The organism is Neobacillus sp. BF23-41 (assembly GCF_041106275.1).
On sequence record NZ_JBGBPR010000005.1, the window covers coordinates 98,068 to 155,738 of the forward strand.

The following is a 57,671-nucleotide window of genomic DNA, read 5'->3' on the forward strand; positions in this document are numbered from 1 at the left end:
ATTGTTACCGTGGACTCCTTTTTCCTATGGTGGCGGGCACAATTAACCCTAATTGTTACCGTGGACTCCTTTTTCCTATGGTGGCGGGCACAATTAACCCTAATTGTTACCGACGACTCCTTTTTTCTATCGTGACGAGCATAATTAACCTCTAATTGTTACCGTGGACTCCTTTTTCCTATGGTGGCGGGCACAATTAACCCTAATTGTTACCGTGGACTCCTTTTTCCTTTGGTGACGGGCACAATTAACCCCTAATTGTTACCGACGACTCCTTTTTTCTATGGTGACGGGCACAATTATCCTTTATGAAGGACATAGGTCTACGCTGAAGCTATAGATTTGTCCTTCATAAGTGCCGCTTAAAGATGCTTTTAATTTCCCATTAATAATTCCTCCTTATTTTCCTACCAATTGAATGAAATGCCTTTATATATAGGTTGACCTAACTTCTGGTAGGATGTATAATTCAAACATAAGTTTAGCCTTTAAACAAAAGTTTATAAGGCCATTTTTCTTAACCAAGCAAACATCATAAGGGGGTACATATTTTGAAAAAACAAAAAGTTGGAATGGCACTATCACTTGTTCTTGCTGCAGGTACACTGTTAGGAGCTTGTGGAAAAAGTAATGACAACAAAGGCGGTGGGAATGATCAAACTTTCACTGCTGCAATGGTGACTGATATCGGGGGTGTTGATGACAAATCATTTAACCAATCATCTTGGGAAGGTCTCAAAAGTTTTGGAGAAGAAAACGGTTTAAAAAAAGGTAAAAGCGGTTACGATTACCTTCAATCCAAATCGGATGCCGATTATACAACAAACTTAAATAAACTTGCTCGTGAAGGATTTGACTTAGTTTATGCGATCGGCTTCTTGATGCCAGCAGCAGTTGAGGAAATTGCAACCCAGCAAAAAGATTCCAAATTTGCAATCGTTGATGCTGAAGTAAAGCAGCCAAACGTTGCAAGTATTTTGTTCAAAGAGCAAGAAGCTGGATTCCTTGCTGGAATTGCAGCGGCTAAAACAACAAAATCTAACCATATCGGATTTATTGGCGGCATGGAAATTCCAGTGGTTGAACGTTTCGAAATTGGTTTTTTAGCCGGGGTTAAAGCTGCTAAACCTGAGGTAAAAGTGGACGTGCAATATGCAGGTGCGTTTGACAAGGCAGAACTTGGTCAAACAATCGCTTCTAAAATGTATTCATCTGGTGCGGACGTGATTTTCCACTCCGCAGGGGGAACTGGTGTCGGTTTATTCAAAGAAGCAAATGACCGAAAAGCAAAAGAACCTGGCAAAGATATTTGGGCTATCGGTGTAGACCGCGATCAAGCTGATATGGGTAAAGATGTGGTTCTTACATCTGCTTTAAAACGTGTTGATGTAGCTGTTAAAGAACTGGCAACAAAAACAAAAGAAGGTAATTTCCCGGGAGGCGAAGTTGCGCTATTTGGTTTAGCAGAAGATGGTGTTGGCTTAGCCCCTATCAATGCAAAAGCTACAAACAAAGCAGAAATTGAAGCTGCCATAAAAGAATGGGTTGAAAAGATTAAATCAGGTGATGTAAAAGTTCCTGAATCACGTAAAGAATTAAAAACTTTTAGTCCAAAGTAATCGTACTGATTAGGAAGATTAAATGGGGTGAGTTTGTGCCTGAAAGAATGAATGATAAAGAACAATTGATTATCGATTTAATACGTAAGAACCCCTATGTTTCTCAGCAAGAACTTGCTGAAATATTAGGCTTATCTAGGCCTTCCATTGCAAATATTATTTCTGGCTTAATTAAAAAAGGTAATATTCTAGGCAGAGCTTATATTCTTAGTGAATCACAACATGTTATTTGTATAGGCGGGGCTAATATTGACCGTAAATTCCATATCAAAGACAAAGCCCAGTTAGGTACTTCCAATCCGATTTACGCCACTCAGAATGCCGGCGGGGTTGCCCGGAATATCGCTGAAAATCTAGGGCGACTTGGAATGGACGTATCACTTATTTCTACATGCGGCACCGATAAGGACTGGTCGGTCATTGAAGATTCATCGTCTCTTTACATGAACTTAGAAACCGTGACCCAATTTCCTGAAAAATCAACAGGTTCCTACACGGCTGTTTTAGACTCTAGCGGAGAATTAGTTATTGCGTTAGCGGATATGGAAGTGTATGAGGCCATCACACCTGATTTACTGCTTAAACATGACATACAATTAAGTCACGCCAAATGTATTATGGTCGATTTAAACTGTCCGAAAGAAACGATTCAATTCTTGTGTCATTTCGCAAATAGCCATGATTTACCGATTGTGTTAATACCCGTTTCATCACCAAAGATGAATCGATTACCAGATAATTTAGAAGGTGTTGCGTGGCTCATTACGAACCGAGATGAATCTGAAACTTACTTCCAAACTGAAATCAAGAATGAGGAAGATTGGAAGAACGCACTAGAAAAATGGCTGGCACTAGGGATAGCCAATGTGGTTATTACGAATGGAAAACAAGGCTCGATGATAGGTAATAAAAAAGAAGGAATTTTTCATGTACCTTCTATTGAAATTACTGAAGTCGTCGATGTAACGGGTGCAGGAGACGCTTTTTCCTCCGCTGTTATTTACTCTTGGTTAGAAGGTAAATCGTTGGTCGAAATTGCTAAAGCTGGGAGCATGAATGCTTCTAAAACATTGCAATCATCTTATACAGTTAGACAGGATTTATCAGCAGAACAACTACAAAAAGACATGGAGGAATTATCATGAAACAATACATTACATTATCTGAAGAAGTACGTATCGCCAAGGAACAAGGAAAACCAATCGTTGCCTTAGAGTCTACAATTATCTCTCATGGAATGCCATACCCACAAAATGTGAAAACCGCACGTGAAGTGGAACAAATTATCCGTGATAATGGTGCTGTTCCGGCAACAATTGCAATCGTTGATGGAAAAATTAAAATTGGATTATCCGACGAAGAGCTAGAAATGTTCGGTAAGAGTACAGATGTAGCAAAAGCATCTAGACGTGATTTAGCTTATTTACTCGCTACAAAAAAATTGGGGGCAACAACAGTAGCCGCAACGATGATTTGTGCCGAGGCTGCAGGAATTAATATCTTCGTAACTGGTGGTATTGGCGGTGCTCACCGTGGTGCAGAGACTACCATGGATATCTCTGCAGACCTAGAAGAGCTCGGACAAACCAATGTGGCTGTCATTTGTGCAGGCGCCAAATCGATTCTAGATTTAGGGTTAACAATGGAATATCTTGAAACAAAAGGCGTACCTGTTATTGGTTATCAAACCGATGTACTCCCTGCCTTCTATACGCGCAATAGCGAATTCTCAGTGAACTTCCGTGCAGACGATGCGGAAACAATCGCCTCGACGTTAAAAGTTAAATGGGATTTAAACCTAAAAGGCGGAGCTGTGATTGCCAACCCAATACCTGAAGAATTCGCTATGGATGAAAAAACCATTACTAACGTAATTGAAGCAGCTTTAAAAGAAGCAGAAGAAAAACACATATCCGGTAAAAATGTAACCCCATTCTTACTAGGTAAGGTGAAAGAATTAACTGAAGGTAAGAGCCTGGATGCAAACATTGCTTTAGTTAAAAACAATGCAGTTGTGGGAGCTCAAATAGCTGTAAGTTTTAATGGTATGAAATAAGGATTGAAAAACACTTTTTCCGGCAGCACCCTCATGCTTGCAGACACCATCTAGCTTCTAGATGAGTCTGCAAGCTTTTTTCTTGATATAGGATTCTTTTGGAAGTTTAGCTGCTATTGTACACAAGAAAATATTAAAAAGAGCGGAATCCTCATCCTTCGTTTATACTCACTTTCATTCCTAAATTCTTCTGGCCTTGGAGTGCCTTCTCTTAAATCATCAATCTTAAATCCAGTTTGTTTTAAAAGTTGATAGTATTCTTCAGTTGTTCGATGATATTTAACAACATTTTTATCTATCCACGGCTCAACCCTTTTACCATCAGTAAAATAATCATCGACGATCCAATCTGTTTTTAAGGATGATGCCTCTGCACTTTTTATGGATGAAAGTAATAATGGATGCTGGACACTGAATATGAATCTTCCGTTTTCTGTAAGAGAATAATGAACTCCTTTAAATAGATCCTTTAAGTCTGCTAAATAATGGAGAGCTAATCGTGACAAAATTAGATCATATTGATCTGGTTGAAAATCCCATGTTTCCATTGATGAAAAATGTACTTTTCCCAACGAACCATTTAGATTCTTAGTAGCTTCTTTTACCATATTTTTTGAGCCTTCTACTCCGTCGTACGAAATACATCTTTTTTGCAGGAGTTCAATACCAAATTTAGCGTCACCACAACCTAAATCTAACACCTTTTTTCCTTCTATATCACCAATTAGTTCAAGCAAGATAGGCTTTTCAATCATATTATTGGGACTTCCCTCACGATTTCTTCGTGTGATGTAATTTTCAAAAAATTGATCATTGTCGTAAGCCGATGCACCACTAAACTCCATTAAATCTCCCCCTTATTAAATTAAACCTTGAAAATTATATAGTTAACAAGGAAAGTGCGATGCTTTTTTAATGCATCGCACTTGCTATTAAACAATCTTAATTAATTCCAACTGAATGACTTCTTCTTTCTAACAATATCGTATCACGCCATACGCCATCCATTTTTCCAATACGATCTCGCCTTCCAACTTTCCGAAACCCAAACTTAAGATGTAATTTGAGACTGGATATATTTTCAGGAAAAATCCCAGATTGTAATGTCCAGTACCCGTACTGTTCACTAATTTCAATTAAAGATTTTAATAGCTTACTACCAATACCCTTTCCCTTACTATTTTGTCCAACATAAATACTAACCTCAGCCACACCGGCATAAACACATCGGCTTGAAACTGGGCTTAACGCCGCCCAACCTAGAACTTTACCATCTAAACGTGCGACAAGACGACACTCTAAGATATGCCCCATATCCCAATCTTCCCATGTAGGAGGCTCTTTTTGAAATGTTGCATTTCCAGTCGCAATTCCTTCTTGGTAGATTTCACGAACCTGATCCCAATCCTCATTTTGCATATTATCAATAATAATAGTATTTTCCATTGTTCCACCTGAATTAAATTATTTATTTTGATTTAACTTCTTCAATAATAGATTCCCCTTCACTTTGGTCGGAATCTGTCCATTTCCACTTCTCATGTAATCTAATTCTTCCATCTGGCAGAGTTTCTGGCGTAGAGAAACATTGTCCGCCTCTTATTTCGTTCTTTGTATTTACATGGTTATATCTAAACTGTAAACTTCCATTTTCCTCAACTATTCCAATAAGTGATCCTTTTACAATGTCTCCTCCATAATATGTAGCTGAAAGTATGTTTCCCTCTTGTTGGTACTCAAAAAATGATTCTAATGAAACCTCACCGTTAGCTGTATTTTTGACTGAAACAAATTTTCGTCCATTGTAATTTATCAACATTCTACCTCCCTAGTAAGGAAAAATGGTTAATGTCTGAGTTAATAAAAAGAAATCTTTCTGTTATTGATATCTCATATGCTGTAGTTGGAACAGGAGGAAATGTTTATATTGATATTAAGAATGAACAAAAATAATAACACCTATCAAAGTCGAATATTTTCAAAATGTTCAACAGTGGGAAATGGGTCATAAAAACGATGTAACTGTTTTTTCCATTCTTGATACTCATTTGATTGCCTAAACCCAACTGTATGGTCTTCTAATGTTTCCCACTTTACCAATAATAAATATTTCCCTTTAACTTCTATACAGCGTTGTAATTCGTGAGATATGTAACCTTTCATCGATGCAATGATTTCTGATGCCCGACGAAATGCTTCCTCATATTCCTCTTCCATTCCTGGTCTAACCTTAAGCATAACTGCTTCCAATATCATCAAATTCCCCCTTAAATAAATTTGCCTTTGCCGTTTTGTAAAAATTCGACATAAATCTATTTTTTTCCTTTATTACAGTCGAATAATTCTTAAGAAAGTCGCTTATATGTATTTTTCATCACATCTTCTTTTAACAATCGGATGTACAATCGTAGTGAATCTATTAAAAGAAAAGGAGCATTGTCTATTTATTTATCGGAATCTATACATAAAAGTTTAGGAGGTTGTTCTTTTGTTCAATTTACTAATATTCGTTTTAATTGCTATTACTCTAATCTTATTGAGTCTTTTTATTGATGGGCTGATGAGGCTTCATAAGCAAGAAAAGGAAGATAAAAAAAATATTGTCAGAGATGGCATGGAAGGTTATTTAGATCAAACATTTGGAATTGGACCGGTAAAAATATTTAAAACAATGTTTGATGCCGATGGCAATGTAAGATATTTGGTTTATTTGCCGCAGTACGAATGGTTCAAAACCCCAAATTACAAATGGTATGAAGTGTATGCCACCAAAAATGGCTTTCAACATATTGAAATCGAAAGATGATTTCGTTCATATTGACAAAGAACGCCCCATTTCTATGGGGTGTTCTTTGATTTATCAGGTATCTAGCATTGCATGGGACAACTATTTTACACAGTAATATTTGGTAAAACTATTTTATCATTCTGTGGATTGGGCTTTAGATGTGTTTTGTACTTGTGTTACGGCCGTTAAAGCAGACGAAATTTCGTTTGATGCCTGTTTCATCGCTTCCTGGGCGAGAGTAGGATCGGAATTTGCTTTTTCAATTGCTTTTGTTAACAATTCTTGGGTTAGTGTTACATTTGCTTTTGCTTGGTTTAGTTGATTTACATCAATTTGTGGCATGAGAATCTCTCCTTTTGGTTTAAATTACTTCTATATCATCACCATGCATTTTATTTTTATTTAAGGTAAAAATTACCTCAAAAAAAAAATGCCTCGGAGTTTCCTCCAAGACATTTTTTACAATTTTTATTCATTCTTACTTAACATTTTCGATAATGGTTGCTACACCTTGTCCTCCACCGATACATAACGTAGCTAAACCATAGCGGTTTTCTCTTTTCTTCATTTCATGAATTAAACTTACCAAAATTCTTGCTCCACTAGCACCGATTGGGTGACCAAGTGCAATCGCACCACCATTTACATTTAACTTTTCTTTATTAAATTGAAGCTCGCGATCTACTGCAATAGATTGTGCAGCAAATGCTTCGTTTGCTTCAATTAATTCAATGTCTTCTAAAGATAAAGACGCTGTTTTTAGAGCTTTTTTAACAGCAGGGACAGGACCAATTCCCATAATACTCGGATCCACACCTGCAGAAGCATTCGCTTTAATGGTTACTAGAGGGGTTACGCCTAATTCCTCTGCCTTTTTACGGCTCATAACAACAAATGCTGCCGCGCCATCGTTAATTCCTGAAGCGTTAGCAGCAGTAACGGATCCATCCTTTTTAAATGCAGGACGAAGTTTACCTAATCCTTCTGCTGTCGTTCCAAAGCGTGGGAACTCATCTTGGCTGAATAATGTCACTTGTCCTTTGCGCCCAGGTACCTCAACAGGGACAATTTCATCAGCAAATCGATTGGATTCAATCGCTGCTTGAGCCTTTTGCTGACTCCATGCTGCAAATTCATCTTGTTCAGCACGTGTGATTTCATATTTCTCAGCAAGATTTTCAGCTGTAATTCCCATATGATAGTCATTTTCAGCACACCATAATCCGTCTTTAATCATACTGTCTAAAATTTTCTGATCGCCCATTTTAAATCCATTACGACCGCCTTTTAACAGATATGGAGCTTGACTCATATTCTCCATTCCGCCTGCAATAACTACTTCTGACTCACCCGCAAGAATCGCTTGTGTTGCTAAGTGAACAGCCTTTAATCCTGATCCACAGACCTTATTAATTGTCATTGCTGGTACCTCTTGAGGAATTCCTGCAGCGAGGGAAGCTTGTCTTGCTGGATTTTGGCCCGCTCCTGCTTGTAAAACATTCCCCATGATCACTTCATCTACATCATTTGGATTAATTCCAGCTTTTTGAATGGCAGCTTTAATTACAGTAGTCCCTAACTGTGTAGCAGAAACATTTTCTAAACTTCCTAAAAAAGTACCAATTGCTGTTCTTACCGCACTTACGATTACAACTTCATTTACAGTCATTCTGATTTCCCCCAAAAAGTGATTTATGTATTTGAATAATAATTCCTCACAAATTTTACTACATTTCTCGGTATTTTTCATGACAAACTATTCGACAAATTCAGAGTTTTTTTATTTATCGCTATTAAAAAATTAAGACCTTATCCTGACATATTCAACGTTTATCCCCTTTAAAAAAGGCTTAGAGAATCCACTATTAGCAAAGCAAAAGGTGTAATTACATCGATTGAAAATATTAAAAAAAAACAGGCAAAAAAATTCTGTTTAACTTTAGTATAAATTGACATGTTTTGTAGAAAAATTTTTGAGTTTATACTAACTTGGCATTTGAACAATTGAATGGACGATAAGAATATGACCGAACCTCCATATATTGTAATATAGTAATTTAGTAATAGCGGTTACCATAATAAACCAAAAAGAGAGAAAATCATTATTTTCTCCCTCAATTTGCAGCTATATTGTTTAAATAACTAATCCGCCATCCACACTTAAGATGGTTCCGTTAATATAATTCGCCTTATCCGAAGCTAAGAATACATACGCTGCGGCAATATCTTCTGGTTTGCCAAGCTTCCTAAGTGGAGTCTTTTCCTTCATAAATTGAAGTACCTTATCTGGCACCGCTGCAGTCATACCTGTTTCAATGAAACCTGGAGCAACTGCATTGACTCGGATCCCCTTAGGGCCAAATTCTTTTGCCCAGCTTTTCGTCAGCCCGATGACGCCCGCCTTTGTCGCAGCATAATTCGTTTGACCAATATTCCCATATAAACCAACGACGGAAGATGCGTTAAGAATAACGCCCGACCCCTGCTTTAACATAGTAGGAGCTACAGCCTTCGTACATTTAAAAACACCTGATAGATTGACAGAAATGACTCTTTCCCAATCCGATTCCTCCATCTTTGTTAAAAAACCATCAAGTGTAATTCCGGCATTGTTAATTAAGATATCGATTCGGCCATGATTACCTATTGTGGATTGAACCATTTCTTCTATCTGGGTGCTGTCCGTTACATCGACTTTATAAAATTCTACTTTTTCATGATTCAATTCTTCTAAAGCAGATTTACCAGCCGACTCATCATAATCACAGATTACGACATTTGCACCCTCTTGGAGAAATTGTTTAGCTGTTTCTTTTCCGATCCCCTGTGCACCACCTGTAATTAACACAACCTTTTCACTAAACTCCAAAATATATCACCTCGTTTTTTTCTTTTCAGAATAGACCTCTGCACTTTCATCATCATCCCTAGGCAAATGAGAAAAGAAATCCAAAACAAAAAAGTGGCAATGATACTAGGCTTTGGACAAAATTAAATCCATTTTTACCCATATTATGATGGATTATCGCTAATTATCACTCTTGTTAAATTACTTTACAATTCGCAAGAAAGTGAGAAATTTGTCAAAAAATGAAGAAATGTATTTTGATAATTTTTAATCTTTCTCCTTTTAAAATTTCGATGAAGTTAGTATGATGGATAGGTCAACAAAACAAATGTAGGAGGAAAAAAAATGAGCACAGACTTTAATTTTTATGATATGTGGAAAGATCTTTATTCACACTCCAGTAAGTTTTTCGATGAGAAAGTTAGCAATGATTTCCCTTCTCAAGGGATGGGTCAGGTATTGGAGATGAATCTTCAATTAAAAAAAATGATTGATGAATCAACGTTAAAATATTTAGAATTTATGAATGTACCATCTCGAAATGACATTGCCAACCTTTCTTCGCTGATTGTTAATGTCGATGCAAAAGTAGATGAATTAGAAGAAAGATTGGAAGAGAATTTGGATAACCAAGACCAAGAGTCATTTAAGGTAGAATTGTCGAATTTAAAAAAAGATATGAAGAATTTAGATAATAAAATGAATCAAATCATTAATTTGTTAAAAACACCAGAAAAAGCGAAATAGAAACGCATTACATAATGCATGTAAAACCAAGTAATTTAGTAAACTATCTGGATTATTTTTACAACTACAATAGATGGGGTGGACAACAATGACAGAATTAAAAGATAAAGTAGCAATCGTAACAGGCGGCAGCAGAGGAATCGGTGCATCAATTGCATTGGAACTGGCTAAAAACGGCGCGAAAGTTGTTATTAACTATAATATTCGTAAAGAACTAGCAGATAAAGTAGTCGCAGAAATAAATGAATTTGGCGGAGAAGCATACGCAGTTCAAGCAGATGTTTCAGAAAGTAATGAAGCAGCATACCTTGTACAAGAAACAATCAACCATTATGGCAAATTAGATATCCTGATTAATAATGCAGGAATTACTAGAGATAGCACGTTCAAAAAATTGAAAGAAGAAGATTGGAAAAAAGTAATTGATGTTAATTTAAACAGTGTTTTCAACAATACATCTGCAGCATTACCTTATCTTCTTGAATCAGATGCAGGCCGCATCATCAACATTTCGTCCATTATTGGGCAAGCAGGCGGGTTTGGACAAACAAACTATGCTGCAGCAAAAGCAGGACTAATTGGATACACTAAATCTCTAGCTCTTGAACTTGCTAGAAGTAAAGTAACAGTTAATGCGATTTGCCCAGGATTTATTGGAACCGAGATGGTCCAAGCCATTCCTGAAAAAGTTCTTGCAGGAATCGTTGAAAAAGTACCACAAAAACGCCTAGGCAAACCAGAAGAAATCGCTCGTGGTGTTGTTTTCCTATGTAAAGATGGTGACTATATTACTGGTCAGCAATTAAATATTAACGGTGGACTTTACATGTAAGTGTCATGAATGTACAAACCTCTTTATATATTTAAAGAGTAAATATATCATTTAAGGAGTGAACAGTCATTAACGCTCAAATGCTAAAAGAATGGAATGAGATGCTAGAGGCTACACCTCAAAAGTATCAAGAGATGTCCCAACGTGTAATGAGGGCATCTCAAGTGTTAACGACCGATCCCGAACCGGAAGTAGCACCTACACCGAAAGAAGTTGTTTGGACTAGAAATAAAGCGAAGCTCTATCGGTATATATCCGATCACCCAAAAAAACATAAAACTCCACTTCTATTAGTTTATGCTCTAATTAATAAACCATATATATTGGATCTAACCAAGGGTGGCAGTTTAATAGAATTTTTGGTTGAACGTGGGTTTGATGTTTACCTTCTTGACTGGGGTACACCAGGTTACGAAGATAGACATATGAAACTGGATGATTATATTATGGACTATATACCACGTGCCGTTCGTAAAGTAATGAGAAGGTCTAATGTTGAGGAAGTATCGATCCTTGGCTATTGCATGGGTGGAACGATCACGTCTGCATTTGCGGCATTACACCCTGAATTGCCAATCCGCAACCTCATCTTTATGACTAGTCCTTTTGATTTTCAAAATAGCGGCGCATATGGTGCGATGTTAGATGAGCGATTTTTTAATATTGATAAAGTGGTAGAAACCCTTGGTGTAATTCCACCAGAAATGATTGACTTTGGAAACAAAATGATCAATCCAATGGGAACCAACTTTGGACCATTTATTAGTCTTGTTGAGCGTGCTGACAATGAAAATTTCATAAAGAGCTTTAAATTACTGCGAAAATGGTTAAACGACGGAATTTTATTCCCTGGTGAAGCCTACCGTCAGTGGATTAGAGACTTTTATCAAAAAAACAAACTGATAAAAGGTGAAATGGTTATTCGTGGTCAAAAGGTCAAACTTGAAAATATCAAGGCAAATGTGCTCAACTTAGCTGGGAAGAACGACCTCATTGCCCCACCGCATCAGGTTGAAGCATTGATGAACAAGATATCTAGTGAAGATAAACAATTTAAAGTTTTACCTGTTGGGCATACCTCCATTACTTATGGCAGTCAAGCAACAAAAATAACTTATCCAACCATATCCGACTGGTTAGAAGAACGATCCAACTAATTATAGAGAAAGTCTAATCAATGAGGAATTTCTTTTACATTAGAAGAGTGTCCCGAAACATGTGGGGCACTCATTTTTTATTATATCTAGTAGCAAACACTTCTTCGAGGAAAACAAGTTATTAGTAGTGGTAAAATTAATTATATGCAATTTTCAGAGAATTGACAAGAGATAAATAAATAAAATATTCTATTAATTCAGTGAATACTTGTATATGGCTTAATAAAGTGATTTGACCTTCCTATTAAAATATTGCCGAGATTTAAACTAAAGAATAAATCAATTAAAACTGGAAGATTCCTCCCTTTCCCCTCCACTCTATGCTTAGTACCAACTAATGGAAATAGTCATTAGTCCCCTTCGTCTCCTGCCAATATGATTTTCAGCATAGCAAGCAAAGATTCGGTCAGTGGTTTATTAGAAAAATCCCGGGGACTTTTTTGTCTTCTGTATCCACTCTCCCACAAGCTTAAGACGACTCCTTTGAATCCATCTGAATTGATTTTTTAACATCCTCGAGCATTAGTAGCTTCCACTAGTTACCGCTGAATTAATTTTCACCATTCAAGAGGCATCATACAATTCTCTCGCTGTACAGACAAATAAAAAAACGCCACAGTTTCCAGTACTGTGGCAGAATAACCATTAACAACAATAATCATACGGATGCAGTGGAGGATTCGCAGGAATTGACCACTTTGGCTGCAAGGATGGATCCTTCCAATGCCAGGCCCCTAATGCTGCTGCACAGGCATCAATTAAATGACTTTCCTCATCAATAAAAACAGGAAGCTTAGTTAACTTTTGCTCACCAAGCCAGTTCCGAATCCAACTTCTCGCTGATAGACTTTGTTTGTAACTCAAAACATACACCAATTCTTCTTGCGAGAGTCTTGAGCCAATCACTGCACCTGGATGCACTTCCACGATTGAAATCGGATAACTAGAAGATAGATACCCTATTTCTCTACTAAGTTTTATTCCTCGTAGTGTAAGATAAACCATTCGATTTAAAGTTGGCGGCATGATTGATCCAGGCTTCATCCCAAGAGAGACAATAAACTGTCTCAATTGTTTATCCCCTTGTCTATCTCCTCCGCCATCCTGATAAGATAAAGGGGCATCCATTCCAATAACGACTTCACCTATTTGACTTTGAGTCTCTATTTCTTTTAAAATGTCCAGATCCCCAATATTGCTCATTAACTTAATAAAATTTAATTGATCATTTTGTAATTCAAATACCGTCAAAACAGTATCTTTATGATTACTTGGACCAGATAAATCAATACCTATCACTCTCATCAGCAATCTTCTCTCTCATTTGGTTTACTAGTGTGGAATCACCAAGGTTAATCATCTCCAAACCCAGAAAATCCGATCGATGCAGAGGCAAGAGCTTGGTCCCATTCTTGTTTTTGCTGTTTCTGCTGCAGTGATTTTAAGTCCGCACAAAGTCTCTTCACATCAACCTGCTGTTCGTAATGCCATTCAAGGGCAATCGATGTATACAATTCATTGAGCTGTGCATATGAGAAATCCTTTGTTGAATCAACGACTTGCTGAATCTCTTCCACTGAAAGAATTCGAGCAATATTCTTGTTTAATAGATACTGATAGCGAAGCTCTTTCGTCGGTACATGGATCTCATATGCCCGGTCAAACCGGCCAGAGCGGTTCATAAGGGCAGGATCTATTTTTTCCGGATAATTCGTTGTCCCGATGATGAAGATTCCTTCCTTCGAGGTGGCACCGTCTAATATGTTCAGGAAGACGGACCGGACACTTGCTGGCATGGAATCAATATCTTCAATGACTAACACTAATGGTGTCAATTTTAATACAGAAGTAAAGACCTCTTTAATCGTATAGCTTGATGAAAATTCAGTGATCTGCCAATACGCTACCGGAGCATTAATGCTGCTGGCGATAGATTTCACAAGAGTGGTCTTTCCATTCCCAGGTTTTCCGTAGAGAAGTATCCCGCGTTTGTAGGGAATATCATAGGTTTTGAAAAACTGACCGCTTTCCGAAAAGAATTCGTCAATCGATCGATAAATTTCTCTCTTTAAAGAATCCTCTAAAAATACATCTTCTCTTCTTACCAAAGTAGTAATACTATCAATCTCTGTTTCTACCCCATCTTCTGTATCTGTAAAAACAGTCACGTAGTTTTTAATATAATCTCTTTTTCTTTTTAGTACATATTTAAGAAAGGCGACTAAGCAAGCATCATTTTTGGCAAAAATGAAATCCCGAGTCATTTCTCCGTCACTTTGAAAAATGACCAATCTTGCGAGCGCAACCTCATAATTTGGATAGTAAAAAAGACCGTTGGTGATCCGTGGTTTAACAATCAGCTCCATCGCTTTATCGGTATGGTTAGATGAGATCGTTTTGGTCTCCCCTTCTTTATAAACATGACAAATCAATTGTACTTCGGGAGATTCCTCCTTCAAGTCTTCCTCTAGGATATCCCATATCTCATTCGAGGTATCTTCATCCGAGTACATGTGAAAATCGATTCCCACTTCGTCCATAAGTTTCTCCTGAAGTGTAGAAACAATTTTTCCATAGTCATAATAATACGGCAATGTCTTACGATCGATTTTATTAGTGTCAAACAGAACATTAGTTTTCATCTAGTTCTCCTTAGCAATAGTAATTTCCTAATTACTATCATAATAGCATTTTTATCTTTCATTAGGTTAATCTAGTTTATACCATTTCCTATATACAGATAATATATTGAGATCGGATTGTTCTCCTATCCTCACTCATTAACCCTCCCCATCATTATGGTATTATAGTAGTTTCCGTCAGAAAGCAATTTGTCTTTTTTTAAAATACCTTCCACTTCAAAACCCAGATTTTCATAAAGCTTTATTGCATTAGCATTCGTTTCGAGAACATTCAAAGTTATTTTCTTTATACCATTGAAGTCTGACCATTGAACAGTTTCCTTTAAAAGGTTTTTTCCAATACCATATCCCCAATATTCTTTTACTACACAGACTCCAAATTCTACCTTATGAGAAAATCTTTTCAATTTGTTCCCTTCACATCTTGAAAAACCTACAATTCTATCATTAACTTCAACCACTAGAAATAGGTTGCTATTACTTTCTGTATCTTCTTTAATGATCTGTATGAAACTTGATTCATCTATGTACGCTTCGCCTTTTTCTCTATCTAAATTTTCTGTTTCTCCATCTATTTGCAATCTTAATTCAGACAAGTTCTTCGCATCATTCTCCATTGCAGACCTGATAACATAACGTAAATTTTGAACATGAAATTCTTTCTGCTCAACTCTCATTACGGTGCCCCCCTTTTTAATCAGACCATCTTTTTAATCTAAATAGGTTATAGCACATACGTTCAGTAAAATAAATACAATAATGGTTGATTTTCGTTATGCCGAAGCCACAGCTGTTCTCGACAGAAAGAGTAATGACCAAACAGGAAAATAGTACATATGCATCCTTTTATTTGTATATAATGCAATAAGTCATTTTTTGGAAAAGCAAGGGAGGATGCCACATTAAATGAATTCTCAACTAACTGATCATCAAATGATGTCAATCATTAGGAATGGTCTTAAAACATCACAATCTCCTAAACATATTATTATTATCGGAGCAGGCATGGCTGGACTCGTCGCGGCATCTTTATTAAAGGAAGCTGGACATAATGTCACCATTCTGGAAGCGAATAATAGAATTGGAGGACGTGTTTACACATTGCGTGCTCCCTTTAGTGAGAACTTATATTTCAATGCCGGAGCTATGCGTATTCCTGATACACATCATTTATCCTTTGAATATATTAATAAATTTAAGTTGCCTACCAATCTATTTATTAACCGGACTCCAAGCGACATCCTCTACGTAAACGGCACCAAAACACGCCTAAATGTTTATGAAGGTAATCCAAGCATATTAAAATTCCCAGTTGCTCCCAATGAAAGAGGAAAATCGTCTCAAGAACTTTTGCTTTCTGTCCTACAACCAATTATCAATTTTATTAACCAAGATCCTGTAAAGAATTGGCCGCTAATAGAAAAACAATATAGCAGTCTAGCCTTTGGTACTTTCTTAAACTCTTATTTTTCAATCGGAGCGATTGATATGATTGGTGTGCTTCTTGATTTGGAAGCATTTATGGGGATGACCTTTATTGAAGTATTACGAGAGATCATCATCCTAATATCATCTAAGGCTTTCTATGAAATAACAGGTGGCATGGACCGATTGCCTCTTGCCTTTTTACCGCAATTAAAAGAGAATATTGTATTCAACCAAAAGATGATGAAAATATCTCAATATCAAAATAGTGTAACCATTCATTGTAAACATCAACTAACCGCCGAGAATTTCATGATACCTGGTGATCTTGCTATAGTGACAATACCTTTTTCGACCTTACGATTTGTAAAATTCGATCCATACGATTCTATTTCCTATTATAAAAGGGTCGCGATTCGCGAACTTAATTATATGGGATCAACAAAAATAGGAATCGAGTTTAAAAGTAGGTTTTGGGAAAAAGAAGGTCAACAGGGTGGTAAATCGATAACGGACCTGCCCATTCGCTTCACGTTTTACCCGAGTTATGGCATTGGTACCCCTGGTCCCGCAGTAATTATAGCTAGCTATTTATGGGCAGATGAGGCATTAACATTAGAGAGCCTGCCGGAAAAAGAGCAGCTCCACTATGCTTTAATGAACTTAGCAGAAATTTATGGACCTCAAGTTTATTCAGAGTTCGTTACAGGAACTTCTTTTAGCTGGAGTAAGAATCCTTTTTCTTGCGGAGCATTTACTTCTTTTGAACCTGGACAGGATTCGGAGCTTTATCCTTATATTTCAACAGCTGAGGGAAGAGTGCACTTTGCTGGTGAACATACTTCACTTACCCACGGTTGGATACAAGGTGCAATTGAATCAGGAATACGAGTCGCAAACGAAGTGAATGACTTACCAAAATAATCTTAGTAAAAAAAGGCTGCAATGACAGCCTCTTATTTTTGGAAAAATTATATTAATAATCTAGGTATTTTAAGATTGACTTACTTCAACTTTTATTTTTTGTTTTTTTATCACTATTACAAATAGACTTGCTAATAAACAAAACATTCCTGCAAGAACAAATGCCCATGTATAAGAGGTGAAGATATTATATATGATCCCGGCTCCACCTGCGGCCACAGCTGAACCTAATTGGTGGGATGCAAAGATCCAGCCATATACAACTACACTTTTTTCAATTCCAAAGATTTGCCGTGAAATGTTAACAGTTGGCGGTACAGTCGCAATCCAATCTAATCCATAAAACACAGAAAAAATAATAAGTAGAGAAATAGAACCCTCATTTAGTGCAAAAGGAAGAAATACAAGTGAGGCCCCTCTTAGACTATAATACCAAAACAGTAACCAACGGTTATCGAACCGGTCTGATAACCAACCAGAAAGAGTGGTTCCAATTAAATCGAAAATCCCCATAAAAGAAAGCATAGAGGCCGCTGTAACAGCAGTAAATCCAAAACCTATACAATAAGAGATGAAATGAGTACCTATTAATCCACTAGTCGAAAGTCCGCATATAAAAAAGCTGCCTGATAATAACCAAAATTCCTTCACTTTTACCGCTTCAAATAAAGTGCGAAAGGCTATTATTATGGGGTTATTCTTTTGGACTACTTGCTTCACAGGTGATTCTTCTTCAAGTCCATATGGAAGGAGTCCTACATCTTTTGGTGAATTTTTCATAAATAATAGGATGATTAACAACATAATAAAGCTAAGGATAAGAATAAAACCAATCGCCCATTTCCACGAATACGTTTCTATAATAATAGCTAACAACGGAAGTAGGATTAATTGTCCAGTCGCAGTACTTGCGGTCAAAATGCCAACTGCAAGTCCTCTTCTTTTTTCAAACCAATGATTCGCAACATATGGGCTTAATATCGTTAAGAATAACCCAGATCCTAAGCCGATAATCAATCCCCAAATTAAAAGTAATTGCCATGGTTTCACCATAAAAAGGGTGAGCAAAACACCGACCATTAGCGTTGTCATAGCCAAAATCATCATTTTCTTTAATCCAATTTCCTCCAGCAGCGCAGCCATAAAAGGACCAGAAATCCCGTATAATAGAAGGTTAATCGCAAAGGCAATGGAGATTAATGAACGATCCCATCCGAACGCATTTTCAAATGGGACAATTAACACTCCTGATGAGGAGCGAACAATTCCTGCTACAATAATAGAAAAGAATGTTATCAATAAAATAAACCAACTATAATGAATACGTCTCAATTCCTTACCCTCCAGTTGTTGTGAATATTCAGAATAAATTAATAGATCCCACTTGTCAACACTGGAATGGTGTGTGGAAAAGCGGCAAAAAATACCGCTTTTAATTGATCCATTTTCCTTCATTCATTTCGCTATATTTCAATTTTTTCATTGTCAATATCCGATATGTAAATCAGCGATCGAATAGAGTGCTGCTTTTCCTGCCATCTTCACTCGTGTACCTTCATGTTTACAATATAGCGTACCGCCTCTACTGGATAACTGCTTTGCGACCATCTCTCGTTTTTCTAATCTTTCGGACCAGAATGGAATCAAGCTGCAGTGCAAAGAACCAGTCACGGGATCCTCGTTGATTTTTAACTTTGGAAAAAATCCTCTAGAAACAAAATCATATTCGCTTCCTTTTGCGGTAATACAGACGCCAAGACCTTCTGGTAATTTTTCTAATTTTGAAAAGTCAGGATTGGCATTTTTCACAGCTTCTTCTGATTCTAATACAAATACTAAGTCTCTATTTAAATAGGTTTCTACGGGCCTAACTCCCAAAGCATCGATCATCTGTTCCGTGATAGGCAATTCTTCTGATGGAACAGCTGGGAAATCCATTTCATACAATTCCCCTAATTTGTTTACTGTCAGCACCCCACTCATCGTATCGAATTGGACGGTCTCTACTTGCTTTTCTATATAGTTCATAATGACATACGCGGTAGCTAACGTAGCGTGACCGCAAAGGTTGATTTCCCCGCCTGGAGTAAACCAGCGAAGCCGATATTTTTTCTCTTCCTTTAGCGCAAATGCCGTTTCCGATAAATTATTTTCAATCGCTATTTTCTGCATGATCTCGTCTGGAATCCAATCTGTCATAATACATACTCCGGCTGGATTTCCTTCAAAAACTTTTTCTGCAAAGGCATCGATAACAAAATATTTCATTTATAATTCCCTCCTAGTGTTATAATGTAAATTAATTATTTATGGGTATTTTATATTGAGCACTATATAACACTCAATACAAATGTATAACACTAAGGGGATATTCATGATGCAAATCGAAATTCAACGAAATGCTGATGTTTCACTATCAAAGCAAATATATCAATCGATTGTGGATCGCATCCGTTCAGGACTATTGCAAGAAGGGTTACAATTACCTTCTGTGCGCATCTTATCGAAACAACTTGGAGTTAGTTTGGTTACAGCTGTGAAGGCCTACCAGCAATTGGAGCAAGATGGGTTTATCACTTCTGTCCAAGGAAAAGGAACGTTTGTAAAAGTGAAAAGAATCGCGGTAGAGGAAAGAAAAGAAGAGATTTTTTCGTTTGATTGGCAGCTATCTGTTCAAGATTATTTACCTAGATCACAATTTGGCCGATTTCATCTTGTCCCTGAAAAGATTAACCTTTCCTCTTCTATGGTTGATCCCGGACTTCTTCCTAATCGATATTTAGAACGTGAAATTCACCAAATGCTTTCGGAAAACCCCAGAATATTGTCTCAATACGGAGAGATTCAAGGAGACACACATCTTAGAAAGGAAATGGTTGAGTATTTGAAAAGTTCAGGAGTTCCTTCTACACCTGAGAACATTTTAGTTACAAGTGGTTCACAACAAGGGATTGATCTTGTTGCCCGTACATTTGTGGGGCCGGGAGATGTAGTAGTAATGGAAGCTCCTACCTATCCAGGAGCGATTGATGTTTTTCGAGGGAGAGGAGCTACGATACTCACTGTACCTGTTGATAAGGACGGAATGCGCGTAGATATCCTCCAAAATTTATGTGACAAACATAAACCGAAAATTATTTATACGATTCCCACTTTTCATAACCCAACTGGTGCCGTTATGACTTCTAAACGCCGCAGACAAATTCTTGATATAGCACAAAGTATCCAGAGCCTTATTATTGAGGACGACCCATGTAATGAGATTTACTTTGGTAAAAAGCCGCCGGCTCCTATTAAAAGTATAGATCATAATGGTCATGTGATTTACTTGAGAGGCTTAAGCAAAACACTTGCGCCGGGTTGTAGAATTGGAATATTATCTGCTTCTGGCTCCGTATTCAATCGTTTATTGGCCGCCAAGGCAAATACTGACCTGGGAAGTCCTTTACTTACCCAAAAATCCATTTTACCGTTTATCAACTCTAAAAGAATGATGGATCACTATAAAAAATTGAGAATAGCTTTAAGGATTCGACGTGATTTGGTTCTTGAATTACTTTCACAACATATGCCTGATGGCGTATCATGGGTAATTCCAGAGGGGGGATTAAATCTATGGATCAGTTTACCTTCTTGGTTAGATAGTAATCATGTTCTAATAGAGGCAAAAAAACAGCAACTAACCTTCTTGCCCGGATCAGCGTGTTATCCGGTTGAGCAAGAAAATCATCACTTGCGTGTAAGTTACTCCTATATGAACGAGCAATTATTACACCAAGGGGTTACAACATTATGTAATATTCTTCATTCCCAAATTACATCAAAAACAGTCCATGACTGCTCACCATATTTTTGATACAAATCAGGTGTAAAAGGCTTTGGAAGTAAATAATTTAAGGACAGCCTGCTTACACTTCAATCCTGAAGTAAAATCGGGCTGTCCTTAAATTTCTTTTTTCAACTGACTTTGGAGGATGAATTACTTTTTACTTCTTAGAATTTCATTCAAAGTTGTTTTCATTGAATAAATCACGGTTTTTTTGTACCGAACTGCTATAAGTAGCACTCTTATCTGTTCGGATCGGGAGAGATGTTGAAAACGGGGTTCTTGTTTCAAAAAGGAGCGTACGATTGACCAGCTAGTCGGCATTAACGGAAAGTCATCTAGGGGTTGTTTGTTTCGGAAACGCTGAAGCCATGATATCATTCCGTTTGAACTTCTACTTTTATCGACTATACATGGCGCATAAATATTTTTAGTGTGTTTTTTAAGGGATTCAAATCGATCTTGCCCGCTAACAATGATGTAATTGTCATCCTTCCGATTTTTTTTGACAACCAAAACAAACATGCAGTCCCACATTAATCTCTGGAGTTTTTTGATGTGCTCTGTAATTTTCACCGATAAATCAGGTTTGATTTTGTTCAGTGGTATATACTGTATTGTGAATTTCATTCTCAGCCCCTCCTGTTTTTCATTTACCTCTCCTCAAATGCTTAGGTTTACTTACAGCAGGTGCGTCAAACTGATGAATGGAAATTACCTTTAGACTTTTCTAGGGTTAGTGTTAATTATCGTTATGAAAAACACATGATTAAACTGAAATCCCTATAGTTCATATGTATGAAATGGGCGCATGTCACATACGAAGTAAGCAAAAAACATTTAACAATTTGTTTTACCTACCTTTATATGTCTTATTCAAGTTTCCAGATAGACCACCCACAATAAGAAAAAGCCTCCTAGAATGGAAGCATGAAATACTTGGAGAGGTTAGCAGACTGAAATAGAAAGACCAACATTTATCTGTAGTCAACCTATCCTGGTCGGCACCAGATTGCTCAGTAAAATTGCCTCTTCCCCTATATGGAATACCTGCTCCACTCATCTTTAGATCGTACTCAGTTTATCGAACAACCATACAAGATGATTGTATTTACCACAGGATTGTATGTGATCTCTCTCGTTCAGGATACGTTCCATTGCAATCGAGTCGTCGCCGAACCCGGTATTTTGAACTAGGTTAACAGGGGGACGGTTTTCTGCAATATTTATACGAATTTGATGAAGTAATGTTATGATTGCTTGGTTAAATTCATGAAACTCATCGGGAAAGCTTGCAGTAAGGGATTGATGTTCTAATATAATCTTTTCCATGAGTCCATAATCCGTTGGATGAATAGAGTGCAGGGCTCTAATGGATACATCAAGAACCGGGTGCTTTAGTTGAAACAACAGACGATTTAAGTTCATATCTTCCTCCTTCGTTTTCGAAGGCGGATGTTCTTGATGAAACGTTTCTAAATCATCTTCGATAATAAAATTAGCATTGGCCTTATATAATCTATAAGCAAACTCAGCATCCTCGGGTCCCCATCCTTTGAAATTCTCTTCATAGCCGCCGACTTGCTCCATAAAACTTCTTTTAATAGAAAGAAAACCTAAGCAAGCCATCCAACGCAATGGGCTGCTATAAAAATGTTCCCTAAGGTATTTTAATAAATGATGAGCATAACTTCTGTATTTTACCATCGAGTATAAATTTTTTATATCGTCAATATCCTCTCTATTAACCACTTGTTGGGGCTCTTGTAAAAGCCTGATATGAGTCGTTAAGCTACTAAGTGTCTGTTCTTGCGATACCATCTCTTTAAGTCGTTGGTTGAAGAGATAATTTTTTTCGCTCCACTTATAAATCGCGTTGATTTGATTATTAGTAAAATCCGGGGATAAAAAAGTATAAATGCGCCCCCGCTTGCTTCCTGCAATAACAACGGATTTCTCATGAGTTAGATGATGCTGGTGGTTAAGGGTAACATAGTTAGGGGAAACGATGGTTTCTGCATCCAAAATGATAATAATCTCTCCCCTCGCATGCCTAAGTCCAATATTTCTTGAAGCAGCAACACCAACATTGGTACTATTGCGAATATATTGAAAATGGTAGGGTGGACAGTATTCCTTAATTTTTGGGGTCTGGTCGGTAGAGGCGTCATCAATCAAAATCACTTCCATTTTGGATAAATCAAAGCACTGTTTCTCCAATGCATAAAGGCTAAGCAGATTAAGGGGATAGCGGTTATATGAAGGCATGATAATTGTGACTTCAATTTCCATGTTTTTACTCATTCCTCCTTGAGAGCTTATAGCTCGAACTATATAAAAAGTTCGGCTTAATTTGTTTTATTTATAACTAGTATTTAACGAAAGATATACCGACAATAATTAAAAGGATAAAAGCACCACGATTAAAGCAAAATTAACGCCATAACCATCTGACATAATAGCTCACCACCTTAATTAATAGATAGAACATCGTATGTCAGAACATTAAATATCGAATTGGACAAGAATAAAAATTAACATATATTTACATAATCTTAATATTTAAAAAAGCTATTAGCCTGCTCCACATTTCGAAGATATTTTGCTTATTCAAGTAACCTGCCACCCTCAAATAAGAAAAAGGATCGCCGCAGCAACCCTTTTTGAATTCAAGCACCCAGTAGCCTAATTGGAGATTTCTTCAATCAGTTCTGAAAGTCTTATTAGCCCCTTTTTTAATTCGTGAAGTGATGCATAGGCATAGGACAAACGAAGATGAAATTGATCATTGTGGTCGTAAATATTTCCTGGGTTTAGTAAAATCCCCTCGTTTAGTGCTTTTTCAAATAATTTTCTAATTGAAATTTGTTTTTTGATTTGCAGCCAAATATAAAAACCACCCTGTGGGATATTCCATGTGGCTAATTGCGTAAAATGTTTATTTAGTATTTCAAGCGTGAAATCTCTACGGAATTTGAGTTCTGTCCTTATCTTCTTTACATGTTCATCATATAAACCACTTGATAGCCACTCTGCGACGATGAATTGAGATAAAGAACTTGAGCCATAATCAGTTTGCATTTTTATATCAGCTAACCGATCTATCACTGGTTCTGGTCCAACGATCCAACCAATTCGTAAACCAGGACTCAGAGTTTTAGACATACTCCCTATGTATAAGATAAGTCCTTGTCCATCAATGGATTTTAATGGATTCGGTGGCGGGTTCTCAAACCATAAATCTCCGTAGACATCATCCTCAATAATTGGCAGCTTTTCATTCTTACAAACATCCAACAACTCCTTTCTTCTATTTCCTGACATTAAAATCCCCGTGGGATTATGGAAAGTTGGGATCGTATAAAGCAAAGCACCATTAAGCTGCTTTTTTAACCTCCCAATCGACTCGGGTCTAATCCCTTCCTCATCCATGGGAATTCCAAGTAAGTTCATTCCTGCTGATTGAAATACATGCACTGAATTTAGATAAGAAGGCGTTTCAAGAAAAATGGTTGACTCACGGTGCAATAATCCTAAGGAAATCAATTGCAATGCTTGAAGTCCTCCTGAAACAATCATTATCGATTGAGGGGAAACTTCTATTTTCTTCGTTTTTAAATAATTGCTTATCATTTCTCTTAAATAGAGGCTTCCTTTTGGTTCCGAGTATCCTAACGAAAACGTATGGGGAGAATGCCTCTTGAACATTTGTTCCATTTCTTTGACAGGCAACAACTCTGGTGAAAGTTCTCCTGTTCCAAGGCGTATTACTTTTGGATTAATTTCTGCTCTATTAATTTCTTGAATTGTTTTGTTATTGGGTTGGTAAGATCCTGACTTAACGTAGCTGTTCCAATCAGGCGGCGGGACTGAAGCAAGTAAACTCCACGTATTATTGACCACAAAAGTCCCTCTTCCAACTTTTGATTCGATTAGCCCATCAGCAGATAACTCATCAAGTGCATAAACAATGGTACTCCGATTCACATTGAATTTCTTTGCTAAATCTCGTTGAGTAGGAATTTTAGTTCCAACCGTCCATTCACCGTTTATTATTTTTCTCTTCATAAATTCATAGATTTGTTGATGGAGTGGAATCAAGGAGGATTTGTTTAGGATCCAGTCTTTTTCAATCAAAAGGAACTCCCCTATCATTTTTAGATTAATTATAAATGATTGGTTGGGTAATATTCCATCCAATTGGTTGGAGACGAATGTAATCATATCTAATACAATGCAGTTATTACATATCAGGGGGAGAAAAATGTTAGAAGCAATTTTACACGGCATGATCTTAGCATTCGGTTTAATCCTACCTTTAGGGGTACAAAATGTTTTTGTCTTTAATCAAGGTGCAAGTCAGCCCAAATTCGTGAGGGCACTGCCAGTCATTATTACTGCAGCTATTTGTGATACTTTGCTTATTTCAATAGCGGTCTTAGGAGTGTCAGTCGTTGTACTTGGTTCTTATTGGATAAAAACAGTTCTTTATATAATTGGTAGTTTATTTTTACTCTACATGGGTTTTGTTGTATGGAGGTCTAAGCCTCAAAATGTACAGGAAGTAGGATTAGCTTTTTCATACAAAAAACAAATATCTTTTGCTATGTCAGTGTCTTTACTAAACCCACATGCCATTTTGGATACCGTTGGTGTAATCGGAACAAGTTCCGTAAAATATATAGGCTGGGAGAAAGTTGCATTTGCTGTAGCATGTATATTCGTTTCGTGGGTATGGTTTGCAGGATTGGGCATAACAGGAAGAATGATAGGGAAAATAGACAAATCTGGAAATTACCTAGTGGTCCTAAATAAAATTTCAGCTATTGTCATGTGGGGTACAGCTGTTTATATTAGTTCTTCACTTTTAGATTAAATTTCATTGAATAGCAACTTTATCTGTAAAAGGAAATCAAAATGATTTCCTCTTTCCCTAAAAAAGCCTTGCCCAAGAAATCTTTTACCATTTCTTTTGGGCAAGGCTTTTTAGTTTATTTTCCTGTTAAAGCGGTATACGCATTTGCTTCGCCAGATCCAAAAAGAGGATCATGTCCCTTTTTCCCATAATCGAATGCAGTCTTTTCAATCAGTGCCTGCACTTGGGAAGGTGTAAATTCTGGATGAGCAGCCTTAATTACTCCTGCAATACCAGCTACTTTTGGTGAAGCCATGGAAGTTCCGTGTAGGTATGCATAGTCACGATTTACTGTAGTAGAGCTATTTGGTTCTAAATTTGTTGGCCAAGTTGACAGCGTCCGATACGTAAAATCACGTTCAGCTAATTTACGTGATGCATCATATACTGGACCATTGTCTCCTCCAGGAGCAGCTACATCAATAAAACTATTTCCATAGTTTGAATAGAAAGCTAGTTTAGCGGTTGACCACTTATTGGATGATGAAACGGTAATAACGCCAGGCGTACTACCCGGCACCTCAACCGTTACGCCTTTAAAAATGATTCCTAAATCCTTACCATATGTTACATTCATATAATCAGTAAGGGATTTTTTATCAGCGTAATCCAGAGAATCATTTCCCGCCGCTGCAACAACAGTAACATTTTTATTAACAGCATATTTGATTGCCCGCTTCCAAAGGAGAATATCGGCTATATCAGAATAGCGAGTGCCTTCATAGTAATACTTCAAATTATCAAATCCGCCAATTGACATATTAATAACATCAACTCCATCGTTTGCAGCCTGTAGGATTGCTGCTACGATTGGTGTTGTTGGAGCACTTCCACTAGCATCGAAAATACGGTAAGCACGAATCCCTAAGTCAGGACCGACTCCTTTTACTTTTCCATTGGCAGCGATGGAACCAGCCACATGTGTACCGTGACCGTTCGTATCTGTTACATCAGTAGGATCAACGGGTGCTGGATCACCGTATCCACCAGGAGGGACAAAGTTTTCACCCCCAATAAAGTTTGCCTTTAAATCAGGATGTGTTTGATCAATTCCGGAGTCAATTACACCGACAACTGCCTTATGAATGACTCCGTTGCTTGTTTCAGTCCCACCTGATTCTAGCTTGTAGGACTTTCCATCATTGGTCAATCGCTGCATATCCCATTGAAGATTCCAATATGTATCAGCATCAGGAAGCGTCACAGGTTTACCATCAGCACCCTCGGGTTGTCCATCCTCCAGTTTGAAGGACTTTTCAACATTGGCTGCTGAAATAGTAGCGCTTGATTTCAACTGGTTGAGAAAATTGGGATTCGTTGAGCGAACTTCCAATCCGCCAATCTCAGGAATAGCTTTTACTACTACCCCACCAGCATTTTTAATTTCAGTTTGATAGTCTTTTGGTAATGACTGACTATAAGCAATAAGATAATTTTTGCTTACAGTCTGTGAGCTTGCTGATGTGTGCACACTGGTTGAAAAAGATAATAGAGACATTGCCAAAACACTACTGGCTGCTATAGCCATTCCCCTTTTTTTCTTCCTCATTAAAAGACCTCCTATATTAATTTTTCTATCATTCTTAATTTTATAATTATAAATTTCAAATTGAAAACAATACTTGTCGATAAAAAATGACATGATCGGTAGACATTGACTTAATTTGTCATATCGATTGTTCTAGGTATTGGAAACTCTCGACCTATTATACCTTTTATCTCCTCCAATCTATTGACTCTAATTATCTTTATTACATATTAGATATAACAATTCATACTCCGGCTCGTTAACACTTGAAACGCCTCCTTACAAGGACAAGTCCAAGAAAATCTTCGTTTTTAATTTTTTTACTGTTTCCAGTCTGAATATCTTTAACTGGAATATCTTTTAATTTGAGGGTCTTAATCGAGATTTATCAACTTAATGAGTTTAATAAAAATATTCGAAGGCTATTAGGAGGTATATTTATGAAGGCTATCGTTTCTTACAAATATGGTCCACCTGATGTGCTTGAATTAACAGAGATGGAAAAGCCTATCCCAGAGGACAATCAAGTACTTGTTAAAATTCATGCAGCATCGGTGAATTATGGTAACCTAGTCCTTTTGAAGGGTGAACCTTTCTTAGCACGATTTGCTTTCGGTCTTCTGAAACCAAAATTCCCTATACCCGGAGGCGACATCGCAGGTCAGGTTGAAGCAATTGGCAAAGATGTTACGGAGTTTCAACCAGGCGATGAGGTATTCGGAGACCTATCCGGATGTGGTTGGGGTGGTTTTGCCGAATATGTTTCTGTTCCTGAAAATGTATTAGCCTTGAAACCAGCCAATCTTTCCTTTGAGGAAGCTGCTGCGGTACCTATGGCGGGCGTCACAGCCTTACAGGGTCTAAGGGATAAAGGCAAGATTCAGTCGGGACAGAAGGTATTGATTAATGGTGCCTCAGGTGGTGTGGGGACTTTCGCCGTACAGATTGCCAAATCTTTTGGGGCTGAGGTAACTGGGGTGTGCAGTACGAGAAATTTAGATATTTTGCAATCGCTTGGATCAGACCATGCCATTGATTATTCAAAGGAAGATTTTTCTCAAAAATTGCAGAGTTATGACCTTATTCTTGGGGTGAACGGACATAAACCACTATCAGCCTATAAGCGAACCTTAAGTCCCAATGGAATTTTTGTTCACGTCGGGGGTTCTGGAGCACAAATGTTTCAAGCAATGGTCCTCGGGCCTTGGATTTCAATGACCGGAAGTAAGAAAATGGGTACTTTTTTACAAAGGTCAAATCAAAAAGATCTGATTTATATAAAAGAACTGCTTGAAGCTGGCAAAGTAAAACCAGTTATTGATAGATGTTATAAGTTGAGTGAAGTTCCCGAGGCCTTCAGGTATTTTGAAGAAGGTCATGCTCAGGGAAAAGTTGTCATTACTATGTGAATCATTATTTAAAAAATAATAAAGTAGTAGAAAGAGGAAATTTGTTAGATAATATAAGGCTTTGTGGTTCCATCTTTAATCATAAAGAGAACGCACATTTAGACCTAACAAAATGTGCGTTCTCTTTATGTTCGTTATAACTATCAGAGGAAAGTTCGTTATCTGTCCCAAAAACGAATTAGAGCGTCTCCGATTCTAGTCGAAATCCTTCCACGACCACATCTTCATCAATCTCCAATAATAGGCAGCGTTTTCCTTGGTACATAATATATTTTACATTTTTCAGCTCTTTCGGGCTGATGGATACATCTGCCACTTTCGTATTGATTTTTATGGATTTAGGAACTAAACTGCTTGCTTTGAATTCATGTTTTTCGTCATCTACGACAGCTTTGAAGGCATGTTCCACTTGGGCAGTCTCGACATTTTCAACCCCGCTTACTGTTAAGATGCGTTCGATGTCCCGATAATCCAACGTAGGAGCTTCACTTTCTTCGCTTTCTTCATTTTCCTGCACCATTTTATCGATTTCCTCATAGACATTCGAAATGACCTTGGAATCCACTTGGTCTCCTATTACTTTTTTTAAAATCTGTTCAAAGCTGTCCTTATCTTCCTGGGCAGTAATGATCTCTTCGCAATTGAGCACCACTTCAATAAATGTCCCATCTGGTTGATTCGCTTTTCCTGCACAATAAAGAATATGGTTTACATCTGCAGAATTGTCATTAAAAGCAGGGAACAGAAAGCCTGACAACGGAGACGCTAGATTGATAATTGGATCAAAGACGTTATTCGATTTAAATTCTTTCTCAATATAATCAAACAGCAAGGCTTTTTTCGGCTGATCCGTTTTATTGAGACTGCAGAGGATAAACTCGTTGGAATAAACTTCATCATTCCCACCTTCTTCGGACTCTAGGTCTCGTTTCCTGGTAGCCTTTCGATATTCTCCTCGAATAAACGTCACCATCGTATCAAACTCATAAACCGTATGAGCAAACATTTTCCCGACTATCTGCAGCATGTTTTCTTTCCAATCTTCTGTTGAATCAGCTCGTAGTCCATCGAAGAGGATATGTTGTGTACTATCTTCTACATCGCGGATAAATTTCAGTTCAAACAGTTTGGCATCGAGATAACCAGTCAAAACCTTTTTAAAGTTGGCCAAAAACAATTCTTGTGCTTCTAGTTCTAACATTTGAAACGGTTGACTGACATGATGGTAAATCTCACCTGTTTCTTTCTGAACATAAACATTGAAGATTTCTCGAATTTTCATGAGATCATTGTCGAATTTAAATTGCTTACGGATATTAGCGATATCGTTTTTATTCATATGTATCAACTCCCCTTCATGATTATACTGTTCAGACAGGAAAATAGGAATACTCTTTACCTTATTCTACCTGTTCTATTTTTCAATTTTTGCTAAAAATAAATAAACCACCCGTAAAGGCTCGCTTTTACGAATGGCTAACTGACATTTTGCAACTATTAAATATTTTGATCAAAAGTATCCTAAAAAACATGGATAGTTGCTAATTACGTGATAAAAATCCTATTCGCCCGTTGATGTTTGAAGTACTTTTAACCTATAACAGCATGTACACTAGGTCTCCGGATTACTAAAACATCACATTTAGCTGATCGTACAATTGCTTCAGAAACAGAACCAGTCAAGAATCGTTCAACAGCATTTAACCCTGTAGCGCCACACATAATTAAATCTGCCTTAACTGCCTTTGAAACTTCTCCAGTAATGATCACTTTTGGAGAACCAAATTCGATGATTACTGTTACGTTTTTAATACCAGCGCCCTCAGCTTGTGACTTATAGCTATTTAATAGTTCCTCTGATGACCTCTGTGCACGCTCAACAACTGAACGGTCATATGCTTCGAATGAACGAGAATTGATTACGTTTATTATGGTTAAAATTGAATTTTTGTTACGTTTTGCAACATCGATTGATTTTTGAAATGCGTGTTCGGCTTCTTTTGAGCCGTCTACAGCTACTAAAATACTTTTATAATGATTTAGCATCCGTCCTAATTCCCTTCTAAAATTATTAGAAAACTGTTTTTTCTTTAGATTAATTTGGCTTTTTGATAAATAATGACAATACAACATTAATCACCGCTAACACTAAACTAATGGTAAACACTAGGGAAGTTCCCGCTGCTGCTGCCTGTGGCAATTCATTGGCAGTGGCTGCTAAGTAACTAGATTCTTTGGATGAAAAAATCGATACCATTACCGCAATACCAATAGCTCCCGCTACCTGTTGAATCGTTTGAGTGATTGCGATTCCATCTGGATAGTATTGTTTCGGAAGAGAATTTAATGTGTTTGTTTGTACAGAAGCAAGCACCGCCCCTATACCCAACATCATGAAAATATGAGTTACAACGACCATCCATAAAGCCGTTTCAGTGCCAAATTGTGCATAGAGTACATAACCAATCGCTACTAAAATGGTTCCAGGTATAATAACAGCTTTCGGACCATATTTGTCGAATAGACTACCAATGCTTGGAGCTAATACACAGTTTAGTAAGCTGCCTGGCAGCAAGATAAGACCTGTTGTAAAAGCTGCAATTAATAAAGACATTTGCATATACATTGGTAAAATGACGAGCATGGACAACATATTAAAGAACGTAATAAAACTCATAAAGACACCAAGTACAAACAGTGGGTACTTAAATGCTCTTAGATTCAACATCGGATTCTCCATTTTCGTTTGACGAATGGAAAAAAGAATAAGTGCTGCTAATCCGACAATGATGGACCCAAGAACGATTGCACTAGTCCAACCGGCATCACCAGATACACTGAATCCGTAAACGACCCCACCGAATCCAATTGTCGAGAGAATAACAGATACTGCATCTATCGAAACCTTACGAATCTCATTCACATTCGGTAAATAAAGGAGTCCAAAAATAAGAGAGAACAGTAAGAAAGGTAAGGTAACCCAGAAAATCCAATGCCAGGATAATGTATCTAAAATAAGCCCTGCAATGGTTGGGCCTAAGGCTGGACCAGCTAACATCACTAAGCCCATAATTCCCATCGCGGCGCCTCGTTTATTTGGTGGGAAGATGGTAAAAATAACATTTTGCGTTAAAGGTAAAGCAATTGCTAATCCTGCTGCTTGTATAACACGTGCCACCATTAAAAGACTAAATACAGGAGCTATAGCTGCTAGAATGGTCCCGATAAGGGATAGTGATATAGCAGTCAAAAACATTTGTCTTGTTGTGAATTTTTGCATTAAAATACCCGTTACTGGTACTAAAATACCTAATGTTAAGAAATAGCCTGTTGCTAACCATCCGATCGTCGTTGCATTCACGTTAAATAATTGGGCTAAATCTCCTAAGGCGATATTTAATGCCGTTTCACTAAAAAGCCCGACAAATCCAGCTACAAAAAGAGCCGCCATAATCGGAGCTGTTTTGTATTGTTTTTTCTTTTTCACCATCGTGTCAGTCTTGATTTTTTGTTTCTGAATTGTATTGATTTGTTGATTCACTAATAAAAACTCCTTTAATTAAAATTTCATTTACCCCTTCGTCTTCCCTTCTTACTAAAAAAGAATTGTCGTAATTTCAATTTCAGCAAAGAGCATTTCCGTAGTACACCCCCGAACACTAAACGGTTCGTTAACTATATCAAAAATTTTTTCTCTTTGTCAACTCAGTTGACAATATTTTTTTATTAAGTTATTATCAACTGAGTTGACTATTTTAGAAAAAGAAAAAACCCCCACTTCGTCAAATAGATTGACAAAGCAAGGGTTTTTAGCATTCAATGATTTATTGATTCATTAGAACTTTTTTAATAGACTAGGTAATACATGCGAAATAATTTTGAGTGGACTGCTTTCTTTTTGTGTCAAACAAAGCATAATTCCACCTTCAATAGAAGCCGTCATCATGAGAGCAATTGAATGAGCAGTTTCTTTGGAAAACCCATCTGCTACTAACTTGATCGAATAAATCTCTTGCATTTTTGAGTAGAGGTCCGAACAGGAATCTCGGACTGGTTCACTTAAAGATCCCATTTCACTAACAATACTCGTAAACGTAGAACCAGCAATCGTACCTTCGCGTTCAAAGTCAACTACTAATTTATCAATCATCGCCTGTGTGGCTTCTTGAGTAGTTGGAAACCGTTTGAAAGTGTTCTCAATATCCGCAGTAATCACTTCCTTTATGGACTGAAGGCAAGCAATTAGTAATTCTTCTTTTCCATTTGGAAAGTGATGATAAAACGAACCTTTTGAAATATCACATGCTTTTAAAATTTCGGTTAAGCCTACACCTTTATATCCTTTTTGCTGGAAAAGCGTAGTCGCAATGTTGATTATATGTAGTTTTGTATCCATTTCTGTTGAAAAACTCCTTCATACGGACCGGTCTTTTTATTACTATATCAATAAAGTTTTCCATTTTTCAAGAATTTTAAGGTAATTTCCAACAAAAAAGGAGTAAATCTTTTAATTAGATTAACAAAGCGGGGGTTTTTTGCTATTTTTTATATCTTCCAATCTAACTTTAAAATACCTTTAAGAATACTTACTTGTTCAGTCCCTATTTTTTCTGCAATTTTATTCTCAAGTTTGGCTTTAAGGGCCGCGTTTTTTTCGTAGCATTCTTCTCCTAAAGCTGTTAACTGGATACACTTTTCTTTCTTGTTGTTTTCTACATTGTTGATTTCAACTAATCCTTTTTCAGAAAGCTTTTGGATAAACTTATGTATCGCCTGACGTGAAATTTCTACATTTTTTGTAACATACGAAATGCTAGGCTGTTTTTTATAAATCCTAGCCATGATATACCATTCAGAATTTGAAATATAAATTTCACTTTGATCGTTCCAAGCTTTCTCTGAGATACTTCGGACCAAACTATGACGCTCACTTAATAAGTCGATAAGATCTAAATTTTGTAATTCAGCGTTTGAAATCAAATGATTCACTCCAATCATAATCCTCGCACCTACTATACAAAATACGGTAATGGTTGTCAATTTGGTTTACTTCCATAGCCAGACAAGGTGCTAAAGAAGATAATAACCTTAGCTAAATCTTTTCATTTTCTCAAATAAATACTGCACTCCATATAGAATATAAATTCTTTATATAGATAAAACTTGTCCTCATGAAATGTTTGTTTAATGCCTATTCGCTAAAATTTCTTGCATCTTGCGTGACACGAGGGGATAAAAATTGTTAATCGCGCTAGTTGTGGAATTTCCCCCGAAAAATCCTGTCCCTGGGCACGTTTTTACATTATAATCTGGCCCTCTATCTAGTACTCTTTCCTTCGTTCTCAAATTCCACCAATGATGATAAGTAATACTATCAATGGAAGGAGTTAATCCGAATTTTATAGATAACATGGCGGTAATATAAACAATGGTTTCCTTCTGTTCTGCAGTCATAACATCATGACCTTTATCGAAGTTGCCAACATTTTCGATGGTAATCCCTGTTTTATTAGCCTTTGGCCCAATAGTGCCTTCGGGGGCTATGTTAAAAGGCCTTGAAACAGCTACTTTTCCATCCGGAAAAGTGGTAATATTTTGAGCGATATTACTCCAGCCCATTCTTCTCTTATGGAAATTTTCCATCCACATTAACATTCTAAAATGATTGGATCCATTAAAATGCTTGTATGACGGCAACCATGTGTGATGCTGTTGAATGATAGTTACCTTCCTATTAATTCTAGCGTTAAATAACCAGTCGCTAAATTCCTCCCTCGTCATCAAGATATGCTGACCTTGCATGGTCATTTTTTTAGGAGGAATCTTTAATACTTGCCCGATATAAAGGTGTTCAGATGAAAGTTGATTGTTTGCTTTTATACTGTCGACTGTAGAATGAAAGGCTGATGAAATTCCCCTCAGGGTATCTCCGGCAACCACTTCATACATGATTGGAACCCACAACTTCTGACCCACTAATAATGAATTGGATTGCAATCCATTGGTTACCTTGAGATCATTAACAGAAGTGTTATATCTATTCGCTATTCCAGGTAAAGTATCCCCTAATTTTACCAAATAAATATTACTAGGTTTATTACCAGCAGCCTGAGCAGGAAATGGATGAATAAGCATGAATACAATCAAACCAATGACAATGACAAAATTATTTTTCATTTTACATATCCTTTCAAAGTAAATCAGTTTAATTTTGCAAACTTAAAAGGAACGTGAAATAAAATAGCATAAAAAAAAGCATACTCGCATGGTATTCTCTCCAACTTTTCATAACTTTTAACGATTATTTTGTACTACCTTTAGGTAATTATGTCTTTTCTGTGAACATTTTGTTTTTAAGAGGTTTCTACACGATTGAATACATAAATTGGTATTTATGTTTGGCAACTTTATTGATACACTAATTGCTGACAAAAAGAGATAAAAAGTGGGGATTTAATTGAATCTAACAATAGATAATTTAGACTTTCACCAAATAGTTGAGAATTCCCTTAACTCGATATTGATTGTTTGTGAAGATCAAACGATCCGCTACTGTAACAAAGCTGGTTTACACTTACTAAATCTTCCATCTCTAGATCAAATATTAAATAAAAAAATAAGCCAATTCCTCCCTCCTGATCTTCATGATATGTGCAATGAAGGATTAACTAGGGTTATCAAAAAACAAGAAATCATTAAAGAAATGGATATAAAAATTATTAAAAATCATGGGGAAGTTGCAGATGTTGAAATGATGACCATACCGTTTTATTTTGAAAATAAAGTATTGGCTCAGGTTATTATTCAAGACATTACCAAGAGGAAAATTGCAGAGAAACGGTTGAAAGATCGAGAAAAATTAGCTTCACTTGGTCAATTAGCAGCTGGCATTGTTCATGAAGTTAAAAACCCATTAACGGCAGTAAAGGGATTTTTACAATTAATTAAAGAATCTCAAAATCATCCTTATTTAGATACGATGGAAAGCGAATTAGAAAAAGCATTACAAACACTTCAAAATTTATTGCAGGTATCCAAACCCGACTTACAAGACGAACCTCTGATATTGATTGACTTATGTAAAGAGTTAAATTCTATATTGCTTTTATTCCAAGAAAAACTTTATTCCGTTGAGGTTGAAATGGACTTAAGAGATTCTGATAAGAGATTTTATGGAAAGAAAAATTTACTCTTAAAATCTTTTTTCAATCTGATCAAGAATGCCATTGAAGCAATAATGGCCGATGGAAAAATAAAAATTGAGCATTATTATCATGAAGGTTGGATTCATATTAAGGTGAGTGATACAGGCCAAGGTATTCCTGAAGAAAAGTTGGTCCTATTAGGAACACCTTTTTATTCTAGTAAACCAGATGGAACAGGACTTGGATTGACTCAAGTGTTTACAACGGTACATGAGCACGGGGGAAATATATCGGTACAAAGCGTGGTTGGAAAAGGCACAACGTTCCATATTCAACTTCCAGTTAAAATAATCTAGGATTTTTTATGATTTTGGATCTATTTAATACCCGATTAAAAAAATAGCTTGGCAATCGCCAAGCTACTCCCTCTCTAGTACTTGAAATTAATCAAGATATTTATAGTAATCCTGGGAATGGTAACTTCTAAATCCACATGATTCATAGAGCCTTAGTGCATGCGAATTTTTGGCCTCAACCTCTAGAAAAATAGGCAGCCCTTTTTGATGTTCCATTTTTACCACTCTTGATAAAGCGTTTCTCCCAATCCCTCTTCCCTGAAGCTCTGGAAAAACAGCAAAACCATAAATCCATGCTTCTCCATTGGATTCGGAAACCCGCATTTTTCCAGCAGTTTTTCCTTCTACTTCAATAAGTAAACGTTGATCACTGCTGTTCTCCCGAATCAACTGATTAAACTCCCTTGCTGCATTTTCATTCAATCCAAATCCCAAGACTTCGAGTCGTATTTCTGCTTCCCAATCCTCATTTGTAAAGGACTTCCTTAAGGTTATATTGGGATCCACAGACAATTCAGTTTCCTGCCATTTCATTTGATATTCTGCTAACGAAAATACACATGGAATATTCTTTAAAAACTGCTTGGCAGATTGTGATTCTGTTGGAGCATTTAACAAAACAGTTGTAAAACGTTTTTTCGCTTCTCCAAGTCCCATTTCTAGCAACTTAGAAAATAACCCTTTCCTTCGATAATCCGGGTGCACCATCCCGCAAAGCTCCACTTTATCTCCAAAACCATAGCATCCAAGAAAACCGACAAGCCTGCCATCTTCATAATGGAAGAAGTCTTCCTTTTTATTCCCGATTCGATTTTCAAGCATATCAAAATTCATCTTGAGCTGAAATCCTCCCTCTTTTTCACAAACCTCTTGAAGTGCTTTTATTTCAATCAATTCTTCCTTTGTTAGCATTCATTTCACCTCTGTTTATATTCACCTATTCCTATTCTTGACCATGCCGTGTCATTCCTTCTTTTCAAAAAACAAAATACATTTTAGGGAATTTGCATGCCAAATAGTTCAAGAAAAGAGCGTTCAGTTATGATGAGGTCTTCGAAAATACATATAGTTAGTTGGTTAAGGCATTGAAATTGGAATTTCTAACGTATTTATTTTTGATCCATCTTTTGCTGAGTAAACAAATAATTCAAATTTTGCATTATTAGTAGATACTAAACCTTTTTCGAAAGTGATTTTAAATTCACCCCACGCAGGTGCACCTGCTGTTTGGTAGTTACTTTCTTTGACCACTTTCTCGCCATCATAAAGAGCATATTGAAACACCCCTTCAAATACTTGGGCTTTTCCGGTTATTGTGAGTGTATCTGAAGTTTCCGTGACGACAACATCTTTAAACACTTCATTTTGATACACTTTTTCCTCTGGTTCAGGTGTAACAGGCTCTTCAGGTTTGGATGGATTTTCTCCCTTTGGTTCAGTTACAGGTGGTTTATCTTTCACCACGTCTTTTTGTTGGTTACAAGCCGCTAAACTGATTGCAGCTATTATCATCGCGAACAAAAAAGCAATTTTCTTCATCATTTTATCCCACCTATTTTTCTTTTAACTTATTATATTGTATTTCTTTTCATAAAAACCCTGTTTTTAAACATCGAAACCAAAAGAAATATAATCCGTCTATTTTTTTGAGGTGGTAAGGTGGATTTTTGTAGTTTGAATGGATTTATTATTCACGGATAAAATATAAAGGTAAATACTAATCGCTCATTTATTTGCTTAATGAGAAAATTAGAGGTGCAAAATGAAGAAATCAAAAATGCTATTAATATTACTGTTTGTTCTTCCCTGGCTTTCATTCCCTCTATTAGGTCGGAGAACAATAATTAGATTTTTACCCGCCACTATTTTAATTAGTGTCATCTCAAAAATATTATACACGATAGGTAAAAAGCGTAGGTGGTGGTTGTTTTATACAAAAGTAAATTCTAAAATAAGCGGTGACACTGCATTTGTATTTGGTCCTTTCTTTCTTTCAGCACTCTGGATTCTTAAATTGACATACAGTAGATTTCCTTTGTATCTAATTACAAATATCATAGTTCATATTTTATTTGATGTTTGGGGATTAAAACTTTTAAAACGAACACGAATAGTTACATTAGTCAGAATAAATCCATTCCAGCATTTTTTGTTCCTTCAAATGAGAGCCTTGCTTTTATATAGCTTTCAATTATTGTTTGAGAAAATAAGAAAATATAAAAAGCCTTTATTGAATAAAATCAGTCAATAAGGGTCTTTTTTTTTGCCACCTTCTTCTTCAACTAAGAAAGCTGCCCCAATATAAAAGTGGGACATCCTTGTTTTATATAATTGATTAAATCGATCAATCGGTCTGGATGGAAGTAACATTCTTTAAAACCTTGTCTATTTTTCTCTTAGGTTATGAATAAACAGGCTGTTTTATTAGGACAGTATCATCCCGTGATACATATAAATACAGTGTAAATATATTTATAAAATTTATGGGGGAGAATTTTTTATGAGTGAAGACATGAATAATGACATCAATAAATATTTCATAGGAAAAGTAATCAGGGTTGATCGAGGCGGACCAGAATCCAGAATTGGGATGTTACTGGATGCAAGTGAAGATCATCTCTGCCTTCTGACGGAAGAAGACGGAATCTTATACTACAACACTAAACATATTAAAAGTTTTACAGATAAAATAAAGGGTGAAATGGAATTCAACATTGAAGTTCCTAAAGATTTGAAATTTAATAAGGCGGATAATTTCCAAGACCTGCTTGACTCATTGAAATTAAAATGGGTACAAATTAATCGTGGCGGTCCTGAGAGGTTAGAGGGTGTAATCAGTGATGTAAGTAAAAATTTTGTTTCTTTGATCCATAATGAGGAATGCGTTCGTCTTTCCAAGTTCCACATTAAAAATATTAGTCATGGAGTAAAAGGTGAAAAGGCTGAATCCAAAAAACAAAAGTCAGGTCAAAATAAAAAAAATAAGACCAAAAGTAGCAAAAAGGGACCCTTGCATAAAACAGCTGTTAAAGATGCTGATCTAACAAATCTCTTATCCTCGATGGAAAAGTTTTTACGAAATTATTCAAAAAACAAATGAATTTAAATTAGAAACATTTGGGTATAAGTCTTGCACCTTTTAGTTCAAGAAGGAGCCTCAATATTTTAATTAGAAAAAGCAGGCTAGGTTTCCCTATTCCTGCTTAAATCCCATTAGCTCCGATATATGTACTAATTCAATGTTGTTAAACGATAACCCCCTAATTTTTGACCCTCTAGTGAATACCATTAATTCCATTATATTACTTTAAATTCAAGAATACTTTATTAAATTTTGTACCTTTATGAACATTTACCTTGTTCAGCTAGCCTGCTCACATTAAAAAAACTATATATCAGAGGTATAAAGTTTTTTATTAAATAGTATAAATATAGTATTCCGGGCATAAATCTCTCCAACCTAGTTCGACATATTTACTGTTCCTTCGGAACATTGGGATCGCTTCAACATTAGAATTTGTCAATTCAACCTCATTAAAAATACTAATGTGCAAAAAGTGTAAGAAAATTTAGGAGGATTTTATTTCATTAAGCATTGCGTTTAAATTATATAAATTTTGTAAATGATGAGACTAAAGTTTACGAAAAATCTTAAAAACCACAATAGATTGAAGCCTATTGTGGTTTTTAGTCTACTCTCATGAAAAATGTTTTTAATATAAGAATAATTGATAAAAATGTATTGGAGGTTTTTATGCATGTCTTTAAGTCAAGTTCTACAAAAACGCATTATTTTTCACCAATATAAAAATTGGTATGTGCTGGATGATGAATTTTATTGGGACATCAAAACATTATACAATACTATTTTTAAATACTTAGACTCAAATTTTAATATTCCAGTTATTTTTTGTTCTATTCGTCAAGCGAATAAAATTATTTGTGACTTAGGTGATGAAGAAGATGAATATTTACGATTCGCTTCAGGTATTTATTGGAGAGAATTAAAGATTATCTTTATTTTTCGCTTCAGTGAATATATCCCATTAATTGAGACTCTTTTTCATGAATTTCGTCATGTTATGCAAGACTTCAATCCTGATTTTAGACATCATTTTGAATGGGATAAAAAATTACCTTATCTAGAACGAACGACTGAAATTGATGCCTTTCAATTTGCTAAAGAAAAAACCAATGAATATCTAGCATCTGAATCATATAAAATAGTTGACTTATAATCAGTTCAAAAAAGGAACCCCTTCCACTCACGGGAGATAAATCCTTTCTGGTTATATTTTTTTGTTTCGAGTTGGCAAAACTCAAAAACATTGTTTTACTTTGGAACAACTAAACTAATTTCAATCAAAAGAACCCATTGTTTGTAATAATTCATTTGATTGTGGAGTGACGTAAATGGTTCGGCTTGGAAAAGCAACTTCCACTCCCTCTTCCTCTAATATCCCCATGATTTCTAAATTGATTTCATGTTTAATTTTAACGTGTTCTGCCCAAACAGTAGAATTCGTGAAAAAATAGATAAGAATATCGAGACTACTCTCATTATAATGATCGAATGCGACCATAATCGTATCCGGATGGATCTCTTCATGAATTCTCAAAAACTGTTCAATCCGTTTAACGACTATTTGAATTTGTTCTTTGGTGGTTTGATAGTTAAGTCCTAAGTGGAAAGAGATTCGTCTTTTCCCCATACGACTCCAATTGGTAATGGCCTCGTTTGCAAGTGTCGCATTTGGAACTGTAACTAGAGCTTGACTAAAAGTGCGAATTTTAGTACTTCTGAAATTAATATCTTCTACTATACCTTCCACGCTAGGTGTTAAAATCCAATCTCCAATGGAAAAAGGTTTTTCTGTTACAATCACGATTCCACCAATTAGATTTCCAACCGCTTCTTTTGCAGCTAAAGCAAATGCTAGACCCCCTAACCCAAGGCCTGCCACCAACCCATTTACGTCATAATCAAATTCCTGGCCAATAATGCTTATACTGATTGCAATAATGATGACACGGATCGTTCTTGATATAAACGGTAAAAGAATTAAATCAATCTTATTGTTGATCTTTTGATTAACACTAATTAAGATCCCCGTAGTAGGAGATGACAAATTAAACAATCCCCATGTAATTAAAACAATCACCATGGAACGTAAAAATTTTAAAAATAACGCATTATGTTGTTCTATAAAAGGGAAATAATCCATTGCTAAATACAAACCTACAATGATAAAGAACCATCCTAAAGGACGTTCAAACCCTAAACAAATTTTTGTGAAAAAATCAGTCGGTGTTTTTCTAGACAATTTTAAAATCAACTGAAACACATACTTTGTAAATAAGTTTCTAAAAAGAATAAATAAAACCAAAATACCTATAGAAATTCCTAAATTTTTTAACATATCATAGTCTATCCCCGCCATTGAAACAGCCATGACAAATGAACCAAAAGACATTCTAATATACCTTCTCTCTTTTTACGATAATTTTTTAGCACCACAATTGATAGAAAACTCGATGTTACGTGGAAAATTAAGACCCACGATCCCCGGCTATTGAAATTATTACATCCTCATATAATAACTTTTCAAACAAGATATTTGAATACAACAAAAGTCTTAGATTATAGAAATAATTCTGCTTCAGAAAATGGTGAGAGTTGAAAAAGGAAGGGTCTAATCATCTGTAAGCAATTATACAAACTACAAAACGGGGACAAAGGTTACTGTACTAAACGGGGTTCATACAACTTATTAGGGCTGATTCTTCAAATCAAGCACCCATTAGTTCAACAAGGAAATCTATCAAATAAGGTTTATGTTCAATTAATAACACGATTTATATATAATATAATGTAAGAATCACATGATCAGTACTCATCATAATCAGAAAGGTGATATTAGAATGGAAAATTTTTATCTGTTTGTCATTATGTGTATTTTTCTAATCATTTTACCCGGTCCCGATACGGCAATTGCTACAAAAAATACTGTCACAGTTGGGAGAATCGGGGGTCTTAAAACAGCTTTAGGTACTTGTTGTGCCCTTCTAATACATACTTCTGCTGCTGTATTAGGGCTTTCAGCCATCATTGTGAAATCAGCATTATTATTTTCTGTCTTCAAATACGTTGGCGCTGTTTACTTAATTTATCTGGGTGTTAAGACATTATGGTCTTTGAAGAAAAAGGAAGAAACAGCAAGCGTTGAGATGAACACAAAAAGCCAGTTTGTAAACAAATCTTGTTTTAAACAAGGGTTCATTACAAATATCCTAAATCCCAAAGTTGCTGTCTTTTTCTTAACCTTTTTGCCTCAATTCGTGGACTCTGGAAGTAATACCTTTATACCGTTTCTTATAATGGGTATAACTTATACTGTATTGACTGCCGTTTGGTTTTTACTTTATATCTATTTAATTAATCAGATTAGTTCATTTATGAAAAAACCTAAAACACAAGATATTATTGAAGGAATCACGGGTACTATACTGATAGGTTTCGGTATAAAACTAGCTCTTGAAAAGACTCATAATTAGCTCATTTTTATTTATATGTAAGACCCTTGATTTCCCTAAATCAAAGGGTCTTATTTTTTGCCGGAATAAAAAAAGCAGATCAGATTTTCCATGGTACCAATCGGAAAAATGATATAAAACTTCTTGTTAAGAACAGATAAAACATACTCAAAACAGAATTGGGGGACACTAAAGATAGGAGATGATAGATGTGAAATTAAAGATATTAATCTTATCTTTACTTGTTGTATTTTCTTTTGTTGCGCCGCAATTCATAAAAGCTGACAGGATCTCTGAAATTAAAGTCATATCAGTTGAAGCCAATCCGTTTATGAACGAACTCATTCTGACGAAAGAATACAAAGAAAAATTTAATAAACAAATATATGGACCTGGTTATTTTCCCTTTAAGATTACGCATGTGAGCGGGAAGATTTCTGGCGAGAAAATTACTTTATATTATAAGAATGTGAAAACGCCCTGTGTAGTGAAAATACAAGCAGAGCCAACGGCAGGCGAAATCATTTTGCCAAAAGGGAACATGTATAAACCAACAAAGCTTCAAAAAGGCTACAAAGGTTTTATCGGGGAATTACCGGAGGGATATGAATTAATCTTGTTAATCCATAATATCCAGTACAACGTAAAGTTGGTTGGTAACAGTACCAATTATAAACCATCTAAAAGTGATTTAATTAAGGTCGTAAATTCGATGTTACCATCCAAATGACGACTGCAGCGCCAATTTAGGCGCTTTTATCTTTTTCATTGGAATTCCACGCTACTGCTCCAAATAAAGCTCTAATGTTTAATACAATCCATTTTATTGCTTTTTTCATCTTCTGCACCCCTTTGTTTCATCCTTATGCTCAAATCTGATAACATCGAGGTAGTTTTTCTTGTTCAAAACTATTCTGTCCCGTTAGCATATTAACAAAAAGGCTGCCCTTTTATCGCAGCCAGTTATGAGAAAGACATCCCCTTTTCATATCTGCTTTATTTTTATACGAATTTTTCCAGAAAAAGGGTTCAATATAGTTTGATAATTTGAGCCACATTTATTTCATTTTACCGCGGTCTCGTATCCCCATATAACTCACCTCGTAATCATTATATACGAACAAAAGTTCTGTATATACACAAAAATAAATAGGACCAATTTAGGTCCTAAATTTAAAATCATTAGTTGATACTTGTTTATTAATGAATGATCTTAGAATCATTGCACTCTGTACATTAAATAAATTTGATCTGCGATATAATCTGAACTAAAATGAAGCCCCTTCTTTATCCACCACATGATGATGCCTACCAATGAGGCTGTTTTAATATCAATCGCAACATATTCAGCTGGTAAATCCTCCTTGCTATTCTTCCTTCTTGTTCCTACTAATTGTTTTAATAATAAAAACAACTTCTCCTCGAACTGATTCATATTAAATAAAATAAGTAAATAATTACGATGGATATATAAATAATCAAGCAATTGTGTTAGCTGCTGTTTTTCTGATAAATCCTTTGCATGTATTAAAGCAACAATTTTATCAGATAACTCATTTAATATTTCATCGGTAATTTGCGTTAGTAAATCTTGAATATCCTGATAATGTAAGTAAAATGTTGTCCGATTTAATCCTGCTTTGGCTGCGACTTTCTGAACCGTTAAATTTGAAATATCGTAGTCCTCTGAAAGAAGCGAAAAGACAGCATTTTTAAACATTTCTCTTGAACGTATTGTACGAGGATCTTCTTTTTTGATTATAGACATTTTAAACTCCTTTATCGATTTTCTTTTCACTTTCTCAACAATACCTAAACCTATGTAGAGTAGTAAACATTTTCAAAAAAACTGTTCATTGTTACGAACATATATTTTTGTTACTATGGATTTTATCGACACATTGTCGAGAATGCAAGTCTTAAATAAAGGAGTTTATGAATGAATAAGGAAATAACCGAAAGTAATAAAAAAATCTTATTAATTGTATTGATTGCAGGCTGTTTTTTATCAACCTTAAATCAAACTTTGTTAAATGTTGCATTAAGTAGTTTCATGGACATATTTCATGTAACAGCTTCAACTGTACAATGGTTATCAACAGGTTTTATGCTAGTAAACGGTGTTTTAGTACCCATTACGGCCTTTTTAATGAAACGATTTACAACAAGGCAGCTATTTATTAGCTCGATGTTCTTTTTATTAATCGGGTCTGTACTTTGTGCATGTGCGATGAATTTTGGCATGCTCTTAACGGGAAGAATGATTCAAGCCATTGGTGCTGGAATTATTATACCTCTATTGATGACAGTTATTTTATATTTGTATCCTAGCGAAAAGCGTGGAAGTATTATGGGAACAATTGGCTTTGCAATGATTTTTGCACCAGCCATCGCTCCTACATTATCTGGTTTTATCATTGAATATGTATCATGGAGATGGCTATTTATTGGGTTAGCCCCATTTATATTAATCGTCATTGTTCTTGCGTTTAAATATTTAATGAATGTTGCAGAAACATCAAAAGCGAAATTAGACATCGCAAGTGTCATTTTATCATCGATTGGTTTTGGATGTATTTTATTTGGATTTAGTAGTGCGGGAAGCAAGGGATGGGATGATCCCATAGTTATTACAACAATTATCGTAGGAATAATCGTTACGACTCTATTCTGTTTACGTCAAATAAAATCCAACGATCCATTATTAAATTTATCCGTATTTAAGTATAAAATTTTCACTATTACTTCGTTCATCAATATCCTAATTACGATGATTATGTATGCGGATTTAATCCTTTTACCCATTTACTTACAGGATGGAAGAGGTTTTTCAGCTTTTGAGGCAGGATTGCTTTTATTACCAGGAGCTGTGATAAATGCTTTCTTATCACCTGTCACAGGTAGAATGTTTGATAAATACGGTGCTCGACCACTCTTTATTACAGGTTTATTATTTATCATTATTTCCATGTGGGGAGTAATTGATTTAACCGAATCCACAACCTTTATGTATTTAATGATTCGGACCTGTATTTTACGAATAGGATTAAGCTTTATTACGATGCCTTTAAATACAGCAGGTTTGAATGCTTTACCAAGAGAATTGGGTTCACATGGTTCAGCGGTAAATAATACCGTTCGCCAATTAGCAGGTGCTATTGGAACAGCAGTTGTCATCACAGTGTATACAATTCAAGCAACTTCACATGCTTCACAGCTATCTATAGAAAATGAAAACATTTCAGCTAAGCAACTTGCGGAATTAACTTCTATCTTCAGCTCAAGTGATGCCTATGTATTCATGTTAGCTTTTTCTTTTGTGGCGTTAATTTTTGCATGCTTTATGCCTAAAAAAGCCGTAATACAAAAAAGCCAAAGTTAATCATATAACAGATTAAATTAACATTATTATTCATCGTATTTAAAATGAAAGCATATCTGAGACTTGTCGGATATGCTTTATTTTCAATACTGTTCCTTACGCAGACCCAGTGTGTCCTGTTGTTATTTCGACTTCCTCATGAGGTTTGGTTCTCCATAAGATAAACAACGAGAAAATCACAATTGCGAGACACACCCAATAAACATGACGAAATCCTATAAACTGAGCAATCATACCGCCACCCATATTTCCCACTAGCCTTCCAATGATGGACCCGTTGTAATAAATCGTTGTGGACATCCCTGGTGAACCAGGTAATAAGTCAGTGAAATAGCTTAGTCCATTGCCCATGACAATCGCTACATACGTTGCCTGTAGAAGCTGTGCTGCAATAAGTTGCCAGGATTGGGTCGATATACTTAAGAAGGTATAATAGATAAGAGCTACAAAACAGCCGAACATCATTAAGGAATGGTTCGATATGTTTCTGCCCAGGGCACCTAATAAAAGCATAATGGGAATTTCCAAACCAGCAGAAATACCCACGACTAAAGCGACATCCGTATGCGTACCACGGAGTTCATTTACAATAAACAACGGCGTGTTAATTCCATTAATAGCATTGACTGCAAACAGAAAGATAAAGGAGATAAACGGAAGCATGATTTGCCTGTTTTTAAGTGAAAAGGTGCCTGTGCTTTTGATCTTCCTGTCATTGCGTTGAACAGATTTTCGTTTTTGCAGAAACAGGAATACAAGAGATGCGATCGTTAGATAGATGGCGGATGTCCCTAGAAAAAGTCCCTTGTATCCAAGTGCCCCCAAAATAAATGTACCGACTAATGGTCCTATTAGGAATCCGAGAGATACAAGGGAACGTAATGTAGACCTCGCAAATGTCTTATCATCATTTTGGCTTGCATTTGCGGATTCCTGTGCGGAGGCGTAAATTTGCGGCATGGCAGGAGCCCCTAATCCATTAAAAAGAGTAATCACAATCAACAGAATAATGAAGTTATGAAAAACTAAATAAGAAGCATAACCCAAGGCAGATGAAATCATGGCTATTATTATCAACCATTTTCGATCCAGCCCGCCATCCGATCGTTTAGCAATTAGCGAATTGACAACCACTCCGCTTAATGAACTCACTGCCATGAAAACGCCAAAGGCTCCCACACTCATTCCCAAATCTTCTGTAGCATACAAGGATAAATATGGCTGTGTAATCGAAATTCCGATACCAACCAGCAGCACACAAATGACGAATAAACTATATCCTTTTATTGCAAACAGTTTTTTTACGCGTGTATACAACTTTTAGTCCTCCTCCTTAGTTCTCACACAATTGTTGCTGCTGAAAATGAATTCCTCATTTCCAATCATTTTCTGAGCAACAGTAGGTTCTAGATAATTAGACATTGTATATTCCTTTTTCGTATTACTTACTTGGGATTTAGCTAAGTTTGATGCCTGTTAAAAATAAAAACATTCAGTGACCCCGCAGGTTAAAATTTTCCTATTTGTCGATTCTATTTTCATACTCTGCCGGATAGCGCTCTCCCGAAATCTCGATCCTTGAAAGTGCATCGTTTAAATCACTCTGTTCCTCAGGAGTCAATTCTACTTCTGCTGCGCCAAGATTTTCTTCCAGACGCTCCAATTTCCTTGTTCCGGGAATCGGAATAATTTAATTCCGGACATTAAAAATTTTTTATAAAACTTTGACTTCCTTATTATGCAATAAATGAATAAGAAACCCATTTCCCATTCCTACCAAATGATTGCCTAATACTATCACAGCCAGTTCCTCAATCGGAGAATATGCATTAGAATAGAACTAACAAGAATAAAGAAACAAGGAGGATTCTATGACTGATTCAATCTATAAAAACCAGGTTGAGCTTGCCAAAATTATAGAGAAATATTCAGGACAGGATGGTGCTCACGTAACTGCGATTCCGTCTTTATTTTTTCTTCGCCGCTCCAATGTTACCGAATTAAATCACAGAATTTACAAGCCTTCCATATGCATTATCGTTCAAGGTGCGAAGGAGATATTTCTGGCGCACGAACGCTTTAGGTACGGTCCTAGTGATTACCTTGTTGCATCGGTTGATCTGCCTGTTTCCGGGCAAGTGACGGAAGCCTCTCCCGACGTTCCGTATTTGGCACTCAATCTTGTATTCACACCAAGTCAAATCTTAGAAGTTATAAGTGATTTTAAAATTCAAGGAGAAAAAAAAGGAAATGCTAATCGTGGTATGTTTGTGAGCCCAATTGAGTCATCGATGTTAGATGCGGTAATCAGGTTAGCTCGTTTGCTAGAAAATCCGAACGATATTCCGGCACTTGCTCCTCTATATACGAAGGAAATTCTCTATAGGGTTTTGCAAGGTCAACATGGAGGGTCGCTGGAACAAATTGCAATAGAAGGAAGCTCTACCTTTCTTATCAGAGACGTTATCGAACAGATCATGAATAACTATGATCGCTCTTTTAGGATTGAGGAACTTGCGGAGATAGCAAATATGAGTGTTTCTTCACTTCATCGGCACTTTAAAGAGGTAACCGCGATGAGCCCAATTCAATTCCAAAAACAACTGAGATTACAAAAAGCGCGGCAATTGTTATTGTCCGAGTCAACAGATGCCGCTGATGTCGCATTCCGGGTTGGTTATGAAAGTCCATCGCAATTTAGCCGTGAATATTCCCGCATGTTTGGTTTTCCACCCAAAGAAGATATAAAGCGTTTGAGGGAGAGCTATGACGAAACGATAAACGTTTGAATCCCCTGCCTAATAGTGGGGTTTTTTGTGTGGAGGAAAGGACCATTTTCACGTGCGATGCAAACAAAACTGTAGTTGAAAAGATAAAAATCTTCCCCTACTTAAAAAGGGAAAGATGATGAAAATTATTTTTTTATATAATGAAGCATAGCAAGTTGACCTAATTTTTCTACTTTGGTTAATGTGTAATTTAGAGTAATATCATCTCCGATATAAAGAGAGATTCCTTTCCCTAAAATAATAGGTGCAATGGCAAGTTGGAATTCATCAATTAAATTTTCTTTAAAAAATTCACGAGCTAAGTTTCCGCCACCAATTAACCATATATCTTTACCAGGCTTTTGTTTTATATTTTTAATGAAAGTTTTGACGTCTTCATCAATAAATGAAGCATATTCATCTGATCCACTAACAGATTTAGAAAATACATAATTTTTATAATCACTATAAGGATAATTCATATCAAATCCACGAATGACATCATAAGTTCCTTTTCCCATAACAACAGTGTCAATTCTTTCTAGGAGTGAATTGTAGCCAGAATCTCCTTCTACTTCTGTTGATTCTAACCATTCTAATGTACCATCATCATTTGCAATATAGCCATCAATTGAAGTACCAATGTATAAAATAATGTTACGCTGTTTTTTCATCAATTAACTGAACCCCCTCGGAACATAAACTTGATTTTTCTTCATATAAACCATCTTGTAATTCCGTTGGTACTGTAATAATTTATCGTTAATTTTCATAGTTCTCACACAATCATAGATTAAAATCTGCTCTTTGTTCGAAGTTTATTATGCCCGAATTTTTTTGGGAAAGGTTGAAGTATAGCAGTTTTAGCTAGGGCTACATAGGCTATGAGAGACAACAAGCTCGTTGTGAAAATAATAACTCCAAATGGTACTGCAGAATTTTCACCTGCAACCCCCACAAGCGGGGATGTAACAGCACCTAATAATGTTGGCATGACGCCTAAGAGTGCGGCGGCACTTCCAGCAGTATGCCCTTGCGATTCCATCGCTAATGTAAAAGATGTCGGACCTGTCATACCGATCGCAGCGTTTAAAAAGAAAAGCGGAATGACTAACATCATTAACGGACCATGCAAAAAGACTTCGATCAAGACAATCGTCCCAGCTATAAAAGCTAGTGCAAGTCCGATAAGAAGAATACTATCTTCTTTGATCCGCCCTGCTAATAATTTCACAATTTGAGCCCCTAGAATTAAACTAATGCCATTTAAAGCAAATAGCATTGAAAACAATTGCGGTGTCACGTCATAAATTTTTTGATAAATAAATGAAGCACCTGAAATGTAGGCAAAAACCCCGGCAAACAATATACCTTGAACAAGAGTGTATCCCATGAATCTTCTATGTTTAAGCAAATCTTTAAAATTCTTTAACAATCCCATGAAATCACTAGAAACACGCCGTTCTGCAGGCAGGCTTTCTTTGATTTTCAATGCCGTTAAAGTTGATAATAAGATTCCAAAAAAGCCTAAAAAAATAAATATACCTACCCAAGGAGTAAAAAAAATAATGGCACTTCCTGCAAGTGGTGCAATGAGTGGTGCAAGATTAAAAATGATTGTTAAGAGTGAAAAAAACTTTGTCAGTTCTATACCACTGTATAAATCACGAACAATTGCACGAGAAATTACAATCCCAGCGGCACCTGCAAATCCCTGTATAAAACGCAAAATTATAAATACGGTAATGTTCGGTGCGAAAGCACAGGCGAAAGAAGAAAGAGAATACACAATCATAGAAATCAATAAAGGTTTTCGTCTGCCATAAACATCACTTAATGCACCCATGATGATTTGACCGAAAGCGATCCCTAAAATACAAGAGGTCAAGCTTGCTTGGACCATAGAAGCCTTTGTCTCAAAATTGCCCATAATATTAGGAAATGAAGCTAAATACATATCGATGGTAAACGGACCAATTGCAGAAAAGACTGCTAAAAGTATAGCGAAAGCAAGCGAATATTTATTTGTCTTTAAAACCAATACCATACAACTCCTAACTAATTCTTTAGCTGATAGCTATACTCAAAGGCAGTTACATTATCAATTAACAACAACAATTTTCCCGTTAGCAGAATTACTTTCCATTAATTGATGTGCTTCTTGTATTTCATCCAATGAGAAAACCTTTGCAATAGGCACTTTAGTTTTATGTTGTTCAATATGGTTGAATAGTTCAATTAGCAATTTCTCTTTAAAATTTACTCCGCTATCAAACTGAGTAAAATACGTACCGGAAGGAATATCTATCATTGGCTCAAAATCTTCCAACACCCACTCACCGCCTAATATTCCGGTCATACATAAGATTCCGTGATCAGACAGGAACTTCAGTGAATGTTTCAACGTGACCGTACCTACTAGTTCTAAAACTTTGTTCACGCCGTTTGGAAAAAGGGAGAAAAGTTGTTCTGATAAACTTTCATCATCAAGCAAAACATAATCCGCACCATATTTATTTAAAAATTTAAACTTATTTCTGTTTCGTGTAGTCGAAACCACAGTAGCACCGACACTTTTAGCAAGTTGTATTGCTGCTACTCCAACTGAGCTGCTGCCTCCACGGATCAGCAGCGTTTCTCCCTTTTTAAGCTGGAGCGTATCAAAAAGGGAAGCATATGCTGTGTAATACATTTCAGGAATGGCGGCTAATTCCACCCAGTCCATATCATTGTCAATCGGATAAACCTTTGAGGATGGAATAAGCGCATATTCCGCATAACTGCCATCAAATTCACGCCCAAGTCCACCCATCAGCGATACAACCCGTTGACCTTTTTGAAAAGAACTATCTGATGGATCCTCAATTTCTCCTGCGCATTCGATTCCAATGATTCGGGGGAGTTTTACTGATGGTGAATCCCCTTGTCTCGTAAAAATCTCCGACCGATTGATACCAAACGCCTTAATTTTTATCAACACCCACCCCGGCTTTACCTTGGGAATGGGAACTTCCTGTACAGCCAATTCACTTGCTTTACAGGGCTTTTCTAAAACAACTGCTTTCATTTAAAGTCCTCCTTATCCATTACTTATTAATGAGACCTTCCTTTATTAAGAAGATTCTTGCTACATCTTCAGCTTTCATTCCTTTTACACCAACTTCATAGTTCATTTTTTGCATTTGGCTGTCGCTAATCTTTCCGGCAAGTTTGTTCAATGTTGGTACAATCTCTGGGTATTTATCGATGGTTTCTTGCCGTAATAAAGGAGATCCCTGATATGGCGGGAAGAAATGTTTATCATCTTCTAGAACAACCAGGTGATATTTTTGCAGTTCACCGTCCGTTGAATAGGCATTCATCAGATTTACATTACCTGTTTGAATGGCATGATACCTTACAGACGGGTCCATGGTAACGATTTTAAAATTCAATCCATATTTCTTTGCCAAACCTGGATATCCATCTTGTATATCAGCAAACTCAGGATCAAAACCAGCTGTTATATACTGCTCTACTTTTACGAGGTCGGAAATACTTTTCAGGTTATACTTTTTTGCAAAATCTTCTGGGACCGCTATAGCATAGGTGTCGTTAAATTTCATTGGAGATAACAATGCCATGTTATACTTTTTTGCCATACCTTCTTTTGCTTGCGAATATACTTCTTTACTATTTGTACTTACAGGGTTCTCTTTTAGGAAATTGACAATCGCTGTTCCTGAAAATTCGGGATAAATATCAACATCCTTCGACTTTAAGGCATTAAAAACAAAAGTCGTATCGCCTAACCCTGTTCTTAACTTCACTTTCAAATCTGTATTTTCTTCGATCAATAATTTATACATATTGTCCAAAATTTCCGGCTCCGGACCGAACTTACCAGCAATCACAATTTGCTTTTGCTCTTTTTGGAAAAGTGTCGGACCAACCATAGAGCCCATAATTAGAACGATAATAAGCGCAAAAGCACCAGAGGAGACCATTATTTTTCTAAAGGAAATCGTTTCTAGTCTTCGGAGTAGTAAATCAAAAATAATCGCCAAAAGTGCGGATGGCACAGCTCCTAGAACAATAAGTGAATAATCATTTCGGGATATTCCAAGTAGAATAATGTCCCCTAATCCGCCTGCTCCGATTAGTGAAGCAATTGTGGCAGTTCCAATAATAAAAATCGTAGCTGTTCGGATACCTGCCATGATGACAGGCATGGCTAAAGGAAGCTCGATTTTTAACAGTCTTTTTCTTCTGTTCATTCCCATGGCGCTTGCGGCTTCTAGTAAGGAGGGTTCTACCTCTTTAATTCCTGTATAGGTATTGCGTAACAGGGGAAGAAGTGCATAAGCGATTAGCGCAATCACCGCTGGGACAGTCCCTATACCAAAAAGTGGAATCAAAAGACCTAACAAAGCTAATGAAGGAATGGTTTGCAGCACACCAGTAATGCCGATAATATATTCCGCAATTCTTTGTTTTCGTGTTAGATAGATTCCAAGTGGTATCGCAATAATTAATGAGAAAAAAAGTGCGATTAACGAGATTTCGATATGTTGCAAAAGAGCGTTCAATAGCTGAGATTTTCGATCGGACAAAATACTTATCAAATTACTCATGGATTTGCCCTCCTTCTCTCAAAAATTGGGACATAACTTTAAGTGTATTTTGTCGCTGAATCATCCCGATTACTTTTCCATTATCCTTAACAAAAACTTGTTCAAAAGATGCTAAGTGTTCTAATACCTCATTTATTGGCGCTGATAAGGAAATCGTATTAGTATCAGATAATACTTGTCCTTCTGTGACGGCAGTGATAAGTTCATTCAAATTAATCGATAATTTCCGGTTGCCAACAAATTCGCGTACAAAGTCATTCTCAGGATTAGCTAAGAGTTCGTGCGGGCTCCCAACTTGAACAATCTCTCCATCTTTCATCAGACAAATACGGTCCCCTAGCTTTAAAGCTTCTTGCATATCATGAGTAACGAAAACAATGGTTTTTTTCAGTTTCCGTTGAATTTCAAGCATATCGTCCTGCAATTTTTCCCGGCTAAATGGATCAAGTGCACTAAAAGGTTCGTCCATCAAGATGATTTCAGGGTCCGCAGCTAAAGCTCTAATTACACCTACTCGTTGCTGTTGTCCGCCCGAAAGTTCACTAGGTTTGCGATTTCGATATTCTTTTGGATTAAGACCTACCATATTAAGTAAGTCGTCAACACGCGCGGTTATCTTTTCGTTGTCCCAATTTTTTAGCTCCGGTACAACTGCAATATTTTCGGCAATTGTCATATGTGGAAAAAGTGCAATTTGCTGAAGTACATACCCTATATTCCAACGAAGTACATTAATATCATAATCGCTAATTTTCTTCCCATTAATCCAAACCCAACCTTTTGTTAATTCAATGAGGCGATTAATCATTTTTAATGTGGTTGTCTTACCAGAACCACTGGGACCAATTAAAACAAAAAATTCGCCTTTCTTTATTTCAAAATCTAAAGACTTAACGGCAAAGGTTCCATTAGGGAAGTTTTTCGATACTTGTTCAAATCGAATCATTTTACCTCTCCTTTCATTACTCCTTCTACACTATCTAATCGGTAACTTCTAATACATAGATATCTATCCATTTGTCAAAAAAAATTTAAAATCTTTTTAGGATTTTTTCTAACAAATGTTCCAACTGTTCTTTTTCGGTGTTCGTTAAACCACCATAAATGACAGTGTTTATTTTTTCTGAGATCTTACGAAATATTGGTTCGAGCTGGATTCCCTTGTCCGTAAGATTGATTAAAGTTATTCTGCTGTCCTCCTTACTCTTTTTTCTCACTACAAATCCTAGTTTCTGTAGCTTATCAATTAAAACTGTTACTGTCGGTTGAGTTCGATGAATTTTTTCAGCTAGCTCCTTCACGGATAAGCCATTTTTTTCGTAAAGACACACTAAAATATCCCCATGAGATGGGGCGATACCATCCACTCCGTTTTTGTTAAGCTCCGACAAAATCAAATTATTTACTGCGTCTCTAATCTTTCCAACTTTTGATGCTGTGTCATATTTTATCATGTTTTTTATTATACATAGACGTCTATATAATTTCAAGCGAATAAATGAGTCAATAGAATATGTCCTATTAACTCATTATTTATTATTGATTTGCTTTTTTTACCCATTCCGCAACTGTAACAATACGCTTTGCTTGATGTTTTACAGCTGCTTGAACGTCTTCAATCATTTTTCCATCCTGACCTACAGTAACACTTGTTCCGTATGGGTTACCACCTGCTCCAAATGTAACCGGGTCAGTATAACCAGGAGCTGCTACAATTGCACCCCAGTGATACATTGATGTATATAGTGATACCCTAGATTCGAGATATATTAGAATATAAATGCATCTAAAGCATATTGACCGGGACCGACCAAAGCTATACCAATAGCTACTGAAAGCAAAGTTAAGTTGTATTCATATCCATTAGCTGTTGCCCATAATCCGTTAGGTGCATGAACCTTCACAATCGCCATTGCCATAGTCCCTGCAATCAAAATGCCTGCAAGTGGTGTTAATAGTCCTAAGGCAAACAAAAGTCCCGCAATAAGTTCTGCTAACCCTGCGAAAAGAGCCATGGTTACTCCTGGTTTCATGCCAATGGATTCAAACCATCCACCTGTTCCTTTCAATCCATAGCCACCGAACCAGCCAAATAATTTTTGAGCACCGTGACCCACAAATAGTAAACCAATTACCAAACGAATGATTAATAAACCAATATTTATCATCTTATAATCCTCCTAAATGTTATTTATCTCGAATTCGAGATAATGTATTAAAAAAAATGAAAGTTTAAACTTTACTCTTTACTTTTTTCAAAAGCTGCACCAATGTCTCTGCCTCATCGGAATCTAATGAGTCAAACATTTGATTAACATACTTATGATATTTTGGCATGATGTAGTTCATCAATTCATGTCCATCATCAGTCAATGTCACATGTATCACCCGGCGATCATCTGAACAGGCATGACGGTTTAATAAATCTCTTTGTTCTAGTTTATCTATAACATAGGTCATCGAACCACTTGAGACCAATATGCAATTTCCAATTTGTTGAATCGTTTGTTTCCCTTTTTGATAAAGTACCTCTAAAACAGAAAATTCCGTAATACCAAGCTTATTTTTTGCCATTTCCTCCTTTATTCGTTCATGAATTGCTTTAGATGTTTGCATTAATAAAAGAAAGGGCAAATTTGAGCATTTCCTCTCCATTTAGTACACCCCCTCTTAAAACCTCGAATTAAGATATCTCGAACCTGAGATAATAATAATACTTACAATTTTTTTGTCAATACACTTTTATTACTTCAGTCCGTGAAAGTTATTTAATTTTATCCGAAGGATAAAGTTTCAAATCACTAACAAGTTTAAAAGCTTTCTCATCCTTCAATTTATACATTCGTCTTCAGTTTAACCTTTTGATTTTAGGATTTTCATGTCGCAAAAAATACAAAATGTAAGGTCTTTTGTTTTCCTTCTTTTTAATTTAAAAACTTACATTTTTTTAAAACTTTCTCGTCGTCAAAACAATTATTTAGGAATTTTATGTCGTTATGCAGCTACATGAATCTCCCAACCATTAGATCAATAATTTCCCCACTTACGAAGTGAATCTCCCTACATAATTTTGCAGCTATTTTTTCATTTGTTCCACCTTTTTATACACCTATAAATTCTATACATTCCATTCAACATATATGAATACCTAATGAGTGAAGTTTCTGGATATCTGATTTGCTGTTCCCTCTCACTTCGTCAGCAACTGCAATAAAGGCTAATATTTCTGATTCAGAACTAGCTAACATGACTGTTTTCCCTTTTTTTGGAGTTCTTTTATAGTAGGGATGCTTCAATAGTAGTTGAAACATCCCTTTTACTATCCTTTTTAGCTTCTACAACTAGACATACTCCTCATAAATCATTTTCTCTTTGATAGTTGAACAGTAGATTCTCTTAGTACAGTTTTTTATTTATTTACTTTTATCTAGTACATTTTTCAAGGTATTCTCAATATTTTCAGCTATTTCCTTTAGTTTAGGATCATCAATCATACCAACCATCATTGTGGGTTTAGGTAAGCCAATTTTGGTTATTCCATTACTTTGATAAACAGTTATTTTACATGGTAGAAAATAACCGACTAGTTCATTTGTTTCAAGAACCTTTGCTGCTTCAACTGGATTACAAACTTCTAAGATTCGATATGGATTTTTGTAGCTTTCTACTCCTTTTTCTTGTAACTTGGCTGGAAGATCGAGCTGCCACAAAACGCCAAAATTTTCTTCCTTTAAATTTTTCTCCAAGGATGAAATAGCTTCCTCGACTGATTTACTGCTCTCTACTGTATAATGAAACATTCCTAGGTTCACTCCTTTTAAACAAGAATACCTAACCAAATTTTAAAGGTTGTAATTACAATTAAAGTAGCTAGAGCTATTTGCAAAACTTTTGTATTTAATTTTTTACCTATCAGCACTCCAAAAGGGGATGCAATAAGACTAACTGTTACCACAAGTAATGCAGGGAGAATAGGTACTTGCCCTGTTGTGACTTTCCCTATTATTCCTCCAATTGAAGATAGAAATGTAATGGCTAAGGATGTTGCAATTGTAATACGGATAGGAATTTTCAACACCACTAGCATAATAGGAACCAGAATAAATGATCCCCCAGCCCCCACTACTCCAGAAGCAAGTCCTACGAAAAAGGCTAGG

58 protein-coding genes and 1 pseudogene (1 of these 59 running past the window's edge) are annotated in these 57,671 nt (G+C 36.2%); 19 read left to right on the forward strand and 40 right to left on the reverse strand.

Going from position 1 to position 57,671, the window contains the following annotated elements; all coding sequences use genetic code 11:
* Nucleotides 1–551 precede the first annotated feature (551 nt).
* The 3 genes from AB7942_RS10395 to AB7942_RS10405 are packed head-to-tail and all read left to right on the forward strand — an operon-like array spanning nt 552 to nt 3,675.
* Nucleotides 552–1,619 (forward strand): BMP family lipoprotein, encoded by a 1,068-nt coding sequence (locus AB7942_RS10395; protein WP_369446789.1) that lies wholly within the window; start codon nt 552–554, stop codon nt 1,617–1,619.
* A 47-nt stretch (nt 1,620–1,666) separates the two neighbouring features.
* Nucleotides 1,667–2,764: a carbohydrate kinase gene (locus tag AB7942_RS10400; RefSeq protein ID WP_369446948.1), complete on the forward strand. Its 1,098-nt coding sequence runs from the start codon at nt 1,667–1,669 to the stop codon at nt 2,762–2,764.
* Entirely contained in the window at nt 2,761–3,675 is a 915-nt protein-coding gene (locus AB7942_RS10405) for a pseudouridine-5'-phosphate glycosidase (RefSeq protein WP_088087804.1), read from the forward strand. Before AB7942_RS10400 ends, AB7942_RS10405 begins: the two co-directional genes overlap by 4 nt.
* A gap of 113 nt (nt 3,676–3,788) precedes the next feature.
* Here AB7942_RS10405 and AB7942_RS10410 read toward each other — a convergent pair whose 3' ends face one another.
* From AB7942_RS10410 to AB7942_RS10425, 4 genes are all read right to left on the reverse strand, one after another.
* Nucleotides 3,789–4,520 carry a class I SAM-dependent DNA methyltransferase gene (locus tag AB7942_RS10410; RefSeq protein ID WP_369446790.1) on the reverse strand — a complete coding sequence of 244 codons (732 nt, stop codon included), beginning with the start codon at nt 4,518–4,520 and terminating at the stop codon, nt 3,789–3,791.
* 97 nt (nt 4,521–4,617) lie between these two features.
* Nucleotides 4,618–5,121: a GNAT family N-acetyltransferase gene (locus tag AB7942_RS10415; RefSeq protein ID WP_369446791.1), complete on the reverse strand. Its 504-nt coding sequence runs from the start codon at nt 5,119–5,121 to the stop codon at nt 4,618–4,620.
* Between the two features lie 22 nt (nt 5,122–5,143).
* Nucleotides 5,144–5,491, reverse strand: coding sequence for an avidin-fold protein (locus AB7942_RS10420; protein ID WP_180247576.1), 348 nt, complete (start codon nt 5,489–5,491; stop codon nt 5,144–5,146).
* Nucleotides 5,492–5,637: 146 nt separating this feature from the next.
* Nucleotides 5,638–5,931, reverse strand: a complete 294-nt coding sequence (locus AB7942_RS10425; RefSeq protein WP_369446792.1) for an antibiotic biosynthesis monooxygenase family protein — start codon at nt 5,929–5,931, stop codon at nt 5,638–5,640.
* A 232-nt stretch (nt 5,932–6,163) separates the two neighbouring features.
* Here AB7942_RS10425 and AB7942_RS10430 point away from each other — a divergent pair, with 232 nt between their 5' ends.
* The gene (locus AB7942_RS10430) at nt 6,164–6,481 is read left to right on the forward strand and encodes a hypothetical protein (protein ID WP_088087808.1); all 318 of its coding nucleotides are present in this window, start codon (nt 6,164–6,166) and stop codon (nt 6,479–6,481) included.
* A gap of 117 nt (nt 6,482–6,598) precedes the next feature.
* Here the strand turns inward: AB7942_RS10430 and AB7942_RS10435 are convergent, their stop codons facing one another.
* From AB7942_RS10435 to fabG, 3 genes are all read right to left on the reverse strand, one after another.
* On the reverse strand, nt 6,599–6,805 hold the full coding sequence (locus AB7942_RS10435; RefSeq protein WP_088087809.1) for a hypothetical protein: 207 nt from the start codon (nt 6,803–6,805) through the stop codon (nt 6,599–6,601).
* 136 nt (nt 6,806–6,941) lie between these two features.
* On the reverse strand, nt 6,942–8,132 hold the full coding sequence (locus AB7942_RS10440) for an acetyl-CoA C-acetyltransferase (protein WP_098934240.1): 1,191 nt from the start codon (nt 8,130–8,132) through the stop codon (nt 6,942–6,944).
* A gap of 465 nt (nt 8,133–8,597) precedes the next feature.
* A complete protein-coding gene (gene fabG / locus AB7942_RS10445) occupies nt 8,598–9,332 on the reverse strand; it encodes a 3-oxoacyl-[acyl-carrier-protein] reductase (RefSeq protein ID WP_369446793.1) in 735 nt (244 codons plus the stop codon).
* 324 nt (nt 9,333–9,656) lie between these two features.
* Between fabG and AB7942_RS10450 the strand changes: the two genes are divergently transcribed.
* The 3 genes from AB7942_RS10450 to phaC all read left to right on the forward strand — a co-directional run bounded on the left by AB7942_RS10450 (nt 9,657) and on the right by phaC (nt 12,047).
* Complete coding sequence (locus AB7942_RS10450; RefSeq protein WP_369446794.1) at nt 9,657–10,058, forward strand: polyhydroxyalkanoic acid synthase subunit PhaR; 402 nt, start codon at nt 9,657–9,659, stop codon at nt 10,056–10,058.
* Nucleotides 10,059–10,146: 88 nt separating this feature from the next.
* Nucleotides 10,147–10,890: a 3-oxoacyl-ACP reductase gene (locus AB7942_RS10455; RefSeq protein ID WP_088087813.1), complete on the forward strand. Its 744-nt coding sequence runs from the start codon at nt 10,147–10,149 to the stop codon at nt 10,888–10,890.
* Nucleotides 10,891–10,970: 80 nt separating this feature from the next.
* Nucleotides 10,971–12,047 (forward strand): class III poly(R)-hydroxyalkanoic acid synthase subunit PhaC, encoded by a 1,077-nt coding sequence (phaC, locus tag AB7942_RS10460; protein ID WP_369446795.1) that lies wholly within the window; start codon nt 10,971–10,973, stop codon nt 12,045–12,047.
* Nucleotides 12,048–12,692: 645 nt separating this feature from the next.
* Here phaC and AB7942_RS10465 read toward each other — a convergent pair.
* The 3 genes from AB7942_RS10465 to AB7942_RS10475 all read right to left on the reverse strand — a co-directional run bounded on the left by AB7942_RS10465 (nt 12,693) and on the right by AB7942_RS10475 (nt 15,366).
* Nucleotides 12,693–13,352: a DUF429 domain-containing protein gene (locus AB7942_RS10465; RefSeq protein WP_369446796.1), complete on the reverse strand. Its 660-nt coding sequence runs from the start codon at nt 13,350–13,352 to the stop codon at nt 12,693–12,695.
* Nucleotides 13,353–13,399: 47 nt separating this feature from the next.
* Nucleotides 13,400–14,689 (reverse strand): AAA family ATPase, encoded by a 1,290-nt coding sequence (locus AB7942_RS10470; RefSeq protein ID WP_369446797.1) that lies wholly within the window; start codon nt 14,687–14,689, stop codon nt 13,400–13,402.
* A gap of 131 nt (nt 14,690–14,820) precedes the next feature.
* Entirely contained in the window at nt 14,821–15,366 is a 546-nt protein-coding gene (locus tag AB7942_RS10475; protein WP_369446798.1) for a GNAT family N-acetyltransferase, read from the reverse strand.
* 229 nt (nt 15,367–15,595) lie between these two features.
* Between AB7942_RS10475 and AB7942_RS10480 the strand changes: the two genes are divergently transcribed.
* Nucleotides 15,596–17,038, forward strand: coding sequence for a flavin monoamine oxidase family protein (locus AB7942_RS10480; protein WP_369446799.1), 1,443 nt, complete (start codon nt 15,596–15,598; stop codon nt 17,036–17,038).
* 69 nt (nt 17,039–17,107) lie between these two features.
* Here AB7942_RS10480 and AB7942_RS10485 read toward each other — a convergent pair whose 3' ends face one another.
* Nucleotides 17,108–18,370 (reverse strand): MFS transporter, encoded by a 1,263-nt coding sequence (locus AB7942_RS10485; RefSeq protein WP_369446800.1) that lies wholly within the window; start codon nt 18,368–18,370, stop codon nt 17,108–17,110.
* 153 nt (nt 18,371–18,523) lie between these two features.
* Nucleotides 18,524–19,306, reverse strand: coding sequence for a PhzF family phenazine biosynthesis protein (locus AB7942_RS10490; protein WP_369446801.1), 783 nt, complete (start codon nt 19,304–19,306; stop codon nt 18,524–18,526).
* 109 nt (nt 19,307–19,415) lie between these two features.
* Here AB7942_RS10490 and pdxR (AB7942_RS10495) point away from each other — a divergent pair, with 109 nt between their 5' ends.
* Nucleotides 19,416–20,894 (forward strand): MocR-like pyridoxine biosynthesis transcription factor PdxR, encoded by a 1,479-nt coding sequence (gene pdxR, locus AB7942_RS10495; protein ID WP_369446949.1) that lies wholly within the window; start codon nt 19,416–19,418, stop codon nt 20,892–20,894.
* A gap of 123 nt (nt 20,895–21,017) precedes the next feature.
* On the opposite strand, the gene AB7942_RS10500 is transcribed toward pdxR (AB7942_RS10495), so the two are convergent.
* The 3 genes from AB7942_RS10500 to pdxR (AB7942_RS10510) form a co-directional block, all read right to left on the reverse strand.
* Nucleotides 21,018–21,494: a hypothetical protein gene (locus AB7942_RS10500; RefSeq protein WP_369446802.1), complete on the reverse strand. Its 477-nt coding sequence runs from the start codon at nt 21,492–21,494 to the stop codon at nt 21,018–21,020.
* Nucleotides 21,495–21,929: 435 nt separating this feature from the next.
* Complete coding sequence (locus tag AB7942_RS10505; protein ID WP_369446803.1) at nt 21,930–23,168, reverse strand: glycosyltransferase family 2 protein; 1,239 nt, start codon at nt 23,166–23,168, stop codon at nt 21,930–21,932.
* Nucleotides 23,169–23,549: 381 nt separating this feature from the next.
* A complete protein-coding gene (pdxR, locus tag AB7942_RS10510) occupies nt 23,550–25,001 on the reverse strand; it encodes a MocR-like pyridoxine biosynthesis transcription factor PdxR (protein ID WP_483310859.1) in 1,452 nt (483 codons plus the stop codon).
* Between the two features lie 127 nt (nt 25,002–25,128).
* Between pdxR (AB7942_RS10510) and AB7942_RS10515 the strand changes: the two genes are divergently transcribed.
* The gene (locus tag AB7942_RS10515) at nt 25,129–25,740 is read left to right on the forward strand and encodes a LysE/ArgO family amino acid transporter (protein WP_369446804.1); all 612 of its coding nucleotides are present in this window, start codon (nt 25,129–25,131) and stop codon (nt 25,738–25,740) included.
* A gap of 115 nt (nt 25,741–25,855) precedes the next feature.
* Here the strand turns inward: AB7942_RS10515 and AB7942_RS10520 are convergent, their stop codons facing one another.
* Entirely contained in the window at nt 25,856–27,328 is a 1,473-nt protein-coding gene (locus tag AB7942_RS10520; protein WP_369446805.1) for a S8 family peptidase, read from the reverse strand.
* Between the two features lie 419 nt (nt 27,329–27,747).
* On the opposite strand from AB7942_RS10520, the gene AB7942_RS10525 reads away from it, so the two are divergent.
* Nucleotides 27,748–28,716: an NAD(P)-dependent alcohol dehydrogenase gene (locus AB7942_RS10525; RefSeq protein ID WP_369446806.1), complete on the forward strand. Its 969-nt coding sequence runs from the start codon at nt 27,748–27,750 to the stop codon at nt 28,714–28,716.
* Nucleotides 28,717–28,894: 178 nt separating this feature from the next.
* Here the strand turns inward: AB7942_RS10525 and AB7942_RS10530 are convergent, their stop codons facing one another.
* The 6 genes from AB7942_RS10530 to AB7942_RS10555 all read right to left on the reverse strand — a co-directional run bounded on the left by AB7942_RS10530 (nt 28,895) and on the right by AB7942_RS10555 (nt 34,893).
* Nucleotides 28,895–30,055, reverse strand: coding sequence for a DUF4317 domain-containing protein (locus AB7942_RS10530; protein ID WP_369446807.1), 1,161 nt, complete (start codon nt 30,053–30,055; stop codon nt 28,895–28,897).
* Nucleotides 30,056–30,306: 251 nt separating this feature from the next.
* Nucleotides 30,307–30,762, reverse strand: coding sequence for a universal stress protein (locus AB7942_RS10535; protein ID WP_369446808.1), 456 nt, complete (start codon nt 30,760–30,762; stop codon nt 30,307–30,309).
* A gap of 49 nt (nt 30,763–30,811) precedes the next feature.
* The gene (locus tag AB7942_RS10540; protein WP_483310866.1) at nt 30,812–32,221 is read right to left on the reverse strand and encodes a DHA2 family efflux MFS transporter permease subunit; all 1,410 of its coding nucleotides are present in this window, start codon (nt 32,219–32,221) and stop codon (nt 30,812–30,814) included.
* 330 nt (nt 32,222–32,551) lie between these two features.
* Nucleotides 32,552–33,112, reverse strand: a complete 561-nt coding sequence (locus AB7942_RS10545; protein WP_369446809.1) for a TetR/AcrR family transcriptional regulator — start codon at nt 33,110–33,112, stop codon at nt 32,552–32,554.
* 149 nt (nt 33,113–33,261) lie between these two features.
* Nucleotides 33,262–33,714 (reverse strand): MarR family winged helix-turn-helix transcriptional regulator, encoded by a 453-nt coding sequence (locus AB7942_RS10550; protein WP_335712959.1) that lies wholly within the window; start codon nt 33,712–33,714, stop codon nt 33,262–33,264.
* A 186-nt stretch (nt 33,715–33,900) separates the two neighbouring features.
* Complete coding sequence (locus AB7942_RS10555) at nt 33,901–34,893, reverse strand: LysM peptidoglycan-binding domain-containing protein (protein ID WP_369446810.1); 993 nt, start codon at nt 34,891–34,893, stop codon at nt 33,901–33,903.
* A gap of 280 nt (nt 34,894–35,173) precedes the next feature.
* Between AB7942_RS10555 and AB7942_RS10560 the strand changes: the two genes are divergently transcribed.
* Nucleotides 35,174–36,217, forward strand: coding sequence for a two-component system sensor histidine kinase NtrB (locus AB7942_RS10560; RefSeq protein ID WP_369446811.1), 1,044 nt, complete (start codon nt 35,174–35,176; stop codon nt 36,215–36,217).
* A gap of 87 nt (nt 36,218–36,304) precedes the next feature.
* Here the strand turns inward: AB7942_RS10560 and AB7942_RS10565 are convergent, their stop codons facing one another.
* Both AB7942_RS10565 and AB7942_RS10570 read right to left on the reverse strand, forming a co-directional pair.
* Nucleotides 36,305–37,129 carry a GNAT family N-acetyltransferase gene (locus tag AB7942_RS10565; protein ID WP_369446812.1) on the reverse strand — a complete coding sequence of 275 codons (825 nt, stop codon included), beginning with the start codon at nt 37,127–37,129 and terminating at the stop codon, nt 36,305–36,307.
* Nucleotides 37,130–37,294: 165 nt separating this feature from the next.
* Nucleotides 37,295–37,759 carry a Gmad2 immunoglobulin-like domain-containing protein gene (locus tag AB7942_RS10570; RefSeq protein ID WP_369446813.1) on the reverse strand — a complete coding sequence of 155 codons (465 nt, stop codon included), beginning with the start codon at nt 37,757–37,759 and terminating at the stop codon, nt 37,295–37,297.
* A 220-nt stretch (nt 37,760–37,979) separates the two neighbouring features.
* Between AB7942_RS10570 and AB7942_RS10575 the strand changes: the two genes are divergently transcribed.
* From AB7942_RS10575 to AB7942_RS10585, 3 genes are all read left to right on the forward strand, one after another.
* Nucleotides 37,980–38,468 (forward strand): hypothetical protein, encoded by a 489-nt coding sequence (locus AB7942_RS10575; RefSeq protein ID WP_369446814.1) that lies wholly within the window; start codon nt 37,980–37,982, stop codon nt 38,466–38,468.
* Nucleotides 38,469–38,717: 249 nt separating this feature from the next.
* On the forward strand, nt 38,718–39,317 hold the full coding sequence (locus AB7942_RS10580) for a hypothetical protein (protein WP_369446815.1): 600 nt from the start codon (nt 38,718–38,720) through the stop codon (nt 39,315–39,317).
* Nucleotides 39,318–39,975: 658 nt separating this feature from the next.
* A complete protein-coding gene (locus tag AB7942_RS10585) occupies nt 39,976–40,455 on the forward strand; it encodes a DUF3920 family protein (protein WP_369446816.1) in 480 nt (159 codons plus the stop codon).
* 120 nt (nt 40,456–40,575) lie between these two features.
* Here AB7942_RS10585 and AB7942_RS10590 read toward each other — a convergent pair whose 3' ends face one another.
* On the reverse strand, nt 40,576–41,691 hold the full coding sequence (locus AB7942_RS10590) for a mechanosensitive ion channel family protein (RefSeq protein WP_369446817.1): 1,116 nt from the start codon (nt 41,689–41,691) through the stop codon (nt 40,576–40,578).
* A gap of 448 nt (nt 41,692–42,139) precedes the next feature.
* On the opposite strand from AB7942_RS10590, the gene AB7942_RS10595 reads away from it, so the two are divergent.
* The gene (locus AB7942_RS10595; RefSeq protein WP_369446818.1) at nt 42,140–42,772 is read left to right on the forward strand and encodes a LysE family translocator; all 633 of its coding nucleotides are present in this window, start codon (nt 42,140–42,142) and stop codon (nt 42,770–42,772) included.
* Nucleotides 42,773–42,962: 190 nt separating this feature from the next.
* Nucleotides 42,963–43,481, forward strand: coding sequence for a hypothetical protein (locus AB7942_RS10600; RefSeq protein ID WP_369446819.1), 519 nt, complete (start codon nt 42,963–42,965; stop codon nt 43,479–43,481).
* Nucleotides 43,482–43,970: 489 nt separating this feature from the next.
* On the opposite strand, the gene AB7942_RS10605 is transcribed toward AB7942_RS10600, so the two are convergent.
* Nucleotides 43,971–44,519 carry a TetR/AcrR family transcriptional regulator gene (locus AB7942_RS10605; RefSeq protein WP_369446820.1) on the reverse strand — a complete coding sequence of 183 codons (549 nt, stop codon included), beginning with the start codon at nt 44,517–44,519 and terminating at the stop codon, nt 43,971–43,973.
* Between the two features lie 171 nt (nt 44,520–44,690).
* Between AB7942_RS10605 and AB7942_RS10610 the strand changes: the two genes are divergently transcribed.
* Nucleotides 44,691–46,133: a DHA2 family efflux MFS transporter permease subunit gene (locus AB7942_RS10610; protein ID WP_369446821.1), complete on the forward strand. Its 1,443-nt coding sequence runs from the start codon at nt 44,691–44,693 to the stop codon at nt 46,131–46,133.
* A gap of 96 nt (nt 46,134–46,229) precedes the next feature.
* Here AB7942_RS10610 and AB7942_RS10615 read toward each other — a convergent pair whose 3' ends face one another.
* Nucleotides 46,230–47,450: a sugar efflux transporter gene (locus AB7942_RS10615; RefSeq protein ID WP_369446822.1), complete on the reverse strand. Its 1,221-nt coding sequence runs from the start codon at nt 47,448–47,450 to the stop codon at nt 46,230–46,232.
* Between the two features lie 202 nt (nt 47,451–47,652).
* Nucleotides 47,653–47,796, reverse strand: a complete 144-nt coding sequence (locus tag AB7942_RS10620) for a hypothetical protein (RefSeq protein ID WP_369446823.1) — start codon at nt 47,794–47,796, stop codon at nt 47,653–47,655.
* A gap of 208 nt (nt 47,797–48,004) precedes the next feature.
* Between AB7942_RS10620 and AB7942_RS10625 the strand changes: the two genes are divergently transcribed.
* A complete protein-coding gene (locus AB7942_RS10625; RefSeq protein WP_369446824.1) occupies nt 48,005–48,922 on the forward strand; it encodes an AraC family transcriptional regulator in 918 nt (305 codons plus the stop codon).
* A 125-nt stretch (nt 48,923–49,047) separates the two neighbouring features.
* Here AB7942_RS10625 and AB7942_RS10630 read toward each other — a convergent pair whose 3' ends face one another.
* From AB7942_RS10630 to AB7942_RS10685, 12 genes and pseudogenes are all read right to left on the reverse strand, one after another.
* Nucleotides 49,048–49,575 (reverse strand): dihydrofolate reductase family protein, encoded by a 528-nt coding sequence (locus AB7942_RS10630; RefSeq protein ID WP_335712517.1) that lies wholly within the window; start codon nt 49,573–49,575, stop codon nt 49,048–49,050.
* Between the two features lie 119 nt (nt 49,576–49,694).
* Complete coding sequence (locus AB7942_RS10635) at nt 49,695–50,942, reverse strand: multidrug effflux MFS transporter (RefSeq protein ID WP_483310860.1); 1,248 nt, start codon at nt 50,940–50,942, stop codon at nt 49,695–49,697.
* Nucleotides 50,943–51,002: 60 nt separating this feature from the next.
* Nucleotides 51,003–51,968, reverse strand: a complete 966-nt coding sequence (locus AB7942_RS10640) for a zinc-binding alcohol dehydrogenase family protein (protein WP_369446826.1) — start codon at nt 51,966–51,968, stop codon at nt 51,003–51,005.
* A 19-nt stretch (nt 51,969–51,987) separates the two neighbouring features.
* Entirely contained in the window at nt 51,988–53,514 is a 1,527-nt protein-coding gene (gene opuFB / locus AB7942_RS10645; protein ID WP_369446827.1) for an osmoprotectant update ABC transporter permease/substrate-binding subunit OpuFB, read from the reverse strand.
* Nucleotides 53,507–54,460 (reverse strand): osmoprotectant update ABC transporter ATP-binding subunit OpuFA, encoded by a 954-nt coding sequence (opuFA, locus tag AB7942_RS10650; protein ID WP_369446828.1) that lies wholly within the window; start codon nt 54,458–54,460, stop codon nt 53,507–53,509. The genes opuFB and opuFA overlap by 8 nt, the downstream gene beginning before the upstream one ends.
* An 85-nt stretch (nt 54,461–54,545) precedes the next feature.
* A complete protein-coding gene (locus AB7942_RS10655) occupies nt 54,546–54,968 on the reverse strand; it encodes a MarR family winged helix-turn-helix transcriptional regulator (RefSeq protein ID WP_369446829.1) in 423 nt (140 codons plus the stop codon).
* Nucleotides 54,969–55,050: 82 nt separating this feature from the next.
* A pseudogene (locus AB7942_RS10660) lies at nt 55,051–55,266 on the reverse strand (NAD(P)H:quinone oxidoreductase, type IV); the annotation flags it as partial.
* A 17-nt stretch (nt 55,267–55,283) separates the two neighbouring features.
* Nucleotides 55,284–55,682 (reverse strand): DoxX family protein, encoded by a 399-nt coding sequence (locus AB7942_RS10665; protein WP_369446830.1) that lies wholly within the window; start codon nt 55,680–55,682, stop codon nt 55,284–55,286.
* A gap of 64 nt (nt 55,683–55,746) precedes the next feature.
* Nucleotides 55,747–56,169, reverse strand: coding sequence for a MarR family winged helix-turn-helix transcriptional regulator (locus AB7942_RS10670; RefSeq protein ID WP_369446831.1), 423 nt, complete (start codon nt 56,167–56,169; stop codon nt 55,747–55,749).
* A 476-nt stretch (nt 56,170–56,645) separates the two neighbouring features.
* A complete protein-coding gene (locus AB7942_RS10675; RefSeq protein WP_369446959.1) occupies nt 56,646–56,825 on the reverse strand; it encodes a hypothetical protein in 180 nt (59 codons plus the stop codon).
* Between the two features lie 102 nt (nt 56,826–56,927).
* The gene (locus AB7942_RS10680) at nt 56,928–57,314 is read right to left on the reverse strand and encodes a DUF302 domain-containing protein (protein ID WP_369446832.1); all 387 of its coding nucleotides are present in this window, start codon (nt 57,312–57,314) and stop codon (nt 56,928–56,930) included.
* Nucleotides 57,315–57,331: 17 nt separating this feature from the next.
* On the reverse strand, nt 57,332–57,671 hold the end of the coding sequence (locus tag AB7942_RS10685) for a sulfite exporter TauE/SafE family protein (RefSeq protein ID WP_369446833.1). It continues 434 nt past the right edge of the window; the window shows 340 of its 774 coding nt (coding positions 435–774); the start codon falls outside the window, past its right edge; the stop codon is at nt 57,332–57,334.

Coding starts and splice junctions, on each gene's coding strand:
- opuFA (WP_369446828.1), bottom strand. CDS start 54,460: ATGATTCGATTTGAACAAGTATCGAAAAACTTCCCTAATGGAACCTTT.
- AB7942_RS10640 (WP_369446826.1), bottom strand. CDS start 51,968: ATGAAAGCAGTTGTTTTAGAAAAGCCCTGTAAAGCAAGTGAATTGGCT.
- AB7942_RS10630 (WP_335712517.1), bottom strand. CDS start 49,575: ATGAAAAAACAGCGTAACATTATTTTATACATTGGTACTTCAATTGAT.
- AB7942_RS10550 (WP_335712959.1), bottom strand. CDS start 33,714: ATGATTGGAGTGAATCATTTGATTTCAAACGCTGAATTACAAAATTTA.
- AB7942_RS10580 (WP_369446815.1), top strand. CDS start 38,718: ATGAGTGAAGACATGAATAATGACATCAATAAATATTTCATAGGAAAA.
- AB7942_RS10440 (WP_098934240.1), bottom strand. CDS start 8,132: ATGACTGTAAATGAAGTTGTAATCGTAAGTGCGGTAAGAACAGCAATT.
- pdxR (WP_369446949.1), top strand. CDS start 19,416: ATGCAAATCGAAATTCAACGAAATGCTGATGTTTCACTATCAAAGCAA.
- AB7942_RS10415 (WP_369446791.1), bottom strand. CDS start 5,121: ATGGAAAATACTATTATTATTGATAATATGCAAAATGAGGATTGGGAT.
- AB7942_RS10575 (WP_369446814.1), top strand. CDS start 37,980: ATGAAGAAATCAAAAATGCTATTAATATTACTGTTTGTTCTTCCCTGG.
- AB7942_RS10465 (WP_369446796.1), bottom strand. CDS start 13,352: ATGAGAGTGATAGGTATTGATTTATCTGGTCCAAGTAATCATAAAGAT.
- opuFB (WP_369446827.1), bottom strand. CDS start 53,514: ATGAGTAATTTGATAAGTATTTTGTCCGATCGAAAATCTCAGCTATTG.
- AB7942_RS10475 (WP_369446798.1), bottom strand. CDS start 15,366: ATGAGAGTTGAGCAGAAAGAATTTCATGTTCAAAATTTACGTTATGTT.
- AB7942_RS10515 (WP_369446804.1), top strand. CDS start 25,129: ATGTTAGAAGCAATTTTACACGGCATGATCTTAGCATTCGGTTTAATC.
- AB7942_RS10405 (WP_088087804.1), top strand. CDS start 2,761: ATGAAACAATACATTACATTATCTGAAGAAGTACGTATCGCCAAGGAA.
- AB7942_RS10435 (WP_088087809.1), bottom strand. CDS start 6,805: ATGCCACAAATTGATGTAAATCAACTAAACCAAGCAAAAGCAAATGTA.
- AB7942_RS10610 (WP_369446821.1), top strand. CDS start 44,691: ATGAATAAGGAAATAACCGAAAGTAATAAAAAAATCTTATTAATTGTA.
- AB7942_RS10450 (WP_369446794.1), top strand. CDS start 9,657: ATGAGCACAGACTTTAATTTTTATGATATGTGGAAAGATCTTTATTCA.
- AB7942_RS10400 (WP_369446948.1), top strand. CDS start 1,667: ATGAATGATAAAGAACAATTGATTATCGATTTAATACGTAAGAACCCC.
- AB7942_RS10490 (WP_369446801.1), bottom strand. CDS start 19,306: ATGAAATATTTTGTTATCGATGCCTTTGCAGAAAAAGTTTTTGAAGGA.
- AB7942_RS10500 (WP_369446802.1), bottom strand. CDS start 21,494: ATGAAATTCACAATACAGTATATACCACTGAACAAAATCAAACCTGAT.
- AB7942_RS10565 (WP_369446812.1), bottom strand. CDS start 37,129: ATGCTAACAAAGGAAGAATTGATTGAAATAAAAGCACTTCAAGAGGTT.
- AB7942_RS10555 (WP_369446810.1), bottom strand. CDS start 34,893: ATGAAAAATAATTTTGTCATTGTCATTGGTTTGATTGTATTCATGCTT.
- AB7942_RS10470 (WP_369446797.1), bottom strand. CDS start 14,689: ATGAAAACTAATGTTCTGTTTGACACTAATAAAATCGATCGTAAGACA.
- AB7942_RS10605 (WP_369446820.1), bottom strand. CDS start 44,519: ATGTCTATAATCAAAAAAGAAGATCCTCGTACAATACGTTCAAGAGAA.
- AB7942_RS10505 (WP_369446803.1), bottom strand. CDS start 23,168: ATGAGTAAAAACATGGAAATTGAAGTCACAATTATCATGCCTTCATAT.
- AB7942_RS10455 (WP_088087813.1), top strand. CDS start 10,147: ATGACAGAATTAAAAGATAAAGTAGCAATCGTAACAGGCGGCAGCAGA.
- AB7942_RS10655 (WP_369446829.1), bottom strand. CDS start 54,968: ATGATAAAATATGACACAGCATCAAAAGTTGGAAAGATTAGAGACGCA.
- phaC (WP_369446795.1), top strand. CDS start 10,971: ATGCTAAAAGAATGGAATGAGATGCTAGAGGCTACACCTCAAAAGTAT.
- AB7942_RS10595 (WP_369446818.1), top strand. CDS start 42,140: ATGGAAAATTTTTATCTGTTTGTCATTATGTGTATTTTTCTAATCATT.
- AB7942_RS10670 (WP_369446831.1), bottom strand. CDS start 56,169: ATGGAGAGGAAATGCTCAAATTTGCCCTTTCTTTTATTAATGCAAACA.
- AB7942_RS10535 (WP_369446808.1), bottom strand. CDS start 30,762: ATGCTAAATCATTATAAAAGTATTTTAGTAGCTGTAGACGGCTCAAAA.
- AB7942_RS10675 (WP_369446959.1), bottom strand. CDS start 56,825: ATGTTTCAACTACTATTGAAGCATCCCTACTATAAAAGAACTCCAAAA.
- AB7942_RS10410 (WP_369446790.1), bottom strand. CDS start 4,520: ATGGAGTTTAGTGGTGCATCGGCTTACGACAATGATCAATTTTTTGAA.
- AB7942_RS10680 (WP_369446832.1), bottom strand. CDS start 57,314: ATGTTTCATTATACAGTAGAGAGCAGTAAATCAGTCGAGGAAGCTATT.
- AB7942_RS10590 (WP_369446817.1), bottom strand. CDS start 41,691: ATGTCTTTTGGTTCATTTGTCATGGCTGTTTCAATGGCGGGGATAGAC.
- AB7942_RS10570 (WP_369446813.1), bottom strand. CDS start 37,759: ATGATGAAGAAAATTGCTTTTTTGTTCGCGATGATAATAGCTGCAATC.
- AB7942_RS10625 (WP_369446824.1), top strand. CDS start 48,005: ATGACTGATTCAATCTATAAAAACCAGGTTGAGCTTGCCAAAATTATA.
- AB7942_RS10545 (WP_369446809.1), bottom strand. CDS start 33,112: ATGGATACAAAACTACATATAATCAACATTGCGACTACGCTTTTCCAG.
- AB7942_RS10425 (WP_369446792.1), bottom strand. CDS start 5,931: ATGATATTGGAAGCAGTTATGCTTAAGGTTAGACCAGGAATGGAAGAG.
- AB7942_RS10665 (WP_369446830.1), bottom strand. CDS start 55,682: ATGATAAATATTGGTTTATTAATCATTCGTTTGGTAATTGGTTTACTA.
- AB7942_RS10525 (WP_369446806.1), top strand. CDS start 27,748: ATGAAGGCTATCGTTTCTTACAAATATGGTCCACCTGATGTGCTTGAA.
- AB7942_RS10480 (WP_369446799.1), top strand. CDS start 15,596: ATGAATTCTCAACTAACTGATCATCAAATGATGTCAATCATTAGGAAT.
- AB7942_RS10585 (WP_369446816.1), top strand. CDS start 39,976: ATGTCTTTAAGTCAAGTTCTACAAAAACGCATTATTTTTCACCAATAT.
- AB7942_RS10530 (WP_369446807.1), bottom strand. CDS start 30,055: ATGAATAAAAACGATATCGCTAATATCCGTAAGCAATTTAAATTCGAC.
- AB7942_RS10520 (WP_369446805.1), bottom strand. CDS start 27,328: ATGAGGAAGAAAAAAAGGGGAATGGCTATAGCAGCCAGTAGTGTTTTG.